Below are 54,804 nucleotides of genomic sequence, written 5' to 3' on the forward strand. Positions count from 1 at the left end.
GCCACATTCGCGTCGAATCGCGGATCGTCCAGCGTGGTCACCTCCCCAAACACCGTGATACCGCCAACACTGACGGGACTGCCATCCAGGCCACGCTCGCGCTCGGGAGACAACGCGATCGCATGCGCCGCGACCACGTCACCCTCGACCCGGATCTCCAGATCGCCAGCGCGAGTACCTGCTAGACACTCCAGCACGTCACCTTCGTTCGCCAGATACACCGGGGCACCCACCTCGTGCCGCCCGTCGCGCTCGGGATCGGCAAAGGCCAGAACCTTGTAGCGCCCCGGTGCCAGCCCGAAAAACCAATGGCCACCGCCAGCACTCACCACGTGGTCCACCGGTTCCGGCACGGCGCCCTCTTCCACCGGCACTCGGAACACCGCAATCATGTACGGCCCCGGGACCTCGTCATCCGCCACCACCGTCCCGGCAATCGTGCAAGCCTGGTCCATCATCTGGATCTGCCCGCGCGCGTCCCACAACCCGCAACCCGCCAGCAACCAAGCCACCAGCACCAATGCGGCAATCCTCGCTCTGTCCATGCCCGCCTTCCCCACCGGCCCGCTTAATACCCAGGAGCCGCCCCTCCCCGTCTCCATGTCACTCACAGGATAGCGGCGCGCTCTTCGGACCGCCTCATTTGCCTTGTATGGCAGCGACCGGACGCCCACAAAAAGGCCCGCGCGAGGCGGGCCTTGCCGGTCGTGTGCAGGAGAGCGGGCCGGATCAGGCGGCCGCCGCGGCGCGGGTAAACGCCAGATGCCCGCCGGCCATGTCCACCTCGATGGTATCGCCCGGGCCGAACTCGCCGGCCAGAAGCGACTGGGCCAGCGGATTCTCGAGCTGGGTCTGGATCGCCCGCTTGAGCGGACGCGCCCCGTAGACCGGGTCGAAGCCCGCGGCGCCCAGGTGATCCAGCGCCGCGTCGGTGATGGTCAGTCCGAGGTCGCGCTCTTCCAGACGCTTGCGCAGGTACTGCAGCTGGATGTCGGCGATCGCGCGGATCTGTTCGCGCTCCAGCGGATGGAACACCACCACGTCGTCGACACGGTTGATGAATTCGGGGCGGAAGTGCTGCCCGACGATCTCCATCACCGCAGCCTTCATCGCGCCGTAGTTCTCCTCGCCGGCCATCTCCTGGATCTGCTGCGAACCCAGGTTGGAGGTCATCACGATCACCGTGTTGCGGAAGTCCACGGTGCGGCCGTGCCCGTCGGTCAGGCGCCCGTCATCCAGCACCTGCAGCAGCACATTGAACACATCCGGGTGCGCCTTCTCGACCTCGTCGAGCAGGATCACGGAGTACGGCTTGCGGCGCACGGCCTCGGTCAGGTAGCCGCCCTCCTCGTAGCCGACGTAGCCCGGGGGCGCCCCGATCAGCCGCGCCACGGAGTGCTTCTCCATGAACTCGGACATGTCGATGCGCACCATCGCCTCTTCGGTGTCGAACAGGAACCCGGCCAGCGCCTTGGTCAGCTCGGTCTTGCCCACGCCGGTCGGGCCGAGGAACAGGAACGAACCGTTCGGACGATTCGGGTCGGACAGGCCTGCCCGCGAGCGACGAATGGCATTGGCCACGGCATTGACCGCCTCGGACTGACCGACCACGCGGACGCCAATCGCCTCTTCCATGCGCAGCAGCTTGTCCTTCTCGCCCTCCAGCATCTTGGAGACCGGGATGCCGGTCCAGCGCGAGACGACCTCGGCGACCTCTTCGTCGGTCACCTTGGTGCGCAACAGTTTGGTCTCCTGGCTCTCCATTTCGTGGGCCATGGCCAGGGACTTTTCCAGGTCCGGGATCCGACCGTACTGCAGCTCCGACATGCGCGAAAGATCCCCGGCACGGCGGGCCGTTTCCAGCTCCATACGGGCACGCTCCAGTTCTTCCTTCAGTTGCGCGGCGCCGGAGACCGAGGCCTTCTCGGACTTCCACACCTCCTCCAGATCGGAGTACTCGCGTTCCAGGCGCTTGATCTCGTCCTCCAGCGTGTCGAGGCGCTTCTTCGAGGCATCGTCGGATTCCTTCTTCAGTGCCTCGCGCTCGATCTTCAGCTGGATCAGGCGGCGTTCCAGGCGATCCATGGATTCCGGCTTGGAGTCGATCTCCATCTTGATGCGGCTGGCTGCCTCGTCGATCAGGTCGATCGCCTTGTCCGGCAGCTGGCGGTCGGTGATGTAGCGCTGCGAGAGCTGCGCGGCGGCAACAATCGCCGGGTCGGTGATCTCGATCCCGTGATGAACCTCGTAGCGCTCCTTCAGCCCGCGCAGGATGGCGATGGTGTCCTCCTGCGTGGGCTCGTCGACCAGGACCTTCTGGAAGCGGCGCTCCAGTGCGGCGTCCTTTTCGATGTTCTGGCGGTATTCATCCAGCGTGGTCGCGCCGATGCAGTGCAGTTCGCCGCGTGCCAGCGCCGGCTTGAGCATGTTGCCCGCGTCCATCGCGCCCTCGGCTTTGCCGGCGCCCACCAGCGTATGGATCTCGTCGATGAACAGGATCACGCGACCTTCTTCCTGCGAGAGCTCCTTGAGCACGGACTTCAGCCGTTCCTCGAAGTCGCCGCGGTACTTGGCCCCGGCCAGCAGCGCGCCCAGGTCCAGCGCCAGCACGCGCTTGTCCTTGAGCCCCTCGGGCACCTCGCCATTGATAATGCGCTGCGCCAGGCCCTCGACGATCGCGGTCTTGCCGACCCCCGGCTCGCCGATCAGCACCGGGTTGTTCTTGGTGCGACGCTGCAGCACCTGGATCGAGCGGCGGATCTCCTCGTCACGCCCGATCACCGGATCCAGCTTGCCCTGCTCGGCGCGCTCGGTCAGGTCGGTGGTGTATTTCTCCAGCGCCTGGCGGCTCTCCTCGGCGTCCGGGTTGTCCACCTGGTTGCCACCGCGGATGTCGTGGATAGCCTTGTCCAGTGCGTCCTTGTTGGCGCCGGCATGGCGCAGCATCTCGCCCACGCCGCCCTTCTCGTCGACGGCGGCGAGCAGGAACAGCTCGCTGGAGATGTACTGGTCCTTGTTCTGCTGGGCCAGCTTGTCGCAGACGTTCAGCAGCCGGCCCAGGTCATTGGAGACATGGACCTCGCCGGCCGCGCCTTCGACCTTCGGCATGCGGTCCAGCGCCTCTCCAAGCGCCGAGCGCAGCTGGCGCACGTTCACGCCCGCGCGGTCGAGCACGTGGCGCACGGTGCCGCCATCCTGGTCCAGCAAGGCCAGCAGCAGGTGGGATGGTTCGATGAACTGGTGGTCGCGGCCAACGGCAAGTGACTGCGCATCGGCGATCGCGGACTGGAACTTGGTGGTCAGGCGATCCATTCGCATTGGGAAACCCCTCGGTCAAATCTGTATGAACTGACACGAACCATGGGGGCAATGCCCGGCGCTTCAAGGTTAGGGAAACACTGATCAATGTACACGCTCGCGCTCGAGTCGGTTTTGCGTGCGAACAATGCGCGGTGACTGCCGTGCAGTCATTCTGCACAAGGGAGCCGCAATGCCGTTCCCACGCCCGTTTTTGATCAACAACGGGCGGCCGAGCCCCTTCGGGGTTGGCACCCCAGGTTCCCCGATCCTGCGTTGCGGCCCTTGCCGGTAGAACCACTACCGGCTGCGCACCGCGCCTTGTCTCGGAAAACCTGGGGTGCCAACGCGAGCGCGTACATTAATCAGTGTTTCCCTAAACACCGAATTTAGAACAGGTGGCGCGCCGTCATTCCTCGTCCAGATGCCCGATCCAGGCCAGCGTGCCCATGCGTCCGGTCTCGCCGTCCCGGCGGTAGGAGTAGAACCGCCCGGCCTCCGAATAGGTGCAGCGCCCGCCGCCCGCCACATGTACGACATCGACCCGCTCCAGCCGGTGCCGGGCCAACGCGTAGATGTCCGCGTGGAAATGCCCTTTGGGGCCGGGACGGAAGGCGGGCGCGGCCTCGACATCGTGATCGAGGAAGGTATCGCGCACCTCCGGCCCGACCTCGAAGGCCTCCGGCCCGATCGCCGCCCCCATCCAGGCGCGGATCTCCGCCTCGGGGCGCGTGATGCGCAAGGCCTCGACGGCCGCCTCGAGCACCCCGTCGGCCAGCCCGCGCCAGCCGGCATGGGCCACGGCCACCGCCTCGCCATCGTCGGTCGCCAGTACGACGGGCAGGCAGTCCGCCGTCTGCACGGCACAGACCACACCAGGGACGTCGGTGAATACCGCATCGGCCTCGAGCACCTCGTCCTGCTCCCACGCCTCCAGCAGGTCCTCGGCCCGGATGACGCGCGTGCCGTGGACCTGCCGCGGCCAGGCGACGGGCTCCGCGATCCCCAGGCTGTGTTCCAGGCGGTAGCGGTTCTCGGCGACATGTTCGGGGTTATCGCCGGTATGCAGGGCGAGGTTCAGCGAGTACCAGGGGCCCGTGCTCACGCCCCCCTCCCGCGTGCTCTGTACCGCCCAGACACCCGACGGGAGGTCGCCGAAGTCCGGCGCCAACATGGGGATCAGTTCAGCGGTCATTCTGGGCCTCCCGGTCGGTACGCAGGGCGACGAGCAGCGCCTCGAAATCCTCGGGCACGGGGACCTCGAAGGCGAGCACTTCGCCACTGTCAGGATGCTCGAATTCCAGCCGCGCCGCATGCAGGGCCTGGCGGCGAAAGGCCGCGAGCGCCCCCTTCGCCGCCTCGCCCATGCCGCGCACCGGACGCGGTCGCCCCCCATAGGCGGGATCACCCACGATCGGGTGGCGGATATGCGCCATGTGCACGCGGATCTGGTGGGTACGCCCGGTCTCCAAACGCACGTTCAGCAGGGTATGAGCCGGGAAGCGCTCCGCCACCCGGTAGTGGGTCACCGCCGGCTTGCCGCCGCCCGTGACCGCCTGACGCTTGCGATCCACCGGATGGCGGCCGATCGGCTCTTCGATGGTGGCACCGCTGATCACGCGGCCCTGCACCAGTGCCCGGTACTCGCGGTGCACCGTACGTTCCTGCAACTGGCGCACCAGCGCGGTCTGCGCCTGCGGCGTACGCGCAACCACCATCAGCCCGGTAGTGTCCTTGTCCAGCCGGTGCACCACCCCGGCGCGCGGCAGCTGCGAGAGGTTCGGGTCACGGTGCAACAGGGCATTCACCAGGGTGCCGGCCCGATGCCCCGCCGCCGGGTGCACGACCAGCCCGGCCGGCTTGTTGATCACCAGTACGGCGGGGTCCTCATGGACGACATCCAGCGCAATGGGCTCGGGTTCCGCCTCCAGGACCGGGGCCCCCGGGGGCTCCAGCACGACATGCTCGCCGCCCTGCACCGGCGTGCGCGGTTTTGGCTGGCCACCGTTCACGGTCAGGGCCCCTTCCTTCAGCCACTGGGTCAGCTGGCTGCGCGAATACTCCGGGAACAGCCGCGCCAGCGCGGCATCCAGCCGCTGGCCGGCCTCTTCCTCGGGGAGTTCCGCAGATCGCGGTTCGTTCATTGGCGATACTCGTCTCGATTTTCCCGCACCCGCGGACGGCCAGGCACGGCATGATGTTGTAGAATCCGCGAACACCGCTTCATCTGCGAGGCCCCATCGTGATTTCTGCCCCGAACCTGCTGCGCCTGACCGCCATCCTGCTCCTGGCACTTTTGATTGCCGGTTGCGCCGGGCGCGAGGACCCGACACTGGGCTGGTCCGCCAGTCAGCTCTACGGCGAGGCGAAGAACGCCCTGAACGAAGGGAACTACGATCAGGCCGTTGAATACTACGAAAAGCTCGAGGCGCGCTACCCGTTCGGCCGCTATGCCCAGCAGGCGCAGATCGAGATCCCGTACGCCTACTACAAGGCGCGCGAACCGGAAGCCGCCATCGCCGCGGTGGACCGCTTCATCCAGCTCAATCCGCGCCACCCGAACCTGGATTATGCGTACTACCTGCGCGGGCTGATCAACTTCAACCGCCATCAGGGCTTTCTTACCAATCTGTTCCCGCGTGACCCGGCGGAGATGGATCCGGAGCCCTTCGAGCAGTCCTTCCAGGATTTCGACCGCCTGATCCGCGAGTTCCCGGACAGCCGCTACGCGCAGGACTCCTACCTGCGGATGGTCTACATCCGCAACGCACTGGCCGCCTACGAACTGCGCGTGGCCGAGTTCTACATGGAGCGCACCGCCTGGGTCGCGGGCGCCGAACGCGCGCGTCACCTGCTGGCCACCTACCCCGGTGCCGAGGTCCAGCCGCAGGCCCTGGGCGTACTGTGGCGCGCCTATAGCGAACTGGGGCTCGAGGACTACGCCGACGCGACAATGATGGTCCTGGAGCTGAACTACCCGGACGCGGCCGCAGCCGTGCGGGCCGGCGAACCCATCGAAATACGCGAGCCGCGCGGAGGCCTGTGGCGCGTGTTCGACCGCCTGCCCTTCTTCACGAACTGACCGGGGAGCATCCGTACTCCCCGGCACGCGACCAGACCGTCATTGCGGGGCGGCAAACGGTTTCCTGAACCCGCAGCGGCCGGGGCCGGCGCGCGGTTCAACCCGGCCGATTGCTGCGTCCCTGCGCTCCTCGCAATGACGGGGCAAGGCCCGAGGTTTACAGCGCCTCGCTGCCCTCTTCACCGGTACGGATACGCACCACGCGGGTCATGTCGGAGACAAAGATCTTGCCGTCCCCGATCTTGCCGGTGCGCGAGGCCTTCACGATCGCGTCGATGCAAGGGTCCACTCGGTCGTCATCCACGACCAACTCCAGCTTCACCTTGGGCAGAAAGTCGACCACGTATTCCGCACCCCGGTAGAGCTCGGTGTGGCCCTTCTGCCGACCAAAGCCCTGGACCTCGGTCGCGGTCATGCCGGCAATACCCATCTCCGTCAGGGCCTCGCGGACATCCTCCAGCTTGAACGGCTTGATGATCGCCTCGATCTTCTTCATGCGAATCCCTTTGGTTGTGCCCGCCGCGCGGGCGCTCGTCTTGTGCCCGAAAGTGTACCAAACCGCCACCGCGGAGCCGTCATGGCAGGCTGATTCATCTTCCCGTCATAGCGCGCAGGCGATACCGACGGCGATCAACCCGGGCGGTAACCGGAGGTGATCGGATAACGACGGTCGCGCCCGAAGGCCCGTCGGCTGACGCGCACGCCAGGCGGGGCCTGGCGGCGCTTGTACTCGGCCAGAAACACCAGCCGCGCGATACGCTCCACGATGGCCCGGTCAAAGCCATCGGCCACGATTTCCTCCACCGAGCGCTCCTGTTCGACGAACGCCTCCAGCACCGCATCCAGCACCTCGTAGGGGGGCAGCGAGTCGGCATCCTTCTGGTCGGGCGCCAGTTCGGCGCTGGGCGGGCGCTCGATCACGCGCTCGGGGATCGCCGCGCTGCGCGTGTTGCGCCAGCGCGCCAGGCGGTAAACCCACTGCTTCGAGACGTCTTTGAGCGGTGCGAAACCACCGTTCATGTCGCCGTACAGCGTGGAGTAGCCCACGGACATCTCGGACTTGTTACCGGTCGCCAACAGCAGCCTGCCACTGCGGTTCGACAGCGCCATCAGCAGCACCCCGCGGGCACGCGACTGCAGGTTCTCCTCGGTCACATCCCCCGCGTGGGCGGGCATGTCGACGAACGCCGATGACAGCCCGCCGAGGAAGTCCTGCACCATCGGTTCGATCGCGATCTCGTGGTACTCAATACCCAGCAACCGGGCCTGTGCCTCGGCGTCCTCGATACTCATCGACGCGGTATAGCGATACGGCATCATCACCGCGGTCACCGCGGCCGGACCCAGCGCATCCACCGCCAACGCGGCCGTCAGCCCCGAGTCGATGCCGCCGGACAGGCCCAGCAACACACCGGGAAATCCGTTTTTGGAGACGTAGTCACGGATGCCGATCATCAGGGCCTGGTAGAGGTCGCGGGCATCCGCCTCGTCCGGCTCCGGGCCGGGGTCGGTCAGCGTCGGGCGGATGCCGCAGGCGGACAAGTGCATGGTCTCGGGCCGCGGGTACAACTCGATGCCCGATGTTCCACGCCGGGCCTCCACCAGGGCATACCCGGTCGCCCAGGCCGGCAGCACCGCGCGCGCCCCATGCGCGGCGTCGTGCACGAAGGAGCGGCCGTCGAACACCAGCTCGTCCTGCCCGCCCACCTGGTTCACGTAGACCACCGGGCAGCCGGTCTGGGCCACACGCGCCCCCACCACCTGCAGGCGCTCCTCGGCCTTGCCGCGATGATAGGGGGAGGCATTCAGGTTCAGGATCAGTTCGGCGCCGGCCGCCTGCGCGGCGGCCGCTGGCGCCGGTTGCCAGATGTCCTCGCAGACGGTCAGGCCGATCCGCCAACCCGCCAGCTCGACCACGCAGGCCTGCTCGCCCGCGACGAAATAGCGCTGTTCGTCAAACACCGAATAGTTGGGCAGGACCTGCTTGGCATAGCGCGCGATCTCGCGGCCATCGCGCAGCCACAGCGCGGCGTTCACCAGACCCTGCTCGGTGGTGACGGGCGCGCCGAGGATCACGTCGATGCCCGCTACCGAGCGCGTAATCGCGGCCAGGGACTGCTCCACCGCGCGCAGGAAGGCCGGGCGCAGCAGCAGGTCCTCCGGGGGGTAGCCGGTCAGGGCGAGTTCGGGGAAGACCACTGCGCGCGCACCGGCGGCGCGGGCCTGTTCGATCGCGTCCTCGATCAGGTGGCGGTTCGTATCCAGCCCGCCCACGATCGGGTTGATCTGGGCCAGGGCCAGCGGCAGGTTATCGGCAGACGCCATCGCGGCGTGTCAGGCGCGATCGAGCGCGGACTGCATGGCCTGGCCGAGTTCGGCCGGGCTCTCGGCCACGCTCGCACCCGCCGCGCGCAGGGCTGCCATCTTCTGTTCGGCCGTGCCCTGGCCGCCGGCGATGATCGCCCCGGCATGGCCCATGCGACGTCCGGGCGGCGCGGTAGCGCCCGCGATATAGGCCGCCACCGGCTTGTCGAATTCATGCTCGATATAGCGCGCGGCGCGTTCCTCGGCATCGCCGCCGATCTCGCCGACCAGCAGCACGCCGTCGGTCTCCGGGTCGTCGCGGAACAGCCGCAGGCAGTCGACGAAGTCGAGCCCCTGGATCGGGTCGCCGCCGATGCCGATGCAGGTGCTCTGGCCCAGCCCCCGGTCCGAGGTCTGCTTGACCGCCTCGTAAGTCAGGGTGCCGGAGCGCGAGATGATGCCGATGCGCCCTCGCTGGTGGATATAGCCGGGCATGATGCCGACCTTGCAGGCATCCGGGGTGATGATGCCGGGGCAGTTCGGGCCGATCAGGCGGGTCGGGCTGCCGGCCAGCACTTGCTTCACGCGGATCATGTCCTGCACCGGGATGCCTTCGGTGATGCACACGGCCAGCTCGATGCCGGCATCCGCCGCCTCGCAGATCGCATCGGCCGCGAACGGGGCCGGGACATAGATCATGCTGACGGTCGCGCCGGTCTGCGCCACCGCATCGACGACGGTATCGAACACCGGACGGTCGAGATGCGTCTGTCCGCCCTTGCCGGGCGTCACACCCCCGACCAGACGGGTGCCGTAGGCGATCGCCTGCTCGGAGTGGAAGCTGCCCTGCTTGCCGGTAAAGCCCTGGCAGATCACCTTCGTATCGCGGTCGACGAGGATACTCATGCCACGGCCTCCACCACCGTGCGCGCCGCGCGGTCGAGGTCCGCGGCCGGGATCACGTCCAGACCGGAGCTGGCCAGCGCCTCGCGGCCCTGCTCCGCGTTGGTGCCTTCCAGCCGCACCACCACCGGAATCTGGACCTGCACCTCGCGGATCGCGGCGATGATGCCCTCGGCGATCAGGTCGCAGCGCACGATGCCGCCGAAGATGTTCACCAGAACCGCCTTGACCGAGGTATCCGACAGGATCAGCTTGAACGCGGCCGTGACCCGCTCCACCGTCGTGCCGCCGCCGACATCCAGGAAGTTGGCCGGCTCGCCGCCGTGGTGCTTGATCAGGTCCATCGTGGCCATCGCCAGGCCCGCGCCGTTCACCATACAGCCGATGGAGCCGTCCAGACGGATGTAGTTGAGGTCGTGCTCGTGCGCCTCTTCCTCGGCCGGGTCGCGCTGGCGCGCGTCACGTTCGGCCATCAGCGCCTTCTGGCGGTAGGCGGCAGAGTCGTCCACGGTCAGCTTGGCGTCGATGGCCAGCAACTGGTCGTCAGCGGTCAGCACCAGCGGGTTGATCTCCAGCAGCTGCGCATCCACCTGCTGGAACAGGGCATGGGCGTTGTTCACCAGCTGGGCCATCGCCTTCGCCGGCTCGCCCGAGAGCCCAAGGGCAAAGGCCACGCGCCGACCGTGAAACGGCATCACGCCCGTGGCCGGGTGGATCGGCAGGGTGACCACGGCCTCGGGCCGTTCGGCGGCCAGAGTCTCGATATCCATACCCCCCTCGGCGGAGACCACCAGCGCCAGGCGCTCGCGGGTCCGATCCACCAGCAGTGCAAAGTAGAACTCGCGGGCGATGTCCGCGGCCGGCTCCAGCAGGAGCTGATCCACCGGCAGGCCTTCGGGGCCGCTCTGCCCGGTGACCAGGCGCGAACCCAGCAGCTTTTCCACCGCCTCGCGTGCAGTATCGGGGGAATCCGCCATCACCACACCGCCGGCCTTGCCGCGCCCACCGGAATGCACCTGAGCCTTGACCAGCACACGCTCGGCGCCCAGCGCCTGCCAGGCAACGGGGAATTCATCCGTGTGGGTGATCACCTGTCCGTCGGGAACGGGGATGCCGGCGTCGCGAAAGCGCGCCTTGGCCTGAAATTCGTGGAGATTCATGGGTGTGGAGGATAGCGGCGAGGCCGTTGCCCGACAACTGTGGGGCCCGACAACTGCAGGGGCGAATGCGAGGGCGTGTGCTTATGGCAGCGCTGAATAGAGCCATCCTGGCTTTCTCAGGGCACGCTGCGCTGCAACGTTCTTGATGCCCTTGCACGGGCAAAGGGGTTTGCAGCTTGCTCCGGGATCAACCACCTACGGTGGCCAATCCCGGCGGGACACCCCTGTGCCACACGAAAACGCAGATCAATCAGCGTTTCCTCAGGCGGCCTGCACCGGGATGCCGTGACCAGTACGCACGATCGCGTTGCGGTCGTCGAGATACACGAGATTCGGGGTAAATTCGCGGGCCTCGGCGGCCTCCATCTGCGCATAGGCGCAGATGATCACGCGATGGCCCACTGCCGCTTTGTGCGCAGCCGCGCCATTGACCGAGACGATGCCGGAGCCCGGCTCGCCCTCGATCGCGTAGGTGGTAAAGCGCTCGCCGTTGTCCACGTTGTAGATCTGGATCTGCTCGAACGGCAGGATACCGGCGGCATCCAGCAGCCGCGTATCGATGGCGCACGAGCCCTCGTACTCCAGCTCACAATGAGTGACCTGGGCCTTGTGCAGCTTGCCCTTGAGCATGGTGACGTGCATCGGCGAATTTCCCGGCGATAACCTCTGGGGGCGGAAAATTATCCGCAATTGAGCCGGGCGCGGCAAATGCCCCGCTCCGGCGAAGGCGCGGATCAGCCCGCCGGACGGGTGCGCACGCTGTCGATCAGGCGGACTTCCGCCAGCCACGCGGCGGCCAGCACGACCAGATCCTGGTTAGCCAGCGGCACGCCGTTCTCCGGCTCGGCCAGGTCCTCCGCACGCCGAATGGACAGGTACTCGGGATCGAACCCGACCTCGCGCAGCCGGTCGCAGGCACGCCCCTCGACTTCGGGTATGCGTTCGGCATCGAATACCGTCGCCCCGCGGCAAACCGTGGCCACCTCGTCCAGCACGCGCTTGAGCTCCGGCGCAATCGCGCGCGCCTCCTCGGGCAGCTGGTCATTGCGCGAGCTGCAGGCCAGGCCGTCCTTCTCGCGTACCGTCGGGATCGCCTCGACGCGCACCGGGATATCCAGCCCCTGCACCATGCGCTCGACCAGTTTGAACTGCTGGTAGTCCTTCTCGCCGAACAACGCGAGATCGGGCCGCACCAGATTGAAGAGCTTGGTCACTACCGTGGCCACACCATCGAAATGCCCGGGACGAAAGGCTCCTTCCAGTATCTCCGACAACTGCGGCACGACCACCCGTACAGGAGGCATGCCGTCGTTCGGGTACATGTCCTCTTCCGATGGACAAAACACCGCGTCCACACCGGCCTCGGTCAGCAGACGCGAATCTTCCTCCAGGGTGCGCGGATAGCGCTCCAGGTCCTCGGCACGGTCGAACTGCATCGGATTGACGAAGATCGACACCACCACGCGCTGCGCACGGGCCCGCGCATGCCGGATCAGCGTCATGTGCCCCTCATGAAGGTGGCCCATGGTGGGGACCAGGGCAATGGTTCCGCGGCCCTTGCGGGCCCACTCTCGATGCATGGCCACCAGCTGGGGCCGGTCACGCAGGATTCTCATGGGCCGGATATCCCTCGGGCCGGGGTCCTCATGGACAGTTTAACGATAGGTATGCACACCAGATTCGGGGAACGCGCGCGAGCGCACCGCTTCACAATAAGCGCGCACGGCGCCCTCCAGCGAGCCGCCCTCGGCCAGGAAGTCGCGGGCGAAGCGCGGCGGCTCGGGGGTCAGGCCAATCACATCCTGGATCACCAGCACCTGACCATCGCACTGCGGACTCGCCCCGATTCCGATGACCGGTATATCCGTCGCGCGCACGATCGCATCCGCCAGCTCCTCCGGGACGCTTTCCAGCAGCAACCCCTGGGCCCCGGCCGCCTCCAGTCGCGCCGCCAGAGATTCCATCTCGGCAGCCGCGTGCGGGTCGCGGCCCTGCACACGGAAGCCTCCCATGCGATGCACGGCTTGTGGTGTCAGCCCCAGATGTGCGCATACAGGAATACCAGCGGCCACCAGCCGCTCGACGATCGGCAGCTCGGCCAGGCCACACTCGACCTTGACCATGTGCGCGCCGGCACGCAGCAGGGCCCCGGACTGCTGCAGCGCGGTCGGGGCATCGGCGTCTCCAAGAAACGGCAGATCCGCCATGATCATTGCGTTATGGGCCACCCGCGCGACACTGGCGACGTGATAGCACATGTCGTCGATCGTCACCGGCAGTGTGGTCGGATGCCCCTGCACCACCATGCCCAGGGAATCCCCGACCAGGATGACGTCCACGCCACAGCGATCCAGCAGCGCGGCAAAGGATGCGTCATACGCCGTCAGACAGGTAATCGGTTCGCCGGCCTGCTTGCGCCTGGCCAGCGTGTTGACCGTGATCGGCCGCATCAGTCTGCCTCCCGGGCGGGGTCGATCTGCCACACGTCAGAGCGTAATTGGCAGCGGATTGAAATAGTGTCGGCCACCCTGGATCGGCTCCAGGAATTGCACCAGCTGTTCAAAATCGGCCGGGTTGTTCACCCAGTCGATCTCGGTGGCGTTCACAATCACCAGCGCCGCCCCTTCGAAATGATAGAAGAATTCCGCATAAGCCGCGTTCAGGCGCTCCAGGTAATGCGCCTCGATGTGACGTTCGTACGGTCGCGCGCGCTGGCGAATGCGATCCATCAGGACCTCCACGGGCGCCTGCAGGTAGATCACCAGATCCGGCCGCGGCAATCCTTCTCGAAGATGCCGGAACATCTCGCGATAGATCTCCAGCTCGTCGGGGTGCAGGTTGAGCTCGGCAAACAGCGGATCCTTGTCCATCACATAGTCGGCCACGTGGCGCTGCTCGAACAGACCCTTCTGACTGACCGGCGTCAGCTGCCGGACACGCTGAACCAGAAAATGCAGCTGCGTGGCCAGGGCATGCTTGTCCGGCTCCTGGTAGAAGCGCTCGAGGAACGGGTTCTCGTCCGGCGCCTCGAAGATCCCCTCGGCGCGCAAATGCTCCGACAGCAGACGCGCAAGGCTCGACTTGCCCACCCCGATCGGCCCTTCCACGGCAACAAAGTCAAAATCGGTCAGACTCACCATTGCCCCCCGGCACGGGCAATGTCTGGGTCTTCCAGCGCGACAAGCGAAGCGCCATCGAAGCGGCTGGCGAGCCGATCTACCGAGCCCTCGCCCGGAATCTTCAGGTCCGGAGCCAACTCGGCCAGCGGCAGGACCACGAAATCGCGCTCGGTCAGGCCCGGATGGGGTACATGCAGACCAGGCAAATCCAGCACCTGATCGCCGAACAGCAGGATGTCCAGATCGAGCAGGCGCGGGCCCCAGCGTGTGCCATCGCGCTCGCGGCCACAGTCGGCCTCGATCGCCTGCAACGCATGCAGCAGATCCAGGGGTTCGAGCCGGGTGTGCAGCCGGGCCACGGCATTCACGTAATCCGGCTGGTCCTGCGGACCCATCGGCGGATTGCGGTACAACCGCGACTGCCCCGTCAGCCGCGTTTGTGGCACATCACCGGCCAGGCGCCGGAAGGCCTCGCGCACCTGGGCCTCGGGGTCGCCAAGGTTGGCGCCGATGCCCACGAATACCTGCAAGCCGGCATCGGTCATGCCGCGTCACCCCCATCATTCGATCCGCCGGACTCGCCATCGCCCTTGCGTCGGCGCTTGCGACGACGACCACCACGGCGGGCACGCCCCTTAGCCTTGCCGCCGCCCCCGGCCATCTTTTTCTGTTCGCCCTCGTCCTTTTCCTGGAACTCGGTCCACCAACGGCACAGTTCCGGGTCGGCATCGCCCGCGCGGGCGCGCAGGCAGAGGAAATCGTAACCCGCACGGAAACGCGGATGCGTCAGCAGGCGCAGCGCGCGGCCGCCGCGCGCCCGTTCCAGTCGCGCCTGCAGCTCCCATATTTCGCGCACGATCAGGCTGAAGCGCTTGGGGATCGAGACCGTCTTGACCTGGCGATCCAGCACCTCGGCCATCGCCTGCTGCCAGGCCGGGATCTCCTGCTCGTCTTCCTCGATGCGCCGGGCCGCCGCCACCTGCACCGGGGCCCACAGGATAGCGGCGTAGAGAAACGCCGGGTTGACCCCGAGCTCCTCGTTGATGCGCTTGTCAGTATTGAGCAGCGACTCGACCAGGAACTGCCGCCGCTCGGCACCCCGATCCGGGTCGGCAAAGCACTCGGCCGCCTCCGGGAACATCGGCGCGAACAAACCGAAGCGCTCCAGCTCGTCCAGACAGGTGACCGCCGCACCGCTGTGGAACAGCTTGATCACCTCGTCGAAAAGCCGCGCCGGCGCCACCGTCTGCATCAGGCTCGCGAGTTCATGGATCCCGGCCTCGACCTCGGGCGCGATGCGCAGCCCCAGCTTCGCGGAGAAGCGCACGGCGCGCAGCATGCGCACCGGGTCCTCGCGCAGCCGCGTCTCGACATCATCTCCGATCAGTCGCAGTACGCCCTCGCGCAGGTCTTCAACCCCGCCGGTGTAATCGAGCACCGAGAAATCGTCGATGTCGTAGTACAGCGCGTTCACGCTGAAGTCCCGCCGCACCGCATCCTGCTCGATCGTGCCGTAGCGGTTATCGCGCAGGATGCGACCTTCGTCGCTCAGCGCCACCTGCCCGTCGCTGTCGTCGTCCTCGTCGTGCGGCGCACGGAAGGTGGCGACCTCAATCACCTCGCGGCCGAACAGGACATGGGCGAGGCGAAAACGGCGCCCGATCAGGCGGCAGTTGCGGAACAACCCGCGTACCTGATCCGGCGTGGCATCGGTGGCCACATCGAAGTCCTTGGGCTCGCGCCCCAACAGCAGGTCACGCACACCCCCGCCCACCAGACAGGCGCGATAGCCCGCATCGCGCAGGCGATAGAGCACCTTCAGGGCGTTGTCGTCGATCGCGGCGCGCGAAATGCCGTGCTCCTCGCGTGAATACACGCGCGGCTCGGGGATCGCGGCAGACGGGGTTGCAGGATCGGCCTGGGTCACTCGGTTCGGGTTCCGTGAACGAAAGCGCAGTATGGTAACAGCAAGCCGGTTCGGTATAGGACCAGACGGGCGGATATCATCTCCCTGCCCTCGGCGACTGCAGGCGTAGCGGCGCGGTCTCTCCGGTCAGGCGATAGCGCAGATAGTCATCAAGGATGCGCCGGTGGTCAAAGGCCAGAGGCTGGCCCTGATCGTCGGGATCCAGCCAGGCACAGTCCGCGGCGTCATCGGCCGCACGGGCCTCGCCCGCGCCGCGCGCCACGAATACGGCGCTGACGGTGTGCCCGCGCGGATCCCGCGCGGGGTCGGAATAGACGCCCAGCAAGGCCTCCAGCGTGACCTCCAGACCGGTTTCCTCCAGGGCCTCGCGCACAGCGGCCCGCTCGACCGACTCGCCGACATCCACGAAGCCTCCGGGGAGGGCCCAGCCATGGGGCGGGTTGCGGCGCTCGATCACCAGCACGCAGCCAGGATGGGCCGGGTGATGGATCACCACATCCGCGGCCAGCAAGGGAGTTTGCGGTGGGCCACTCATTCGTCCTGACCGTCCTGGCGGATGAAACGCCGGATCTGGCGGCGCTGGCGCTTGTCCGGGCGGCGACTGGGGGCGCTGTCGGCCACCGCCCGTTCCGCGCGCCGGCGTTCGGACTCGGCCTCGCGCCGGGCCTCGCTCTCGGGTGTCTCGGCATACAGCTCGCGCGCCTCGGTCGCGGGCCGACGCTGGTCATTCAGCGCCCGCACGTCGATCTCCCAGGTCTGCTGGCCACGATGAATCGTCAGGCGATCGCCCGGGTGCACCCGGCGCGCCGGCTTGCAGCGCTCGCCGTTCACATGGACCTTGCCACCACTGACGGCCTCGGTCGCCATCGCGCGGGTCTTGAAAAAGCGCGCGGCCCAAAGCCACTTGTCGATGCGCAGCCCGTCGGCGGGCGCTGCGCGTGCCTCAGCCCCGGCCAAGGAACCCTCGCACTGGAGACACTGGACTTTCCCGCCGGGTCACGGGCATGGACAATGCGCGGCTTTCCACCATCAGAGGATGGGGCCCCGCATGGGGCTTCGATACGTCATGAAACTCCCGCATCTGCACCTGATCAGCTTTGACCTTTGTCCTTTCGTTCAGCGTAGCGTGATCACGCTGAAATACAAGCAGGCCCCGTTCGAAGTGACCTATATCGATCTCGCGGATCCACCGGACTGGTTTCGCGAGCAGTCCCCGCTCGGCAAGGTGCCGATCCTTAAAGTCGATCACGACACCGTGCTGTTCGAGTCGGCGGTGATCAACGAATACGTCGATGCCATCACCCAGCCCCCGCTAATGCCGGACACACCGCTGCACCAGGCCCGCACGCGCGCCTGGATCGAATATCTGGGGGAGCAAACCATGACCCAGTATCGCTGGATGACGGCGGCGAACGAAGGCACCTTCGAGATGGAACGCCATGCAGCGTCGCGCGGACTAGAGCGGCTGGAGCGGGAACTGGCGGTCGATCCACTACTCGCAGGGCACGAGTTCACCCTGATCGACGCCACTCTCGCACCGATCCTGCTGCGCTACAGCCTGATCGATGACATCGACAATCCCTGGGAACCCGGGGCATTTCCGCGCCTCGCCCAACGCTGGGATGCGCTGCGCAACATAGAAGCGGTGTCCGCGTCGGTCCCCTCCGACTTCGCGGCGCGTCTGGCGGCCTACCTGCGCGCACGGGAAGGCTTTGCACCCTCGCACATTGCCTCGCGACTGACCGTTCCAGACTGATATCAAGACCGAAGCTGCTGACTAGAACAACTCGGCCCACTCCGTCAGGGCGAACCAGATCACGTAGCCCCCATAGAGAATCAGGAACACGATGCTGAGGATGGTAATCGGGCGAAAGCCCTTCACCCTCACCTCGTAGGAGACGTCCTCCCCGCGTGCCCGCCGGCGCCGTACCTCCAGCCAGCGCGATACCCGCCACCATATGAACAGCAGGATCAGGACAACGGTCAGGAACTTCAGCATCGTGGTTCGTTTCCTCGCACTCGACCCGGGTCAACTCTGAACGCGACACTACCCGAGAATGCGACCCGCCGCATCGAACGCCCGCCAGGACCGCGCCTACCTACCCGCGCCGCTTGGTATGCCGCGTGGCTGGGGCATTCCACGGATCCTCCGGCCAGGGGTGTTTCGGATAGCGCCCCTTCAGCTCGCGGCGCACCTCCGGATAGCCGTTCTCCCAGAAGCTCGCGAGATCCTGCGTGACCTGCACCGGGCGCCGCGCCGGCGACAGCAGGTGCAGCACCAGCGCCACGCGACCGCCCGCCACCCGGGGTGTCTCGCCCAGGCCGAACAGCTCCTGCAGCTTGACCGCCAGCACCGGCGGGTCCTGCGTGTAATCGATGCGGTGGGCGGAGCCGGAGGGGACCTGGATCCGCGCCGGCGCCTCCCGTTCCAATTGCTGCTGGTGGTCCCAGTCCAGCCGCGCGCGCAGGATCGCCGCCAGATCCAGCCGCTCCAGATCCCGGCGCCGCGTTATGCCGGCCAGATACGGCCCCAGCCAGTCCTCCAAGGTCATCAGCAACGCGGCGTCGCGCAGATCCGGAAAACCGGCCGCGGGCAGGGTCTCGTGCAGCAACTGGATGCGGGCGCGCAGCTGGGTCGCCGCGTCATCCCATGGCAGCAGCGCAAGGCCCTCGCGGCGCAGCCGCTCGCACCAGCGCGGGATGGTGGCGGCGGGGTCGTCCAGCGCGACCATCTGCCGCTCCACCACCAGCGTGCCGATCCGCCGGATCCGCGCGTTCTCCAGCCGTGGACCGTCCTCCACCCAGTCGCAGCGCGTCTCGCGGTGAAAGAGCTCCGAGGCCTCCTGCTCCAGTGCCGCCAGATTCAGCACCACCGCACAGCGGATGCGGGCCTCGCGGTCGGCGTCCGTGCAGTCCACCGCCACCAGGTAGTCGGCATGCGCCAGACGCTCGCGCTCCGGCAGCCACGCGCCACGACCATTCCCCATCACGAAGCGCCCGGCCGCCTCGCCACGGCGGCGCGCGATGCGCTCCGGCCAGGCCAGCGCCGCCAGCACGCCCAGCGCGGTGCCTTCATCCAGCACCGCATCAGTGCCAGCGGGGCGATCCCCGAATCGTGCCAGCGCCTGCTCCAGACGCCGCAACCCGGATTGCCAGACCCGGCCACCCGAGTGCCGAGCGCGCTCCAGGCGCGTGCCCAGCTCCAGCGGGGCCTCCGGCCCGGCCACGCCCGGTTCTTCCACCGCCACCGCCAGTTCGCAGGCCAGGCGCGCAAGCCCCCGCTCCCGGCCCCGCAACAGCATGTGCGCCAACCGCGGGTGGGTCGGCAGCCGCAGCAGGGCCCGCCCGTGCCCGGTCATCCGCCCATCGGCATCCACCGCACCCAGTTCGGCCAGTACCGCCTGCGCGGAGGCCAGCCCCTGAGCGGGCGGCGGCTCCAGCCAGTCGAGCTCGGCCACCGCCTCGCCCCAGCCGGCCAGTTCCAGGGCCAACGGCAGCAGGTCCACCTGCTGCATCCCCGGCGTCGCGTAATCCGGGCGCGCGACCTCGTCGGCCCGCGACCACAGGCGGATGGCCACCCCCGGTTCGGTGCGCCCGGCACGCCCGGCCCGCTGCTCGGCGGCGGCCTTCGAGGCCGGCAGCGTCACCAGCCGCGAGAGCCCGGTCGCGGCATCGAAGCGCGGCTCGCGGGAGAGCCCCGCGTCGATCACCACGCGCACGCCCTCGATGGTCAGGCTGGTCTCGGCGATGTCGGTCGCCAGCACCACCTTGCGCTCGCCCGTGGGCGCCGGGCGCACGGCCCGGGCCTGCTCCTGTGCCGACAGCCGCCCGAACAGCGGCGAAATGCGCGCGGGGCCGGCGGGTGTGTCCACCCCTTCGCCCACCCCGTTGCACAGGCGCGCTGCCACCTCGCGGATCTCGCGCTCGCCGGGCAGAAAGACCAGAACCGAGCCCATCTCCGCCGCCAGCGCCTCCCGCACCGCCTGCGCCACGCCGTCAGCCAGCGGGGCATCCTTCGCCGTTGGGGCGTAACGGACCTCGACCGGAAACTGCCGCCCGCGCGCTCGCAGCACCGGCACGGCGTCCGCCTCCGGGCCGGCCAGCAGCCTGGCCACGGCCTCGTCGTCGAGGGTCGCCGACATCACCACGATGCGCAGCTCCGGGCGCAGCAGCCGACGCACCTGCAACGCAAAGGCCAGCGCCAGTTCGGCCTCGGGCCGGCGCAGATGGAATTCGTCGAAGACCACGGTGCCGACCCCTTCCAGCAGCGGGTCACCCTGGATGCGGCGCAGGAACAGCCCATCGGTGACCAGCTCCACCCGGGTGCGCTCGGAAACCTTCTGCTCGTCGCGCACGCGGTAGCCGACCGTCTGCCCGGCCGGTTCACCCAGCTGCCCGGCCATGTAGGTCGCCGCCATGCGCGCCGCCAGTCGCCGGGGCTGCAACACCACGACGCGGCCGCGCGCGCCGGCTGCCTGCATCAGATGCAGCGGCACGCCGGTGGTCTTGCCGGCGCCTGGCTCGGCCACCAGCACGGCGGCACCGCGCGTCTGCAGCGCGGCATCCAGAGGGGTTAGCAGATCTTCCAGCGCCCGGGCCTGCGGCGCCTCATTCAACTCTTTCGCCATCTACAGCGGTCAGTTCTCGACCACGCGCGTGCCGGCCTGCACCCGGTCCCCCGGGCGGGTGACCACACGCTCGCCCGCCTCCAGGCCCTCGAGGATCTGTGTGGCGAAGCCCGAGCGACGGCCCACCTCGACCCGGCGTGGCTCGGCACGGCCGTCCTCGACCACGAACACCGACCACTCGCCGCGGTCGCGGAACAGCGCGCTGGTGGGGACCTGCAGCACGTCATCCCCTTCCCACAGCAGGAACTCGGCCTCCACGCGGTAGCCCACCGCCAGCCCGGCCATGCGTGCCTCCACCGCGTCGAGGTCGAGGATCACCGGCACGCGCTGCTCGTCCACGCCCAGCGCGGAGATCTTGGTAAAGCCGAACGGCTGCACGCGGCGCACGGTGCCCTCCAGTTCGGCATCGCGCCCCCAGTCGGTCAGGCGCACGCGCATGCCCGGCACTACGCGCACCGCGTCCATGGACAGCAGATCCACCTGCACCTCGAGGTCGTCGAGATCGCCCACGACCAGCACCGGCTCGCCGGCCCCGATCGTGCCCTCGCAGCAGCGATACCGCTCCAGGATCACGCCTGCGGCGGGCGAACGAACCGTCAGGGCATCGGCCTCGGACTCCGGCATCTGTCCACTGGCAATATCCAGCACCACCCGCGCGCTCTCGACCTCGCTGCGCGCGACCTCCACCGCGGATTCGCCGGCGCGAACCGCCGAGCGCGCCCGATCGCGTGCGGTCTCCATACGCTCCACCTCGGTGGCGGAAACCGCACCCCGATCGAACAGCTCTTGATAACGGCGATATTCCGATTCCGCGAAGCGGGCCTCCGACTGCAGATTCTCCAGATTCGCCTCGGCGCTTCGCAGCCGCGACCGAGCAGCGGCAAGATTCTCGCGCGCCTGCTCACGCGAACGTGCATCCAGCGCCGGGGTCGGCAAAGGCTCCATGCGGAAGAGCGCGTCGCCGAGCTCGACGGCATCGCCCTCTTCGAGCCGGACGCGATGCAGGAAGCCGGCGATCGGCGCCGACACCGTAAAGGTGTCGCGCAGCCGCGTGCGCCCTTCCTCGCGCACGGTCTCTTCGAACGGGCCGGCCTCGACCGTGGTCAGCGATACCGGCACCGGCTGCGGGCGCAGCGCCCATACCAGCGCGGCCACCCCTGCCAGCACGATGAGCCCAACCGTGATTCGCTTTTTCATCGCCATAGGATCAGTCTCGCAAATCCCGCCACTCCGCGCTTCCCCCCTCATCGCCCGGCGTGCCGGGGCGTATATCTGCAAGTTGCCACACTCGGTTATCACCTGAACGGTGGTTGGCAACCAGCCGCTGTGAGGCTAAGCATGGTTCGGCATCCGGTGTTTACGGTGGCTTTGATCCGCCGCCTGCCAAGCGCTGTCTCGGCAGCGCACCACGAGTTACTTCTTTGCTCGTGCAAAGAAGTAACCAAGAAACACGCCCGGGATTCGCCCGGGAACCTTGCTCCGGCCGCGCCAGACCGGCGGCGCTGAAACTCGCTAAGCTGTCGCTTCGCTCAAACAGTCAGCGCCCCGTGTCTATTTTGAATCGTCCGGCCTGTCACGCCCTCCACAAGGGGCTCATATCGGGAGGGTAGGTTAAAACAGGCGGTATTCCGGCGAAGAGCCAGACATCCACACGATTACGTAGAGACAAGGCCTTTGGCGCCCGCTGGCGGGCGCGGCACGCCAGGGCCGCAGGCCGCGCGTGCCCGGATGTCCGAATACCTAGCCTCCGTCCATTGGCACAAACGTCAGGTCAGCCGTTGTCTTGACCTTATCCCCCCGTATGAAGCCCCTTGCGGAAGGGTCCTCGGGACGGAAGAGAGGCGCTGACTGTCTGAGCGAAGCCAAAGGCGCAGCGAGTTTCAGCGCCGCCGGCCCGAGGGCCCTGGAGCAAGGTCCCCGGGCGGAATCCGGGTGCCCTTCTTTGGGTACTTTCTTGGGCAAGCAAGAAAGTACCTCGGGGCGCGCTGCCGAAACAGCGCTTGGCAGGCGGCGGACCAAAGCCACCGTAAACACCGGATGCCGAACCAGGACCAGCCACAAAAAGGCGGGCAATAACGACCGTTACTCGGCCGCCTTCAGGGCCTGTACGCGGTCGAGCTGCTGCAGGCGCCGCCAGGCGAGAAAGGCGGTCAGGCTGGCCGCGACCAGGATGCCGAGGGCGGCGAAGCCGTAGGCCTGCGGCGTAATCACCAGCGGCACGCGGAACAGGTCCATCGCAAAGGCCTGGTTCAGTAGCCATGCGAAGCCCGTGCCCGTCAGCCAGGCGACCGGGATCGCGGCGAGGGTGAGCACCGCGATCTCGCCGAGCAGGATCCAGCTGACCTGACCACGCGAGTAGCCGAGTACCTCCAGCGTGGCCAGGTCGCGAGCGCGCTCGGCATAGGTGATGCGGGCGTTGTTGTAGGTCACCGCAAAGGCGATAGAGACAGCGAGCGCGACGAACACCATTGCGAACACGATGATGGTCTCGCCGATGTATTCGCGGATGTTGCGCTCGGCCTCCGCGATCAGTCCGACACTGGCGACCCGCGGGCGGTCGGACAGGCTACGGAACAGTGCATCTTCTTGTGCGCGGTCGGTCAGCAACCAGGCGCCGGAGACCGCGGGCCCCTCGCCGATCATGCGGTTCAGGGCCGGGCGGTACATATAGGCGCCGACGCCGATGGGCTCTTCCACCACACCGGCCAGCGGCACCGTGACCGTGCGGCGGCGGCCCTCCAGGATCTCCACCTCCACCGGGTCGCCCACGCGCAGCCCGAGCTGTTCCGCCAAGTAGTCGGTCAGCAGGATGCCCTCGTCCGGCAGTCGGCCACGCCCGCCGCCCATCGGCAGTTGCCGCAGGCGCGGTTCGGCGTCCAGCCCCAGCAGGCGCACGCGCTCCTCGCGGTTCACGCCGACCAGCCGCACCGGCACCGCCCGGAAGGTCTCCACCGCCAGCACGCCCGGCTCGTGGCGCAGCTCGCCGGCCGCACGCGCCGGCACGGGATCGGTGAACTGCAGATCGATGTCCATCTGCAGCACCTGCCCGTACTGGGTGTCCAGCATCTGGGTCACCGCGTTCAGCTGGTAGGCGCCCATCAGCAGCAGCCCGCCGGACAGGCCAATACCGATCACCGACAGCACGGACTTGAGCCGGTGGCGCGCAAGGTTGCGCAGGATGATCCGGGTCGGCTGATCGAACGCGCCCCAGGCCGCCGAGCGCTCCAGCCAGCCGCGATGAAAACGTTCCGGGGCCGGCGGGCGCATAGCCTCGGCCGGTTGCATGCGCACCGCCTGCCAGACCGCACGGAAGGTGCCGAGCATGGCCGCGCCCATGGCCACGCCCACCGCCAGCACCATCACCCAGCCCTGCAGACGAAAGCTCATCTCCGGGAAGCGGAAGTACTCCGCGTAGATGCCGGCCAGGCCCTGCGCGGCCCAGGCCCCGAATGCGAGCCCCAGCGCGCAGCCCACCAGCACGATGCCGCCGGTCAGCAGGGCATAGTGCCCGGCGATCGCGCCGTTGCCGTAGCCGAAGGCCTTGAGCACGGCGATCGGCTCGCGCTGGGAGCGGATGATGCGGCCGACGACGACGTTCAGCAGAAAGGCCGCGACGGCCAGGAAGATGGTCGGGAGGATCGCCGCCTGCGCCCGCAGCTGGGTCAGCTCCTCGGACAGAAAGCGATGCGAGAACTGGTCATCGCGGCCATAGGCCCCCATGCCGCCGTAGCGCGCGAGCTCCCGGTCCATTGCCTCGATCACGGGGGCCGGGTCCGCACCCGCCTCCAGGCTCACGGCCACCGAGTTGAATGCCCCCTCCATCCCGTAGGCGGCAGCCAGCGCGCGGCGGTTCATCCACAGGATGCCGTAGCGCTCGTAGTCCGGCAGCAGATCGGTGGGGCTGATCTGATAGACAAACTCCGGCGACAGCGCGATGCCGCTGATCTGCAGGTCGGTCAGGCGCCCGTCGATGATCGCGCGCAAAGAATCGCCGGCCCGCAGCTCGTGGGCCTCGGCAAAGGCCTCGCTGACGACCGCCTCGCGCTCGCGGCCGGCCTCCGGCAGCCGCCCCTCGCGCAGGTAGAGCCGGTTCAGCAGCGGCTCACCCCCGTCGGGTATGGAGAGCACGGTGCCACGGATCGGCTCGTCAAAATCGGCGACCTCCAGGCGCACCGGGGCCTGCACCCGGGTCTCGATCTGGTTGATCCCCGGCGTATCGCGAAAGCGCTCCACCGCGCTCTCCGGCGCGCGCGTGATCTCCGCGAATACATCGGCGAACTGGTATTCCGAGTAGAAACGGTCCTTGGTGATCGTGAGGGCATCGAGGCTGGTCACGGCGATCACCAGCGTCATTACGCCGCTGGCGATCACCAGCGCGATCGCCGCCGCCTGTCCCTTCAGGTGACCGAGATCACGCAGGATCTTGCGGTTCAGCGCACGCATGGTCGGCCGCCGTCGCTACCAGTGCAGTTCGGCCGGGGACTGGCGCGTGGCGTTCTCGTGGATCTCGCTCACGCGGCCGTCGCTAAGGTGGATCACCCGGTCGGCCATCTCGCCGATCACCGCGTTGTGGGTGATGATCGCCACCGTCGTGTCCAGACGCTCGTTGATGTGCTGCAGCACCTCCAACACACGGATGCCGGTCTTCGAATCCAACGCGCCCGTTGGCTCATCGCACAGCAGCACGGCCGGCTGCTTGGCGATCGCGCGGGCAATGGCCACCCGCTGCTGCTCGCCGCCGGAGAGCTGCGAGGGGAAGTGGTCCATGCGGTTCTCCAGCCCGACCAGCGCGAGCGCCTCTTCCGGTGGCATCGGGTCGCGCGAGATCTCGGTGACGATGGCCACGTTCTCGCGCGCGGTCAGGCTGGCGATCAGGTTGTAGAACTGGAACACGAAGCCGACATGGTCGCGGCGAAAGGCCGTCAGCGTGCGCTCGGAGGCCTGCGCCAGATCCTGGTCGCGGTAGCGCACCTCGCCCTCGGTCGCGGTGTCCAGCCCACCCATGATGTTCAGGAGCGTCGACTTGCCGGAACCCGAGGCCCCCAGCATCACCACCAGCTCGCCGGTGTAGAGCTCCAGATCCACCCCGCGCAGGGCGTGGATGGTCACCTCGCCCATGCGGTAAACCTTGGTCACCCCCGCCGCGCGAAACATCACCTCCCGCGTGGCCGCAGGAGCCGGGGATGCGCTCATGCGGGAGCGGCCACCACGTGCGTGGTCTGCGGCGCCGCGGCACCCGGCTCGGGCGCGCTTGGCAGGATGCCGCCCTCGCCGTCCAGGCTCATGGACCACAGGCTCAGCAGCAACAGCAGAATAATTAGTATTGGAATCAGTACGCGCGGATTCATCGGACAGGCCCTCGCTCGCGACAGTACCCCAATGCTGCCACAAAGCCCCCGGCACGGCGTCGGGCCAGGCACCGTCGGCCGGGATGACCAGCAACGACAGGCACGCCCGACGCGGCTCGCGATGCGCCCCCGATTTGTTGTTTTGCGCCCAAATATTTACCCTATGCGCACCGTCCGGCCTGCCGCAGACGCGCCGAGCATCCCGAAATCGCGCGCCGCAGAGCCGTTTTGGCACTACAAGCGGTGCCATGCCAACCCGTTTCAACAACGCAAGGAGTCAACATGTCCGCACTCATCTGTGGATCCATCGCGTACGACACCATCATGGTGTTCCCCGACCGCTTCAAGAACCACATCCTGCCGGACAAGGTGCACATGCTGAACGTGTCCTTCCTGGTCCCGGACATGCGTCGCGAGTTCGGCGGTTGCGCCGGCAACATCGCCTACAACATGAAGCTGCTGGGCGGCAACCCGACCATCATGGCCACCGTCGGCGGCGACTTCGCCCCCTATGCCGACTGGATGGACAAGCACGGCATCTCGCGCAAGCACATCAAGGAGCTGAACGACACCTATACCGGTCAGGCGTTCATCACCACCGACCAGGACGACAACCAGATCACCGCCTTCCACCCGGGCGCGATGGGCTTCTCGCACCAGCAGAAGGTCACCGAGGCCGACGGCATCAAGGTCGGCATCGTCTCCCCGGACGGCCGTGACGGCATGATCGAACACGCCCAGCAGTTTGCCGACGCCGGTATCCCGTTCATGTTTGACCCGGGCCAGGGCCTGCCGATGTTCGACGGAGACGACCTGAAGCGCTTCATGGAGAACGCCACCTACGCCGCGTTCAACGACTACGAAGCGCAGCTGACCGCCGACCGCACCGGCCTGAGCCTGGAGCAGATGGCCGAGATGGTCGACGCGATGATCGTCACCCGCGGTGGCGAGGGCTCCGACATCTACACCGGCGGCAAGAAGATCACCATTCCGTCGGTCGAGCCGGCCGCGATCAAGGACCCGACCGGCTGTGGCGACTCCTACCGCGCCGGCATCCTGTTCGGCCTGGAACAGGGCTATGACTGGGAAACCACCGGCCGCATCGCCTCGCTGATCGGCTCGATCAAGATCGCCCACTCCGGCACCCAGAACCACCACTTCACGCCGGAAGCGTTCGCCGACCAGTTCGAAAGGGCCTTCGGGTACCGCTACTGAGCCACCTGACGCCGCCCCGGGCACCCGCCCGGGAACGCAAAAGGCCCGGCCCGAGTTTCCTCGGTCCGGGCCTTTTTTGTTAGCGCTCTGCAGAGGTCTGCTTACGGGCGGAGCCCCTGCCCGCGTCTGACGCCTGACAGGAGCTTTGTCGGACGGCCGGCTCCCACTCCCTCAAGGCGTCAACCGCGTTGGTAAGTGCCCACCAGCCGGTTCATGCCGATCACATGGGGCTCGGCGCGCTCCAGGAACTGCCAGAGCGTGAGGCCGGCGGGGAGCTGCAGGTCGCGGTCCAGCGCCAGCAGCCAGAAGAAGTAATGGTGTTTGCCGTGGCCCTCGGGCGGCATCGGGCCGCCGTAGCCGGTGCCGCCAAAGTCGTTCTCGCCGACATCGCCCAGGCTGGCCGCCTCGGGCAGGCCGTCGGTATCCGGCGGCAGGTTGTACAGCACCCAGTGCACAAAGCCGTAGGTGCCGGACTTGATCAGCGGGGCATCCGGGTCATGGCAGATGACGGCCAGCGAGCGCGTCTCCTGCGGGAGGTTGCTCCACTTGAGCGCTGGCGAGGTGTCCTCGCCCTCGCCCGTATGGCGCTTCGGGATCGGCTGACCGGGGCCGAACGCGGAACTGGACAGCTGCATGTCGGACAGTGCAAAACCCATCGCCAATCTCCTGATCAATACGTACCCGCCACCCTAACGTGCACCCCGGGCCCACACCAACCGGTTGCAGCCGCCCGCCGTCACGCGGATCATCGAGGGCATGCTGAATGCCGTAAAACGCTGGCTGGGCCGAGAAGACCCCCTGAGCGGGGCCGCGCGGGCGATCGACCGCGGCCGCTCGGGGATCGAGACCGTGCTGGGCCTGCCTCACCGGCTCGCCGTGCCACTGTTGCGCCGCCACTTTGGCGAGGCGGTTCACCCCTCCGACGAGGACTTCCGCGAGACAGGCCAGAACGGGTACTGGTCCCTGCCCACTCCCGGTTCGGAGTTCGAAGTCCGCCTGTTCGGCGACGATACCGGGCGCGTCACCGTCGGTACGGTTCGCGGCACGAACGTCTATTCGGGGCTGGTGGTGGTCAGCGAATGGTCGCCGGAAAACCCGGTGGCTGTTTGGCAGGTCCGCCTGGAAGATTCGGCCACCGAGTCTGCGCGAACGCTGCACGACTTCCTGCTAGGCGACGCCTCCTCCTAGCGACCCGGCGATGGACGATCGCGAACAGTCGATTTCGCTGGTACTGGGCAGCGGCGGGGCTCGCGGCTTGGCGCAGATCGGGGTCATCCGCTGGCTGGAGGAGCACTCCGACTATCGCATCCGCTCCATCTCGGGCGCCTCCATGGGCGCGCTGATCGGCGGCATCTACGCAGCAGGCAAGCTGGATATCTACGAGGACTGGGTGAAAACGCTGCGCCGCCAGGATGTCTGGCGGCTGCTGGATTTCTCGTTTCGCGGTGCCGGGCTGATCCGGGGCGATCGCCTGATCGGCAAACTGCGTGACATGCTGGGCGACATCGACATCGAAGAGCTATCGATCTCCTTTACCGCAGTAGCCACCGATATCGAGCGCGAACGCGAGGTCTGGCTGAACACCGGCTCGCTGTTCAACGCCATTCGCGCCTCCATCGCCATCCCCACTGTGTTCACCCCCGTGCACCATCACGGGCGGCTGCTGGTGGATGGCGCCCTGCTGAACCCCGTACCCATCGCACCGACCCTGAACGACCACACCGACATAACCGTGGCCGTCAGCCTGAACGGGCGCATGGGCGACGAACTCACGCGCGTCACCCGCCCCAACGCCTTCGATGACGTCGACGCCGAAAAACTGGGGCGCAGCCGCCTGAATCAGCGACTGCAGGGCGTATTGCCGGACCGGGTCGGCGGCTGGCTCCAGGACTGGCCAGGCAAGCTGGGGCTGGGCTCCACGACCGCCGGCATGAGCCGCGCCCAGGAGGCCCGGGCGCTCAGCATGATCGACGTCGTCTCCCATTCCATCGAGGCCATGCAGGGCTCGATCGCACGCTTTCGCATTGCCGCCTACAACCCCGAGCACCTGATCGAGGTGCCCGTCAACGCCTGCGGCATCTTCGACTTCCACCGCGCCCGCGAGATGATCGAACTCGGCTACCACCTCGCCGAACGCAGCCTGGGCGACCAAAGGCCGTAAGCCCCACCCCCTTCCCCCTGTAGGAGGCCAGCCCCCTGGCCGATGGGGTTCTGCTGGCCCCGGATCGGCCAGAGGGCTGGCCTCCTACAAGGAAAGAGGGAACGGCCTTGCTCAGTGCTTGAAATGCACAAACAGTCGGCCGTGGTTCTTCGAGTCCTTCTCCACCCGGTGGTAGCGCTGCTTGATCTCCGGCTGCTGCAAAAAGCGCAGCACGCGCTTTTTCAGTTGTCCGCTACCCTTGCCGTGGATGATCTCTACCGTCTTGATACGCTTGTCGCAGGCCTCTTCGATCGCGCCATTCAGCGCCGCATCGATCTTGCGCCCGTTACGAAAGCACTCGTGCAGGTCGATGGAAAGCCGCGACATATCCGTCCTCTGTCCAGGGTCACCGCGATGCAGCCTGCCAGACTCGCCGCGCGTGCGCAGCCGCGTGTCGCCCTCACGCATGAACGCCCTATACTCGGAGCAACTCCGCTCCGGAAGACCCCATGACACGACTGTTCGAGAAGACCTATCCGCAACCCGGAACGCCCCCGGGCCACGGGGTACACGCTCACGAACATTCCCACACTTCCGACGCCAGCGTTTCCGCCTGGCACTACCACAACGAACAACTCAATCCCCTGGACCCTGAAACCGTGCTGCACGACGGTGCGCCGGCGGACGGGTTCGTCTGGCTGCACTTCCAGGGCACACCCGGTCCGGGCCAATTACACCGCCTGGGCGAGACGTTCGGGCTGCACCCGCTGGCGCTGGAGGACGTGCGCCATCGCGGCCAGCGCCCCAAGCTCGACTACTTCGGCGAGCACGCAGTGATCATCCTCAACCAGCCGCAGCTGGATGGCGATACCGTGCGACTGGACCAGCTCAACCTGTTTGTACACGCGAAGTTCGTGATCAGCGTACACAGCGGCGATACCGACCCGTTCGAGCCCATCCGCCAGCGCATGCGCGGCAGCAACCGCAACTTCAACCGCCTGGGTGCCCCGTACCTGGCCTATGCCCTGATGGATGTCGTCGTGGATCAGGCCTTCCCGCTGATGGAGCAACTCGGCGACCGTATCGAAGACCTGGAAGAACGCGTACTCTCACAGCCCAACCACGACACCCTGAGCCGCATCCATGTCGTACGCCGCGAACTGCTGGTGCTGCGCCGCCAACTCTGGCCCACGCGCGACGTAGTTACCCGCCTGATGCGCGACAACCAGGACCCGTTCGGCCCAGAGATGATGCCCTGGCTGCGTGACGTCCACGATCACACTATCCAGATCATGGACCTGCTTGAGTCCTACCGCGAAATGGCCTCCAGCCTGATCGAGGCCTACCTCTCGGCCATCAATCAGCGCTCCAACGACGTGATCCGTGTTCTCACCATCATCGCCACCATCTTCATCCCGCTCACCTTCATCGTCGGCATCTACGGCATGAACTTCGACCACCCCGAAAGCCCATGGTCGATGCCCGAGCTCTACACCTACTACGGCTACCCCGTCCTGCTCGGCATCATGCTCGCCGTCGTTCTCGGGATGCTCTACCTGTTCCGCCGACGCCGCTGGCTTTAACCCCACTCCGGCCTCGCCAACGGACCGGCGTCGTGGCGATTTCTGTGGATGACCCCAGCGCCGGGGCGGCGCCCGGAGACAAGGGCACTGCCATCAGGGCGCGGGCTATCTCGAATCGGGCGGGAGCCCGAAACTCTCGCGCATCAGGTCGAGCAGGCCATCGACCCTGGACGGATCCTCGGTCTCGAACATCGCTCCCACTCCATACTCGTCCAGGCGCATAACGATGCAATGCCAGACATGAGCCCGACCATCGGCCGCCTCTTCCGGACTGACGAGCAACCGCAGTCTGGAATTCTCGGAGAGACCCGCAACCGGCAACTCCAGATACAGCCCGCTGAGACTGACATCCCGGATCCGGCCACTGACCCGGTACCCCGGGGCACCGGGTGGATTCTGTATCTCGGCGGTCATGCAGACCGCCCTGCGACGCCCTTCCCGAAGCTCCATTAGCCACCCCCCGGCAGTGCCTCCAGCCACGGCATCTTCGTGTCTCTCCCTGGACTGTAGTGCATACAGAAGGCGTCGGCGCTCGGGCCATGCCGACCCGTCCTCACTTTGAACCGCAGGCAACGGGATGCCCCGGCCCCGCGCAATGTGATAGACCCACGATCGTGTGCGCTACACTGGGCGCCAACCCGCATCACGCCTGGCACCGCAACCGGTCATGCTCCTCACGCTGTTGGTCATGCTCTTCGTACTGGGACTGGGTATCGCCCTGATGATCTGGCATGCCCGGCAGGTGTTTTCCGTGGAGCTGCGTCGTGGTTCGGTCCGTGTCCGGCGCGGCAAGCCGCCGGCTGGATTCGTGCGCGGCTGCGAGGACGTGGCACGACAGTTCGGGCTCAAGCGGGGCCGGATCGCTGCGGTGCGGACCGACGCGGGTGTTCAGCTTCGCTTCTCCCGCGATCTGCCAGCAAAGACCCACCAGGCCTTTCGCAACGTCTGGGCGCCCCCGCCGGGCGGCGGAGGTAGCGGCGGCATGCGCGCGACGGGATAGCAGCCTGGAGCAGCGGATTACTCGCTGTACTCGCACTAAACAGTAATAAAAATGCAAGATATGGGAGCGGACCGATTTTCCGGGAGGTGCCCGCAGCGATAGTGGGTACCGGCACGGCGGAGCCAAAGGGGGCGAACGTGAAGCTGAACATCGAGCAGCCCGGGCAGTACCGCTTTGGCCTGAGCCATCTGGGATTTCGCCCGTTCTTCTTGCTGGCCGGGCTGTACGCCGTGCTGGTCGCGGGTCTGTGGACCTGGCTTTACCACGTCGACATGGCGGCGCTGCCCACGGCCGTCTTTGGCGGGCCCTTTGCCTGGCATGGCCATACACTGATCTTTGGCTACGGCATGGCGGTCGTCGCCGGGTTCCTGCTCACGGCCGTGCGCAACTGGACCGAGATGCAGACGACCCACGGGCCCGCGCTGCTGGTGCTGGCCGGGCTCTGGCTCGGCGGCCGCGTGGCGGCCTTGTTCGGGGACCCCGGGCTGGTCGCGATGGCGCTGTTTGATCTCGGCTTCACCCTCTGGCTGCTGGCCGCCCTGGCCCGCCCGGTGTGGAAGGCGCGCCAGTGGGGCCAGCTGGCAGTGATCGGCAAAGTCGCCTTGCTGGGGGCCAGTAACGGGCTGTTCTACCTGGGCGCCTTCGACCTGCTCGATGGCGGCCAGCGCCTGGGGCTGTACTCCGGGGTCTACCTGCTGCTGTCGCTGATCCTGATGATGGGCCGCCGGGTCATCCCGTTCTTTATCGAGCGCGGCCTGGACGGGGCCTTTACGCCGGTAAACCGGGCCTGGCTGGACCGCCTGGCTCTGGTGCTGTTGCTGGCCTTCTGGCTGGTCGAAGTCTTCCTGCCCTGGTCAACCGTCGCAGCGGCGCTGGCGGCCGGCCTGGCCGTGGCACACGGCGTGCGCTGGGCGGGCTGGCATACGCCGGCGCTGTGGCGCAAGCCACTGCTCTGGGTGTTGATGCTGGCCTACGGCTGGATCGTGATCGGCTTTGCGCTGCGGGCCGCGGCCGAGTTCACGCCCCTCGCGCCGATGGCCGCACTGCACGCCTTTACCTACGGGGGCATCGGCCTGATAACCCTGGGCATGATGACGCGCGTGGCCCTGGGCCATACCGGGCGCAATGTCTTCGATCCACCGCGCATCCTCGGGGTACTCTTCGCCTTGCTGGCCATCGGGACGCTGGCACGGGTGGCCGGACCCCTGCTCTGGCCGGCCCTGACCGCAACTTGGATGGGGGCCTCGCAGTTCCTGTGGATCGCGGCCTTCGCCGGGTTCGTCTGGGTCTACGCGCCGATGCTGATCAAACCTCGCATCGACGGGCGTTACGGATAAGCCGAGGCGACAGGGCGGTAGCACCGACAGCACCGCACGGCCAAGCGCTGGACTGCCCTGCCGCGCGCACCATCTGCAATGATGCAGGGTCTGTGCAGCCCGCAGGCAACGCGCCGGTAGCCAGGAACAGTTCGCAACGCGAAGGGTATCGGGGAGATCAATGCTGGAACTGGGTGTGGTCGCACTGGCGACCTTCTTCGTGACCGTTGGGCCCGTGGACGTGGCGGTCGTCTTTGCCGTGCTGAGCCAGGGCATGACACGGGCCCAGCGACGCCGGATGGCCTGGCGCGCGGCATTGCTGGCGACCGGCATCCTGCTGCTGTTCGCGCTGTTCGGCGAGGCCGTGCTTTCGGTGCTGGGCATCACCATGCCGGCGCTGTACACGGCCGGCGGCATCCTGCTGTTGCTGATCGGGATCGACATGGTCTTCGCGCGCAGTTCCGGTGGGGTGTCGGCGACTCCGGCGGAAACCAGCGAGGCGCGCAGCCGGGGCGACATCTCGGTGTTCCCGTTGGCGACACCCATGCTGGCCGGGCCGGGCGCGATGGGGGCGGCAATCCTGCTGATGAGCCGGGCCGGCGATGACTGGATGGCTCAGGCGGTGGTGCTGGGCGCCCTGGCGGCGATCATGGTGCTGGCCCTGATCTGCCTGCTGGTCGCATCGCGCCTGCAGCACCTGCTGGGGGTCACCGGCGCCCATGTGCTGACCCGTATCCTCGGCGTGCTGCTTTGCGCACTGGCCATGCAGTTCATATTCGACGGCCTCGAGCAAAGCGGCCTGCTGGGCTGAGCACCGGCTTCGTACGCGGCCGGGATCACAAGCGGGATGTTCGACAGCAAGCCCTTCGCGGGGGTCTACACTCCTCAGGATGGCCTAACAGATTCCTCGGGATTGATGGGCGCGCCCTTGTGCTAGCGCTTCCGCTCGATTCGCAATGGCCCCGGATCAGCCCCGGAGGATCGCATGCCCGCCCACTCGCAGAATGGACCCACCCACTGGCCCGAACTCCCACCCCTTGATCAGTGGGAGGATACCTGTACCACGGTCCACATGTGGACGCAGATTGTCGGCAAGATCCGTCTCGAACTGGGGCCCTGGGTGAATCACTCGTGGGGTTCCACGCTGTATGTCACCAGCACCGGGCTGACGACATTGCCGATCCCCTATCAGGGGCAGACCTTCACCATCGACTTCGATTTCGTCGCGCACCAGCTGGTGATCACCACATCGAACGGCCGCAAGGTGCTCTTTACGCTGGAACCGATGAGCGTTGCCGATTTCCACGACAAGATCTTTGACGCACTTGCGTTCCTCGGCATTCGTGTAGCCATCCTCGCGCGCCCGGTGGAGGTACCGGAAGCCACCCCCTTTGCCAGGAACACGCGAAACCGCAGCTACGATCGCCATGCCATCCACGCTTTCTGGCAGGCATTGGTGCAGGCGAACAGGGTGTTCTCGGAGTTCCGCGCGGGCTTTCTGGGAAAGTGCAGCCCCGTGCACTTCTTTTGGGGTGCGTTCGATCTGGCCGTCACGCGCTTTTCCGGCCGCGAGGCGCCGAAGTATCCCGGCGGTGTCCCCAACTGTGCCGACTGGGTGATGGACGAGGCTTATTCCCATGAGCTGGCGAGCTCCGGCTTCTGGCCCGGCACGGGGCTGGGCGAAGCGGCCTTCTATGCGTATGCCTACCCGGAACCCGACCGATATCGCGAGGCCGCCATCCAGCCCGCCGCGGCCCGTTTCCACGAGGGCCTCGGGGAATACATCCTGCCACTCGACGCTGTTCGAACGTCGACGGATCCCGATGCCGCACTGCTGAGCTTTCTGCAGAGCACCTACCAGGCGGCTGCCGACAATGGCCGCTGGGACCGCGGAGCCCTCGAGTTCGTTCCACCCGGCCCGAGATAGCGGCAGGACAGACCCTTCGGAGCCGCCCTGGCTCGCACGCGGGACTCGCAAATGCGCTGCGGCTCCCAAAACCCAGCGCAAACGCGTGCATTTGGTGCTATGAACTATGTAATCGCCGCCTGTTCGCACTCCATTCGCTGTTGGCCGCGGTTCCCGTCCTGTTGTAGTGATTTGTGTTCGGTTAGGGGGAACCGAGGGAGGCAGCCATGAACACCCTACCGAGCTTTACCGTGCCAGCCATCGCGGGGCTGGCGTTCGCATTGATCACGTTTTCCGGTTGCGGCCAGTCGAACGACTCGGCCCAGGCTGCGGAACCGGACACCCTGATCCAGGAAGAGCCAGATGCGCCAGCGATGGAGCGCGCGATCGGCTTCATGGAGTCCTGGATCGAGTTGTTCGACACCATGAGTGCGGAATTGGCCGGGGTCGACAGCCGGGAGGCCGCCAATGAGCACGCCACCTGGCTGACCGAAGAACTGACGCCGCGCCTGGAACAACTGGCAGGCGAGATGATCGTCTTCATGGAGTCGATCGAGGAACACGAGATGGAGGTCATGGAGGCGTCGTTTGATGCCCCGGAAAACCACCAACGCATGCTGGAACTGGAAGGACGCATGGAGCAGTCGCTGGATCGACTGGAAGAAAACATCATGCGTGTCGAGACCACACATGCAACGCCGGCACTGGAGATGGCGTGGCTGAACTTCGCCCGGACCAACGAGCGGCTGGAACGGCAGATGGAAGCCACGTTCGCCGGTGGCGCGCAGACGGTTGGCAGTCCCGCATGGTGTGACGCCATGGCCAACACGCCCCAGGCCCAGTGGTCGATGAACGACGCCTTCGCCTTTGCGAACCACTGCGTGGGGCGCTGATGCGAGGCTCCGGCATAGATTCCGGAGCCTCGCTTGCGGGTTCAATCGACATATTGCCGCGGCCCCTGCGGGGCCTCGCAATGACGTCACCGCCTTGCGCGCCGAACGATGACGAGTGGCGCGCGCCTGCAAACTACTGCGAGCAAAGGCCGCCGTCGACAACAAAGGTATTGCCGGTGCAGCCGGAGGCCGCATCGGACAGCAGGAACACCGCCATCCCGGCGCATTCCTCGTTGTTCACGTAGCGGCCCAGCGGGATGCGCGCCTCGAAGGACTTGTGCACCTCGTCGGCGTGGCCCGGGTCCGCCTGCTCTTCAATGGACTGCATCATGCGGTTCGCGACCGGGCCGGGGTTGAGCGTATTGACGCGGATGTTCTCCGGTCCCAGCTCGGCGGCCAGGCACTTCATCATGCCCACCACCGCGTGCTTGCTGGACACGTACGGCGACAGGCCGGCCGCCCCGCGCAGCCCGGCTACGCTGGAGGTGATCACGATGCTGCCGCCATTGCCGCGACGCAGCGCCGGCAGGGCCGCCTCCGCGCCCAGGCGCACGCCATGCACGTTGACGGCAAAGACCTTCTCCCACGCCGCGTCGGAACGGCTGTCGAACGGGCCGACCTCGCCCTCGATCCCGGCGTTCAGGAACACGCCATCCAGGCGCCCGAAACGTTCCAGTGCCGTCGCGACCATGCGCTCGTTGTCTTCGCGCCGCGTGACGTCCACGGCCAGGCCCACCGCCCGCTCACCCAGGGACTGGGCGATGGCCTCCACCGGCCCGGCCTCGCGGTCGGTAATCACCACACTCGCGCCCTGCTCGTACGCCATGCGCGCCGTGCTCTCGCCGATACCACCGGCGCCACCGGTGATTGCGATCACTTTTCCTTCCAGGGGGCTCATGCTGTGTCTCCTTCGTCATGCAGTCGGGGAATCGCGGCAAGACGCTCGCGGATAAAACCATTATCAGCCGGGCAAAGGCCAGGAATCTTGATCCGGGTCACGACTCTTGCCGCATACACCTCCCGGCGAACCGAACGAGCGAATTACAGGTTCGTGTACTTGCGTGCGAGGCCTCGCGCCTTGTCCACCGGGTATTTTTTCGCGTTGGTTTCCAGCTTGTCGCTCGCGGCCTGCACGAGGTCGATGTTCAGCTTGCGGGCCAACATCAACAGATAGATCTGCACATCCGCGATCTCGGCTCGAACCTCCTCCAGCGCCTCGCCGGACAGGCCGCGCGACTGCTCCTCGGTCAGCCACTGGAAGTGCTCAATCAGCTCGCCGACCTCGCCCGCCAACGCCATCGAAAGATTCTTCGGCGAATGGAACTGCGCCCAGTCGCGCTCTTCGACAAACGCCTCCAGCCGCGCCGCCAGCTCATCCAGCTCCCGCGTGTTGTTCGACCCCATGGCCATCACTCCCGTCGCATCCATTTCTCTGGACTCGTCACCGTAACGAACTCTCGCGGCGCCGTAATCCGCCTGCTAGTGGCCCGCGGAGTAGCAGGAGCGACATCACCGGGATCTTCATATGCCGGAGATCCCGGCTCTTCGCTTCGCGGCGGCCGTGATGACATGCGCCGACCAACCGATGCCAGGCCTACCGCGACGCCAGCTCGTTCGGCGTACCTAGCTGCTCCGCCAGGAAGTCGATCAGGGCGCGGGTCTTGGGCAGGAGGTAGCGGCGACTGGGGTAGACGGCGTAGATGCCGAGCGTGGCGGTTTCCCAGTCGGGGAACAGCGCCTGCAGGGCGCCGGTCTGCAGATGTGGCTGCAGCAGGAACTCCGACTGGTAGACGATGCCCTGTCCGGCCAGGGCCGCGGCGACGCAGGTCTCGCCGTTGTTGCTGCGCAGCACGGGGCGGGTCGTGACCGCGACCGGCCCGTCCGGGCCCGTGAGGGTCCAGTCGTCGCCGGTCGCGTGGTAGCTGTAGGCGATGGTGGCGTGGTCCGCCAGCTCGCGCGGGTGTTCGGGTCGACCGCTGGCCGCCAGGTAGTCCGGCGCGGCACAGATGCGCATGCGCGTGGTCGCCAGGCGGCGCGCGACCAGGCTGGAGCTGTCGAGCGTGCCAATGCGCACGGCCAGGTCGAAACCTTCGTCGACCAGATCCACCGAGCGGTCGTTCAGGGTGACGTCCAGTTCCATCCGGGGATGCCGCGCCGTGAATGCGCCCCACAGCGGGGCCAGGTGCTGGATGCCGTAGCTCACCGGGACGTTAATCCGCAGCCGCCCGCTGACGGCGGTGCCGCGCTCGCTGATCTCGCCCTCGGCGGCGGCCAGTTCCTCCAGCAGCAGCTTGCTGCGCCCAAAGAAGGTCTCGCCCTCGCTGGTCAGCGACAGGCGCCGGGTCGTGCGGTGCAGCAGCCGCGCGCCCAGCCGTTCCTCCAGGCCGTTCACCGCGCGCGAGACGGCCGCCTTGGACAGGCCCAGCGCCTCCGCCGCATGCACGAAGTGCCCGGCCTCGACCACGGCCACGAAAATCTGCATCTGCTGGAAACGATCCATTGTTTCACTATGCGCAACTATATGTGCCTTTTATAGCTGTTTATTGCTTACCAGGAAATAGACAGACTCTCCCTGACCGGCCAGAACCGCCGGCCTTCGCAAACCATCCAGGAGAGTCCAAATGAATTCGTCCTTCATGCAGCAGCTGTTTGGCACCAACGCCGGCTGGGCGGCCCTCGCCCTGCGCATCCCGGTCGGGATCATTTTCATGGCGCATGGCGCCCAGAAACTGTTCGGCTGGTTTGGCGGTCACGGTCTGGAGGGGACCGGCCAGTGGATGGCCTCGATCGGGCTGGAGCCGGGCTTTCTGATGGCCCTGCTGGCCGGTGGCGCCGAGTTCTTCGGCGGTCTGGCCCTGATCATCGGTTTGCTGGTGCGCCCGGCGGCGGCCGTGCTGGCCTTCACCATGGTCGTGGCGATCTTCGCCGTACACTTCGAACATGGCCTGTTCATGAGCAACAACGGCTACGAGTTCGCGCTGTCGCTGCTGGCCGTCTCCGTCGCACTGGCGATCAGCGGCGCGGGCCGGGCCTCGGTCGACAACCACCTCGCCGGGATGTACCGCGGCTAGTCGAAATACCCCATGCCGGGCCACCTGGCTCGGCATGGGTCGCCTGATGGGTAACACCCGGGAGGAGGACACCATGATCACCCTGCGCCCCAGTGCCGAACGCGACCATGCCTGCCACGGCTGGCTGGAGTCCCGCCATACCTTCTCGTTTGCCAACTATTTTGATCCGGACCATATGGGCGTATCGGACCTGCGCGTCATCAACGAGGACCGGGTCGCCCCGGGTGCCGGCTTCGGCGCCCACCCGCATCGGGACATGGAGATCATCACCTGTGTGCTAGGGAGACGCTGATTGATACGTACAGATCACCCGGGGCGAACTGAGCCTGAACGGCCAGACGATGGCCGCCGGCGACGGCGCCACGGTCCGTCAGGAACACGGGCTCGAATTCACCACCGACGGCAAGGCCGAGGCCCTGCTGTTCGATCTGCGCGGCGGCTGATGCCGCCCACTGACGAGGACACACCAATGTCACTGCAGCTTCAGACGATCATCGCCAGCACTCGCCCGGGCCGTATCGGCCCCTCGGTGGGCGACTGGTTTCATGCCCTGGCCAGCGAACAGGGCGCGTTCCAGAGCGAGCGGGTCGACCTGGCGGACTTCCAGCTGCCGGTCTATGACGAACCCCAGCATCCGCGCACACAGCAGTACGAACACGAACACACCCGGGCCTGGTCGCGCAGCGTCGCGAGCGCCGACGCCTACGTGTTCGTGATCCCCGAGTACAACTACTCGGCTCCACCCGCGCTGATCAACGCCCTCGACTACGTCTATACAGAGTGGAACTACAAGCCCTGCGCGTTCGTGAGCTACGGCGGGGCCTCCGGCGGCCTGCGCTCGGCGCAGATGGCCCGGCAGATGGTGACAGCCCTCAAGATGATGCCGATCCCGGAGGGCGTGATGATCCAGATGCCCTGGAACCACCTGGACGACAAGCGCCGATTCGTCCCCGAACCGATGCACGATGACTCCGCCCGGGGCATGCTGGAGGAACTGGCGAAATGGGCCCGCGCCCTCCAGCCCATGCGCGACACGACACCCGGAGCCCCCTGATGAGCAACACCCTGGAGACCACCGAACAGCCCTGTACCGCCTCGCCTGCCCCCTGCGCGGCGATCGAGACCGTGCTGCAGCCCCGCGAGCGCGACCTGGGCGGCTTCTCCGTGCGCCGGGTGCTGCCCACCGCACAGCGCCGGATGGTCGGGCCGTGGATCTTTTTCGATCACATGGGGCCGGCGCACTTCCCCGCAGACGAGGGGATCAACGTGCGCCCGCACCCGCATATCGGGATCGCAACGGTCACCTACCTGTTCGAGGGCGAAATCCTGCATCGCGATTCGCTGGGTTCACTGCAGGCGATTCGCCCCGGGGATCTCAACCTGATGGTCGCCGGACACAGCATCGTCCATTCCGAACGCGAACGCCCGGAGGTCAGCGCCGAGGCCCACATCCAGCACGGGCTGCAGCTCTGGCTCGCCCTGCCGGAAGCCGACGAGGAAACCGAGCCCGCGTTTCATCACTATCCGGAACAGTCGATCCCGACCGTCACCGTCGACGGGGTCCCCGTGCGCGTGATGATGGGCAGCGCCTACGGCGAGCAGTCGCCGGTGCGGGTGTTCTCCGAGACGCTCTATCTGGAGGCCCGCCTGCAGCCCGGCCAGACCCTGACACTGCCCGATGCCGACGAACGCGCGGTCTACGTGGTATCCGGCGAGCTGCGCGCGCAGGACACTGCGATGCCGACCCATTCGATGACGATCTTCTCGCACCAGTCCGGCATTGCGGTCACCGCCACCACGGCCTCGACCATCGCCCTGGTCGGCGGCGCCCCCGTGGGCGAGCGCCACATCGAATGGAATTTCGTCTCCAGCCGCCGCGAACGCATCGAACAGGCCAAGCAGGACTGGCAGGACGGCCGCTTCCCGAAGGTCCCCGGCGACGAACACGAGTTCATCCCGCTGCCCTGACTACCGGGGCCGGCCTGCTCTGTGCCGATCGACGTACGGGGAAGGTACTCAGGCGGGTAGCGGCAGGCGGCCCTGATAGAGGAACGGACTCAGAGGAAAATCGTACAGGGTCCCGTCGCGGGGCTTGAGGAAGCGGACGTGCTCGGCGCTGAGCTGGCACAGCCAGGGGTCCTGGCGCGTGGGCTTGTTGCGGGTAAACGGCCGCGGGTTGTAGAGCGCGAGGTTGAGGCCGCCCCCGGTATCGCGGGCAGAGGTGTACTCGAACAGGTCGATCCCGGCCTCGCGCAGGACCGCGCCCAGGGCCTGGGTGGCACGGTAGTCGGCAGGGTGGCGCAGCCGTTCTGCGTGCTGCGCGAACGGCGGCTCCTGGAGCTGCAGGCCTTCGGGGCTCAGGTAGCGCGCGGCGAATAACGTGTGCTGGGTGTCGAGCTTGCGCGACGGCGGTGTGGCCATGCCGTACCAGAAGACGAAGCGATAGAAGGCCGCCTCGGCCAGTACGGTGCGCTCGCTCCGGGCGCCATAGAAAAGACTGGGCTCGTGACGGCGGCCAAAGCGCGAGCCGTGGCGCAGCGGGGGGTAGCGAAACGGGGTCGCCAGCAGGTAGTGCAGCCGTTCGGTGCCGGCGCGCCGGGGTGGCTTGGTCGCCTCCAGCATCTCTTCCAGCACGGCCTGGCGGTCCAGCGAGGAAACGATCTGGTTGGTGGCTACCTGTTCCTGGCTCTCCACCAGACGCAGGACCTCGCCACGCAGTGGGACGCGCGGCGCGGCTTTCACCAGCGCATTCCAGTCCGGCGTGGCAGACACTCAGCTCACAGCTTGCCGCGAATCGCGTCGAGATACTCCAGCACGCCCACCAGCCCCTGCACGGTACGGATTTGCTCGGCCGGCACGCCGCCGGTGTGGTGGTTCTGCGTGTGCATCCAGTGCTTCATCGCCGCGGCATCCCCGCCGGTCAGCACATACAAGGCGCGATAGCAGCGGATCAGCAGCAACGCCAACTCCCCCGGCTTGCTGGCCGGGTCGATGTTGCCTCGACTGATATCCGTGCGTCCGCGCCCGACGACCTCGCCCAGATCCGCCTGGGTAAGACCCAGCGCCTTGCCGGCGTTGACCAGTGCCTCGCGCAGGACATCCGCGCGCTCCGGCGCTGCAACTGTTGCGACACTCATGGGCAACCTCCAGGAACCACCATTACGCACATATTTAATTATTATGTGCTTACTGCACACTATAAACCTGTGGAGCCCAAAGCGCCAGACCAGAGAAACCACCGTGGACCCTGCATCACGCAACGGGCGGGATGTCACGAAGCAGGCGTGCACCAGGGTGCCGGGGCTCCCGATCCATGCGAAAACCCTCTATGTTGGGGAAATGGGTCAACACGAATCGAGAGGGACGGGTATGACAGCCATTGGTATGCGAACGGTGTACGGGCGGCTGGCCGCAGTGCTGGCCCTGATCGGTGTATTTGTACTGGCGAGCGCCTGCGCACCACGGGTGTCGGTGCAGGAGGAGCGCCAGCTGGGCGAGGATCTGGCTGCGGACCTGAACGCGGAGCTGCCCATCGTCGAAGAGCCGGCCATCAACGACTACATCAATTCGCTGGGTCGTTCGATTGCGGCGGTGGCCGACGATCGCGAAGAGATCGACTACACCTTCTACGTCGTCAACGGGCCGGACGTAAACGCCTTCGCCGTGCCCGGCGGCCATATCTATGTCTACCGCGGCCTGATCGAGCGGGCGGATGACATGTCCGAGCTGGCCGGCGTGCTGGCACACGAGGTCGGGCATGTGGTGAAGCGCCACGGCATCGACCAGTGGCGCCGCGCGCAACAGGCGGAAATGGGGCTTGCCGTCGTCTACGGCGTGATTCTTGGACGCGATCCTGGCGCGGCGGAGCAAGTCGCCGTGCAGGTCGGTGCGGCGGGTGTATTCGCCGGCTACAGCCGCGAGGCGGAGCGCGAGGCGGACGACGTGGCCATTGGCTATATGGTGGATGCCGGCATCCACCCCATCGGCCTCGTCTCGTTCTTCGAGACCCTGCTGGACGAGCGCGACCGGGATCCCGGCCGGGTTGAGCAGTTCTTCGCCACCCATCCCACCACCCGCGAGCGCGTCGAGAACACCCAGGCTCGGATCGACTCGCTCCCGCAGGAAACACTGGACGGGCTGGCGCGAGACAGCGATGATTTCCAGCGCTTTCGCCGCGAGGTCGAAGCACTACCGGAACCGGAGTCGGATTAGACCAACATGTCCATGCTCACCGCGCTACTGCTGATGATTGCGCTGCTGCTCGCTGCGGCGGCATGGATCATCTGGCAGGCCAGCATCCTGTTCAGCCTCGAGATCGTGGACGGCAAGCCGCGGGCGCGGCGTGGTGACGTGCCCATGCACTTCGAACATACCGCCCGGGATGTCGCCCGGCGCTACGGGATCCAGCGCGGGCGCGTGACCGCGATGCGCACTCGCGAGGGCGCGCGCCTGCGCGCCTCCGGGTCCATCCCCCGCGAGGCTCAGGGCGAGCTGCAAACCGCCCTGAAGCGCATCAAGCTCGGCCGCCGCAAACGCCGCAAGCGCCGCTAAGTTACGGGCTCGATGACGGGCCGCAGCACCTCAAGGAGACTCGGCAATCTTCAAACGGCGACGTCGGCCAGGTGACCCTTGCCTTCCAGCCAGGCGCGGCGTTCGGCGGCGCGCTTCTTGCCGAGCAGCATATCCATCAACTGCTGGGTATCGTCGGCGGCATTCAGCGTGAGCTGCACCAGGCGCCGGGTGTCCGGATTCATGGTCGTCTCGCGCAGTTGCAGCGGGTTCATCTCGCCGAGGCCCTTGAAGCGGGTCACGGCGACCTTGCCCTTCATCTTCTCCGCCTCGATGCGTTCCAGCACGCCGGCCTTCTCGTCGTCGTCCAGGGCGTAGAACGTCTGCTTGCCGACATCCACGCGATAAAGCGGCGGCATTGCGATGTAGATATGCCCGCGCTCGACCAGCGGGCGGAAGTGCCTCAGGAACAGCGCACACAGGAGCGTGGCGATGTGCGCACCGTCGGAGTCGGCATCGGCCAGTATGCAGACCTTGCCGTAGCGCAGCCCGTCCAGGCTGGCCTGGCCCGGGTCCACGCCCAGGGCCACGGAAATGTCGTGGATTTCCTGCGAGCCCAGCACCTGGTCCGGGTCGACCTCCCAGGCGTTCAGAATCTTGCCGCGCAGCGGCATGATCGCCTGAAAATCGCGGTCGCGCGCCTGCTTGGCGGAGCCACCGGCCGAGTCACCCTCGACCAGGAACAGCTCGGTGCGCTCCAGGTCCTGGCTGGCGCAGTCCGCCAGTTTGCCCGGCAGGGTCGGGCCCTGAGTGACCTTCTTGCGCACCACCTTGCGCCCGGCGCGGCTGCGCTTCTGCGCGTTCTGGATCGCCAGTTCGGCGATGCGCTCGCCCTGCTGCGGGTGCTGGTTCAGCCACAGGCTGAAGGCATCCTTGACCACGCCGGAGACAAACGGCGCGGCCTGACGGGAGGAAAGGCGCTCCTTCGTCTGCCCGGCAAACTGCGGGTCCTGCATCTTGAATGACAGTACGCTGCAAACCCGTTCCCAGACGTCTTCCGGCGCCAGCTTGATGCCACGCGGCAGCAGGCTGCGGAATTCGCAGAACTCGCGCACCGCGTCGGTCAAACCGGTGCGCAGGCCGTTCACGTGCGTGCCACCCTGCGTGGTCGGGATCAGATTCACGTAGCTCTCGCTGACGACCTCGCCACCCTCCGGCAGCCAGGTCACCGCCCAGTCCACCGCCTCGGTGGCGCCGGCCATCGAGCCCATGAACGGCTCCCCCGGCAGACGCTCCAGGCCATCCAGCGCCTCCACCAGGTAGTCGCGCAGACCCGCCTGATAGCACCACTCGCAGGCCTCGCCGGTGGTTTCGTCGCGGAAGGTGACGGTCAGGCCCGGGCACAGCACGGCCTTGGCGCGCAGGATGTGCTTGAGCCGGGGGACCGAGAACTTCGCGGAATCGAAGTACTGCGGGTCCGGCCAGAAGTGCAGCGTGGTGCCGGTATTGCGCTTGCCGACCTCGCCGACCGCTTCCAGGTCCTGTGTCTTGTGGCCGCCGGCGAAGGCCATGCGGTACTCGCGGCCGTCACGCTTGATCTGCACCTCGAGCTGCTGCGACAGCGCATTAACCACCGAGACGCCCACCCCGTGCAGGCCGCCGGAGAACTGGTAGTTCTTGTCCGAGAACTTACCGCCCGCATGCAGCGTGGACAGGATCACCTCCACCCCCGGGCGGTTCTCGCGCGGGTGCAGATCCACCGGCATACCGCGGCCGTCATCCGAAACGGAGACCGAGTCGTCCTTGTGCAGGATCACGTCGATGCGCTTGGCGTGGCCGCTGATCGCCTCGTCCACCGAGTTGTCGATCACCTCCTGCGCGAGGTGATTCGGACGGGTGGTGTCGGTGTACATGCCCGGGCGCTTGCGCACCGGGTCCAGCCCCTCGAGGACCTCGATATCGGATGCGGAGTAGCTCACGTGATGGTTCCTGTTTCGATCGCGCGCTCGCGGATGCGCGAAGGGTAGCAAATCAGGGCTGCTTGCAATCGCCCCCATGATCCCAACAATTGCATGGCAAATTCCGTATTCAACGTTTCAGGAGGATTCCCATGGCAGAGGCCGCAAGCGCAACCGGCGAGGACATCCTCGACGTCACCCAGGAAAGCTTTCAGCAGGCCGTACTGGACGAGTCCCATCAACGCCCGGTGGTGGTCGACTTCTGGGCGTCCTGGTGTGGGCCCTGCCAGCAGCTGATGCCGCTGCTGCAGCAACTGGCCGCGCAGTACGCCGGCCAGTTCCGCCTGGCCAAGGTCAACAGCGACGAACAGCAGGCCCTGGCCCAGCAGTACGGCGTGCGCAGCCTGCCCACCGTGATGGTGTTCCGCCACGGCAAGCCGGTGGACCAGTTCATGGGCGTACAGCCGGAACCGAATATCCGCGCGATGATCGACCGCTATCTGGAAAAGCCTTCGGACAGGATCATCGAACAGGCTCGTGAACAGGCCAAAATCGGCGACGTGGACGGGGCCCTGGCCACGCTCAAGGCCGCGCTTGAGGAAGACGCCGACAATGGCGACCTGCGCATCGAACTAGCCCGTGCCCTGGCCCAGTCCGGCGATGCGGGCGCCGCCGAGGCGGAGCTGAACAAGCTGCCGATGGACCAGCACGAACAGGACGCGGTGAAGGAACTGCGCGCGCGGCTGGTGTTCGCCAGGACCGCGGCCGGCATCGACCCGCAGGCCGTGGCGAAGGAAATCCAGTCCGGCGACCCCAGCCCCGAGGCTCTGGAGAAAATGGCCGCCTACGCGATGCTTTCCGGACGTGCCGAGGAAGCCCTGGGGCTTTACCTGCAACTGTTGAAACAACACCGCTCCTATAACGACGGCGCCGGCCAGAACGGCCTGCTGGCTGCGTTCAAGGTGCTGGGCGATGACCATCCGCTGGTCGGACAGTACCGGCGGCAGATGGCCTCGTTGCTGTATTGATCAGGCAAACACCGACGCCCTCATCCGCGCAGGTGGGGACCTCACAGGCAAGCCGCTCCTGCAGGTGCTGCATCGGCCAGAGGGCTGGCCTCCTACAGGGGGGTGCTGGCTCAGCTACCGCCGACGATCCGCTCGATGACGGCCTCCGGCTCCTGATAGCCGGACATCTGCTGGCCGTCCTCGGTCACCAGCGCCGGGGTGCCGCGCAGGTTCAGCTGCTGGCCCAGCGCCATGTGCGCGTCCTGCGGGGTGTCGCAGCTGCCATCGATTTCTTCCAGCTTTTCACCGACCTTCGCGCGATCCATCGCGTCCTCGCGATCGTCCGCACACCAGATTCGGTCCATGATCTGCGGGGAATCACGCCCCAGCACCGGGAACATCAAATAACGCACCTTGATGCCGGCCTCCAGGTACTGCGGGATGTCCTGGTGAAGCTCGCGGCAATAGGGGCAGTTGGGATCGGTAAACACGTTCAGCACGCCGCGGGTGTCGCCGTTTGGCGAGTAGACAACCAGTTCCTCGTCGTCGATCGCGGCAAACATGTCGGCGCGCACCCCACGCAGCGACTCCTGAGTGAGATTGTCGCGAGTATCCAGGTCAATCAGGTTGCCCTGCAGCAGGTACTTGCCATCCCCGGATACATAGAAGATCTCGGTGCCGTAACGCACTTCAAAGATCCCCTCCATACCGGTTTCCTGGATGCTGTCGATCTCGGCGTTGGGAATGACCTCCGCCATGCGCTCTTCGATGGCATCAGTCGCTGTGGCGGTAGAGGTGAAGGCGGTCAGCAGGACGGCCAGGGGCAGTGCGCGTATCAAAAACATGGACTCTCTCGTGGCTGTGCAAAAAACGGCGCCAGTCTAGCAGCCCCGACACAGGGTGCCTGTTAAAACCGGCGAGATCGGGGTAGTAGACGTCAGCCGCGGGGATGATGTTCCGCATGCAGGCTCTGCAGGCGGGCGCGTGCGACGTGGGTATAAATCTGCGTGGTCGAAAGGCTGGAGTGGCCCAGCAACATCTGCACCACGCGCAGGTCCGCACCGTGGTCGAGCAGATGGGTCGCGAACGCATGGCGCAGGGTATGCGGCGACAGGGGCGCCTCGATACCGGCCGCCCGCGCATAGTGCTTGATGCGATACCAGAAGGCCTGGCGCGTCAGCCCCCGGCCACGCCGGGTCACGAACACGGTATCCACCGGCGGGTGACCGGCCATCAGCTCGCCCCGCGCCTCGCGCAGATAGCGTGTCAGCCAGTGCACGGCCTCCTCGCCCAGCGGCACCAGGCGTTCCTTGTCGCCCTTGCCGGTCACGCGGACCACGCCCTGGCGGGTGTTCACCTCGGACTGTTCCAGACCGACCAGCTCGGACACGCGCAGGCCGGTCGCGTACATCAGCTCCAGCATCGCGCGGTCGCGCAGGCCGACCGCGGTGTCCAGTTCCGGGGCCGCCAGCAGGGCGTCGACCTGGCCCTCGGACAGGCTGTCCGGCAGCGGCCGCCCGGCGCGCGGGGACTCGATCCCGGCGCTGGGGTCATCCTCGCGCTCGCCCTGGTGCACCAGATAGCGGTAGAACCGCCGCACGCTGGACAGGGCACGCGTAATCGACTTCGGCCGCGCCCCCGCCTGCATGCGGGCGCTGACGAACCCCAGCAGATCGGCACCACTGGCCGCCTCCAGCGCGACCCCGCGCCCGTGCAGCCAGCGCGCCAGGGCCTCGAGGTCGCGGCGATAGGCCGCCAGGGTGTGATCCGACAGGCCCTCGACCGCCCAGAGTTCGTCGAGGAAACGGTCGAGGGTGTCGGACTGGACAGCCGCGACGGTCACTTCCCGTGCTCGGCCTACGAGTTGCCTCCCGGGTTAGCAGGATTGCCCGGGGCTTCCGGGTTCTCCGCGCGGAACTTGCCGGCGAGATTCTCGAACACCTTGGTCAGCTCCAGCGGCAGCGGGAAGAAGATCGAGTTCGCGTTGCCGTTGGTCGACATGTCGGACATCGTCTGCAGGTAGCGCAGCTGCAGCGCGGCCGGACTGGATTCCATCTTCTGCGCCGCCTGCACCAGCTTCTCGGCCGCCTGCAGTTCGCCCTCGGCGTGGATGACCTTGGCACGCCGTTCGCGCTCGGCCTCGGCCTGGCGGGCGATCGCACGGATCATCGAGTCGTCCAGGTCCACATGCTTGATCTCGACGTTGGTGACCTTGATGCCCCAGGCATCGGTCTGCGAGTCGAGGATCTCCTGGATGTCGTTGTTCAGCTTGTCACGCTCGGAGAGCATCTCGTCCAGGTCATGCTTGCCGAGTACGGAGCGCAGCGTGGTCTGCGCGAGCTGACTGGTCGCGGCGTAGTAGTCCTCGACCTGGATGACCGACTTGGCGGAATCCACTACGCGGAAGTACAACACCGCGTTCACCCTGACCGTCACGTTGTCCTGCGAGATCACGTCCTGGCTGGGCACGTCCAGTGTGATGATGCGCAGGTCGATCCGGACCATCTGCTGGATGCCCGGGATCACGATAATCAGGCCCGGGCCCTTCACCGACTGGAAGCGGCCGAGGAAGAAGATGACGCCACGCTCGTACTCGCGCAGCACCTTGATCGACATCACAATGATGGCGATCAGGATGACTAGCGGGACGACAAAGAAACCGAGATCGTTCATGTCCTGCTCCTTCTATGTTGAGGGTGCCGGGCCGGCTAGCCGGCCGAGGCAGTGCCCGGGGTGTCTTCTTCGGTCACGGGTTCGACCCGAAGCCTGAGTCCTTCAATCGCGGTCACGCGCACCTTCTGTCCTTCGCGGACCGGTGCCGAGGTCTCCGCGTTCCACTGTTCGCTGTGGACCCAGACCCGCCCGCTGCGGTCGAAGTCCTCGCGCGCCTCGCCGATCATGCCGATCATCTCTTCATAGCCGGTGGCGGGCTTCTTGCCGCGCAGACTGAACAGCCGACCCAGCACCCAAACCGACAGGATGCCAATGGCAATGGCGGTGCCGACCACCAGCGGGATCGCCACGTTGAGCTGCGGGTCGTCCCACAGGATGATGGAGCCAACGATGAAGGCCACGATTCCTCCTATGCCCAGCGCCCCGAAACTGGGTACGAAGGCCTCTGCAATCATGAAGATCATGCCCAGCAGCATCAGCGCCAGGCCTGCGTAGTTCACCGGCATCACCTGCAGCGCGAAGAATGCCAGGATCAGCGCGATTGAGCCGATCACCCCGGGATAGATCGCACCCGGATTGGCCAGCTCGAAGATGATGCCGTAGATCCCGATCAGCATCAGGATGTAGGCGATATTCGGGTTGGTGATCAGCGACAGCAGCTGGGTGCGCCAGTCCGGATCCATGCGCACGATCTCCAGCCCCTCGGTGGACAATGTGCGCTCGCCATCATGCATACGCACGGTGTGGCCGTCGATCTGCGCCAGCAGGTCGTCGAGGTTGTCCGCAACGAAGTCGATCACGTTCTGTTCCAGCGCGGCGGTCGCGGTCAGGTTGGAACCCTCGCGCACCGTCTCCTCGGCCCAATCGGCGTTGCGGTCGTAGCGCTCGGCCAGGCCGCGGATGTAGGACACCGCATCTTCCAGCACCTTGCGCTCCATCGCATCACCGCCCCGGCGGGGCGAGGGGGGATCGTCGTCCAGCAGTTCTTCCTCGGTGGCCGGTTCGATCTCGCCGTTGTCGCCGTTGCCGTTACCGTTACCGTTTTCGCCGTTGTCTCCGTCCTCGGTACCGTTATCCCCGTTGCCATTGTCATTGGCCTCGTCGGTGGCTTCCTCTTCCGGCGGGTCCATGCCCGGCAGGCCGCCACCGCCCATCTGCACCGGCGTGGCGGAGCCGAGGTTGGTGGCCGGGGTCATCGCGGCCACATGCGACCCGTAGAGGATGTAGGTCCCCGCGCTGGCTGCGCGGGCACCCGAGGGGTGGACGTAGGTGACCACCGGGACATCCGACTGCAGGATGTTGCGGATGATGCTGCGCATGCTGGAATCCAGCCCACCGGGGGTGTCCAACATCAGGACCATGATCTCGGCGTCCTCGGTCTCCGCACGCTCGATGCCCCGGCGGATGTAATCGCCAGTAGCCGGCCCAATGGCATCTTCCACGGTCAGCACCAGTGCGTGCCGTTGCCCGGTTTCCGCCAGCGTGGAAGCCGCCAGCCAGCCAGCCCCCAGCAGCAGGAACACCAGCCAGATTGCGGTCCGCCAGAGGCGCATGCCGCCTCGCTTCATGGGCTTCCTCTCCCGTCGATCCTGTTTCGTCGTACACTCCGCGACGGCCATACCGTCACGCACGTACACCCTAAACCATAGGCCATTGCGGCCCCGAACCCCCAGATACGATGCCTGAAATACCTGGAGCCAACACCTCGCATCCGTTGCTCGGTCTGATCCTGGCCGGCGGGCGCGGGCAGCGCATGGGTGGGCGCAACAAGGGCTGGGTGAAGTATCGGGGCCGCCCGCTGGTAGAACAGGTGATCGAACGCATCCAGCCGCAAGTGGACTCCATCGTGATCAGCGCCAACACCGATATCGACCGTTATCGCGCGCTGGGGTTTCCCTGTCGTCCGGATACTCGGCCAGACTATCCCGGACCACTGGCCGGGATCGCCACGGCATGGGCGTACTACCCCGGGCACAGCCTGCTCTGTGTCCCGGTGGATGCCCCGTCTCTGCCGCCCAACCTGGCCGAACGGCTGGGCCAGGCGCTGGGTCCTGGCGACGCTCCGGCCGCAATCGCCCATGACGGCGAACGCCTGCAACCGCTGTTCGCCCTGCTCAGACCCGAGCTGGCTACGCGCCTGGAGGCGGACCTCGGGGGTGGGTCACTGGCGGTCGGGCGCTGGTTTCGCGACATCGGCGCCACGGTCGTCGACTTCTCCGACCAGCCCGACAACTTCGTCAACCTGAATACGCCCGAGGATCTCGACGGCTGATGAACAGTTCGCGCACGCCCTTCCGCTCTCCCGGCTTAGCGATATACTCAGGCGCGCATAACGCGAGCAGACGACCATGAACCCATATCCTCTCAGCCTCCCGCGCATCGGCTTTGCGGCCTGGAGTGGGAGCGGCAAAACCACCCTGCTCAAGGCGCTGATTCCCGCCCTGCGTGCCCGTGGGCAGCGAGCCGCCGTCATCAAGCATGCGCACCATGCGTTCGACGTAGATACCCCCGGCAAGGACAGCTTTGAACTGCGCCACGCCGGCTCGGATCAGATGCTGGTTGCCTCCTGCCGCCGCTATGCGCTGATGGTGGAGACCCCGGAGACCGGCGATGGCCGTGTCCCGGATCTGGACATGCTCTGCTCGCGCCTGGACCCGGAGCGCGCGGACCTGATCCTGGTCGAGGGTTTCAAGCAGGCCGACCTGCCAAAGATCGAGGTCCACCGGCCGGCCGTCGGCAAGCCCCCGCTCTACCCGGAGATCCCCGGTGTGATCGCGGTCGCGACCGATGCCACCGAGCTGGACTTCGACGGTCCCCTGCTGCCGATTAACGACCCCGATACGATCGCGCGTTTTATCATTGACCACTTCAACCTGAATCCCTGATCCGGAGACCTCCATGGCCCAGGCCGCACCTAGCTGCGACGAGTTCGACCCCAACGCCCTGACCCTGGAACAGGCGCGCGCGGCCATCCTGCAGGCCTGCGATGCGCTGACTGAATTCGAGACCGTACCGCTGGAATCCGCACTGGGGCGCACCCTGGCCGAACCGATCGCCGCTCGTATCGACGTCCCGCCAGCCGCCGTCTCCGCGATGGATGGCTACGCCCTGCGCGCCGACGACGCCGTCGAAGGTCGCGAGCTGATACTGGCCGGGACCTCGGCCGCCGGGCACCCCTGGGACGGCACCGTGGAACCGGGCCAGTGCGTGCGCATCCTGACCGGCGCCGTGGTCCCGGACGGGGCCGATGTCGTGATCATGCAGGAACAGGTCGAGCGCATCGGCGAGTCCGGGATCCGCCTGAACAACGGCGGTCTGGCGCCCGGGCACAACATCCGCGGCCCGGGCAGCGACACCGCCAGAGGGATCGCGCTTTTCGACCAGGGACAAGTCATTGGCGCCGCCGAGATCGGCGTACTGGCCAGCCAGGGGATCGCGGAACTGCGCGTGCTGCGCAAGCCGCGGGTCGCGTTCTTCTCCACCGGCGACGAACTGATGCCGCTGGGACAGACGCTGGGCCCGGGCCAGATCCACGACTCCAACCGCCACACGCTGCGCGCGCTGCTGGCGGCCTACCCGGTCGAGGCACTGGACTACGGCGTGATCCGCGATACCGAGGCGGCCGTGCGCGAAGCACTGGAGCGCGCCGGGCAGGAGGCGGATCTGATCATCACCACCGGCGGGGTCTCGGTCGGCGATGCCGACCATGTGACCCGTGTGCTGCAGGCCTCGGGCCAGGTCGGCTTCTGGAAGATCGCAATCAAGCCTGGTCGCCCACTGGCCTTCGGGCGTTTCGGCAATGCTCATTTCCTGGGCCTGCCCGGCAACCCGGTTGCGGTCATGACGACCTTCGCCCTGCTGGTCCGCCCCGCCCTGCAGATCCTGGCCGGACACGACACCGCGCCGCCGCAGACCATCAGTGCACGCCTGGTGGAGGACCTGCGCAAGACCCCCGGGCGCAAGGACTTCCAGCGGGCCGTGCTCGCGACCGATGATCGTGGGTGGATCGTGCGCTCGGCCGGCGGCCAGAGCTCGCACCAACTGCGCGCGATGAGCGAGGCCAACGCCTACATCGTGCTGCCGCGCGAGTCGGACGGGGCGCGCGTGGGCGAATGGGTGGAGGTGCTCCCGTTCCGGGAAGTCTTCTGATTACCCCATCCGGGGCGCCGCCAATGAACGCTCAATGCAGCCGAGCTACTCGCGAGTCGGGACGGACTCGGCCATGGCGGCGAATTCACGTTCCAGCAGAGCCTCGTCGCCCAGGTTGAGCTCGACCAGCCGGCGCAGGTGCGTCGCCGATTCCAGCGGCATCGCCTCGATCTCGAGCCCCAGCCACAGGCCCTCCTGCCAGCGCGCACGGCCCTCGAACGCGATCCGCGCCTCGTCGGACAACGGGATGTCCAGCGTGACCACGGCACCCGCCTCCAGAGTCGGGATCTGCGACCCCTCGACCAGGACGCCACGCAGCGAGATATCCTCGACGCGCACGGGAGACTCCCCGTTCGCATGGATCAGGGTGGCCGGAAACTCCAGGGGGATACGTTGAAACCGTCGCTCCATACAGGAAGACTACGCGCTCCTTGCCCATTCCTCCAACCTGCATACCGATCCCGACCCTGCCCATGAGCCAAGACCCCAAGAATATCGAAGGCCTGCCCGCCGGCCTGCTGCGCCGCTTCGGCGCGATCATCTACGACGCCCTGTTGCTGGTCGCGATCTGGATGGTGCTGGGCATGATCGTGGTGGCACTGGGCAATCTGACCGGCCTGTACTCCACCCGCGCGCATTTCATTGCCAACCTGTTCGTGGGCTGGGCGTTCTTTTTCTGGTTCTGGACGCGTACCGGGCAGACCCTGGGCATGCAGACCTGGAACATCCAGCTGCGCACCGAACATGGCCAGCCAGTCAACGCTTGGCAGGCCACGCTGCGCTATATGGTCGCGGCCGCACAGTGGCTGGTGGTTCTGATGGCGATCTGGGCGGTGCGTCAGCACGGTGCCGTGGCGACCGTGGCGGTTACCGCCGCGGCGATCTTCGCTCTGGGTCTGTCGCAGTTCCACCCGCGGCGCTGGATGCTGCACGACTGGCTGTCCGGAACCGAACTGGTGCGCATCCCGGGCCTCGCCAAGCCTCGCTGGAAAAAGGACAAGGCAGTCTGAACCGACGTCGCCTGCGGTCCCGGATCCCGGAGCCCGCAGGGATCTTGCATCACGGGGCAAGCCACAGGCCGAGATCCTCCAGCCCGTCGGCGATTTGCTCCGCCATTTGCCGATAGCCCTCCGCGTTCGGATGGATGCGATCCGCGCGCAGATCGCCGTTCGAGAGCACCCCCGAGAGCACTGAACCGATCAGCGGGACCCCCTCCTCGCGCGCCAGCTCGCCATAGATGCCGTCGTCGCGCAGGCGCCCCGTCGCAGCCGCGAAGGCCGAGGCCGAGGGCACGCCAAGCAGCAGGGGCTGGGCGCCATGCTCACGCACCTCGTGGATCATTGCCCGCAGGTCCTCCTTGACCGACGCCGCTGCGCGCTGGCGCAGGAAGTCATTGCCGCCGAGGCCGATGATCACCAGATCGGGCTCGTGCTCGCGCAGACTGGGGCCCAAACGGTCACGTGCGCTGTCCGCCCGATCCCCCGGCACACCGTCGTTCACCACCCTCCATCCTGTGATTTCGGCCAGCCTCGCCGGAAAATCCTCTCCGCGCGAGGCACCGGTCCCGTGAGTCACGCTGTCCCCGAACGCCAGCACGGTGGCCGAACGCGGCAGCG

General features: G+C 66.8%; 60 protein-coding genes (2 of these 60 only partly in view). 23 read left to right on the forward strand and 37 right to left on the reverse strand.

Annotated elements, in window-relative coordinates:
* The 4 genes from C935_RS0108170 to rluD form a co-directional block, all read right to left on the reverse strand.
* Positions 1–545, reverse strand: the 5' portion of a protein-coding gene (locus C935_RS0108170; protein ID WP_026278730.1) for a triacylglycerol lipase. Its footprint begins 724 nt before the window's first position; only the first 545 of its 1,269 coding nucleotides appear in the window; its start codon is at positions 543–545; its stop codon lies beyond the left edge, outside the window.
* Positions 546–729: 184 nt separating this feature from the next.
* Positions 730–3,312 carry an ATP-dependent chaperone ClpB gene (gene clpB / locus C935_RS0108175; protein WP_018862022.1) on the reverse strand — a complete coding sequence of 861 codons (2,583 nt, stop codon included), beginning with the start codon at positions 3,310–3,312 and terminating at the stop codon, positions 730–732.
* A gap of 394 nt (positions 3,313–3,706) precedes the next feature.
* The gene (pgeF, locus tag C935_RS0108180) at positions 3,707–4,492 is read right to left on the reverse strand and encodes a peptidoglycan editing factor PgeF (protein ID WP_018862023.1); all 786 of its coding nucleotides are present in this window, start codon (positions 4,490–4,492) and stop codon (positions 3,707–3,709) included.
* Complete coding sequence (gene rluD / locus C935_RS0108185) at positions 4,482–5,441, reverse strand: 23S rRNA pseudouridine(1911/1915/1917) synthase RluD (RefSeq protein WP_018862024.1); 960 nt, start codon at positions 5,439–5,441, stop codon at positions 4,482–4,484. The genes pgeF and rluD overlap by 11 nt, the downstream gene beginning before the upstream one ends.
* Positions 5,442–5,539: 98 nt before the next feature.
* Here rluD and C935_RS0108190 point away from each other — a divergent pair, with 98 nt between their 5' ends.
* On the forward strand, positions 5,540–6,379 hold the full coding sequence (locus tag C935_RS0108190) for an outer membrane protein assembly factor BamD (protein ID WP_018862025.1): 840 nt from the start codon (positions 5,540–5,542) through the stop codon (positions 6,377–6,379).
* A 157-nt stretch (positions 6,380–6,536) separates the two neighbouring features.
* Here C935_RS0108190 and C935_RS0108195 read toward each other — a convergent pair whose 3' ends face one another.
* From C935_RS0108195 to C935_RS0108250, 12 genes are all read right to left on the reverse strand, one after another.
* The gene (locus C935_RS0108195; RefSeq protein WP_018862026.1) at positions 6,537–6,875 is read right to left on the reverse strand and encodes a P-II family nitrogen regulator; all 339 of its coding nucleotides are present in this window, start codon (positions 6,873–6,875) and stop codon (positions 6,537–6,539) included.
* 134 nt (positions 6,876–7,009) lie between these two features.
* The gene (locus tag C935_RS0108200) at positions 7,010–8,704 is read right to left on the reverse strand and encodes an NAD+ synthase (protein WP_018862027.1); all 1,695 of its coding nucleotides are present in this window, start codon (positions 8,702–8,704) and stop codon (positions 7,010–7,012) included.
* Between the two features lie 9 nt (positions 8,705–8,713).
* Positions 8,714–9,589 (reverse strand): succinate--CoA ligase subunit alpha, encoded by an 876-nt coding sequence (gene sucD, locus C935_RS0108205; protein ID WP_018862028.1) that lies wholly within the window; start codon positions 9,587–9,589, stop codon positions 8,714–8,716.
* Positions 9,586–10,746 (reverse strand): ADP-forming succinate--CoA ligase subunit beta, encoded by a 1,161-nt coding sequence (gene sucC, locus C935_RS0108210; RefSeq protein WP_018862029.1) that lies wholly within the window; start codon positions 10,744–10,746, stop codon positions 9,586–9,588. Before sucC ends, sucD begins: the two co-directional genes overlap by 4 nt.
* A 261-nt stretch (positions 10,747–11,007) precedes the next feature.
* Positions 11,008–11,388 carry an aspartate 1-decarboxylase gene (gene panD, locus C935_RS0108215; protein ID WP_018862030.1) on the reverse strand — a complete coding sequence of 127 codons (381 nt, stop codon included), beginning with the start codon at positions 11,386–11,388 and terminating at the stop codon, positions 11,008–11,010.
* 92 nt (positions 11,389–11,480) lie between these two features.
* Complete coding sequence (panC, locus tag C935_RS0108220) at positions 11,481–12,362, reverse strand: pantoate--beta-alanine ligase (protein WP_018862031.1); 882 nt, start codon at positions 12,360–12,362, stop codon at positions 11,481–11,483.
* A gap of 39 nt (positions 12,363–12,401) precedes the next feature.
* On the reverse strand, positions 12,402–13,196 hold the full coding sequence (panB, locus tag C935_RS0108225; protein ID WP_018862032.1) for a 3-methyl-2-oxobutanoate hydroxymethyltransferase: 795 nt from the start codon (positions 13,194–13,196) through the stop codon (positions 12,402–12,404).
* Positions 13,197–13,232: 36 nt separating this feature from the next.
* Positions 13,233–13,883: a deoxynucleoside kinase gene (locus C935_RS0108230; protein ID WP_026278731.1), complete on the reverse strand. Its 651-nt coding sequence runs from the start codon at positions 13,881–13,883 to the stop codon at positions 13,233–13,235.
* Positions 13,880–14,410: a 2-amino-4-hydroxy-6-hydroxymethyldihydropteridine diphosphokinase gene (gene folK, locus C935_RS0108235; RefSeq protein ID WP_018862034.1), complete on the reverse strand. Its 531-nt coding sequence runs from the start codon at positions 14,408–14,410 to the stop codon at positions 13,880–13,882. The genes C935_RS0108230 and folK overlap by 4 nt, the downstream gene beginning before the upstream one ends.
* A complete protein-coding gene (gene pcnB / locus C935_RS0108240) occupies positions 14,407–15,792 on the reverse strand; it encodes a polynucleotide adenylyltransferase PcnB (RefSeq protein ID WP_018862035.1) in 1,386 nt (461 codons plus the stop codon). The genes folK and pcnB overlap by 4 nt, the downstream gene beginning before the upstream one ends.
* A gap of 76 nt (positions 15,793–15,868) precedes the next feature.
* Positions 15,869–16,303, reverse strand: a complete 435-nt coding sequence (locus tag C935_RS0108245) for an NUDIX hydrolase (protein WP_018862036.1) — start codon at positions 16,301–16,303, stop codon at positions 15,869–15,871.
* A 20-nt stretch (positions 16,304–16,323) separates the two neighbouring features.
* Entirely contained in the window at positions 16,324–16,749 is a 426-nt protein-coding gene (locus C935_RS0108250; protein ID WP_018862037.1) for an RNA-binding S4 domain-containing protein, read from the reverse strand.
* A 109-nt stretch (positions 16,750–16,858) separates the two neighbouring features.
* Here C935_RS0108250 and C935_RS0108255 point away from each other — a divergent pair, with 109 nt between their 5' ends.
* Positions 16,859–17,548, forward strand: coding sequence for a glutathione S-transferase family protein (locus C935_RS0108255; protein WP_018862038.1), 690 nt, complete (start codon positions 16,859–16,861; stop codon positions 17,546–17,548).
* Positions 17,549–17,569: 21 nt separating this feature from the next.
* Here C935_RS0108255 and C935_RS0108260 read toward each other — a convergent pair whose 3' ends face one another.
* From C935_RS0108260 to C935_RS13370, 6 genes are all read right to left on the reverse strand, one after another.
* Positions 17,570–17,791 carry a hypothetical protein gene (locus C935_RS0108260; protein ID WP_018862039.1) on the reverse strand — a complete coding sequence of 74 codons (222 nt, stop codon included), beginning with the start codon at positions 17,789–17,791 and terminating at the stop codon, positions 17,570–17,572.
* A 100-nt stretch (positions 17,792–17,891) separates the two neighbouring features.
* The gene (gene hrpB, locus C935_RS0108265) at positions 17,892–20,420 is read right to left on the reverse strand and encodes an ATP-dependent helicase HrpB (RefSeq protein ID WP_018862040.1); all 2,529 of its coding nucleotides are present in this window, start codon (positions 20,418–20,420) and stop codon (positions 17,892–17,894) included.
* A 9-nt stretch (positions 20,421–20,429) separates the two neighbouring features.
* Complete coding sequence (locus C935_RS0108270; RefSeq protein ID WP_018862041.1) at positions 20,430–21,623, reverse strand: efflux RND transporter periplasmic adaptor subunit; 1,194 nt, start codon at positions 21,621–21,623, stop codon at positions 20,430–20,432.
* 879 nt (positions 21,624–22,502) lie between these two features.
* Complete coding sequence (locus C935_RS0108275; protein ID WP_018862042.1) at positions 22,503–24,863, reverse strand: ABC transporter permease; 2,361 nt, start codon at positions 24,861–24,863, stop codon at positions 22,503–22,505.
* 15 nt (positions 24,864–24,878) lie between these two features.
* Positions 24,879–25,613: an ABC transporter ATP-binding protein gene (locus C935_RS0108280; RefSeq protein ID WP_026278732.1), complete on the reverse strand. Its 735-nt coding sequence runs from the start codon at positions 25,611–25,613 to the stop codon at positions 24,879–24,881.
* The gene (locus C935_RS13370) at positions 25,610–25,768 is read right to left on the reverse strand and encodes a hypothetical protein (RefSeq protein ID WP_018862044.1); all 159 of its coding nucleotides are present in this window, start codon (positions 25,766–25,768) and stop codon (positions 25,610–25,612) included. Before C935_RS13370 ends, C935_RS0108280 begins: the two co-directional genes overlap by 4 nt.
* 282 nt (positions 25,769–26,050) lie before the next feature.
* Between C935_RS13370 and C935_RS0108290 the strand changes: the two genes are divergently transcribed.
* A complete protein-coding gene (locus C935_RS0108290) occupies positions 26,051–26,983 on the forward strand; it encodes a carbohydrate kinase family protein (protein ID WP_018862045.1) in 933 nt (310 codons plus the stop codon).
* A gap of 179 nt (positions 26,984–27,162) precedes the next feature.
* On the opposite strand, the gene C935_RS0108295 is transcribed toward C935_RS0108290, so the two are convergent.
* Positions 27,163–27,639 carry a YbhB/YbcL family Raf kinase inhibitor-like protein gene (locus C935_RS0108295; RefSeq protein ID WP_018862046.1) on the reverse strand — a complete coding sequence of 159 codons (477 nt, stop codon included), beginning with the start codon at positions 27,637–27,639 and terminating at the stop codon, positions 27,163–27,165.
* 100 nt (positions 27,640–27,739) lie between these two features.
* Here C935_RS0108295 and C935_RS0108300 point away from each other — a divergent pair, with 100 nt between their 5' ends.
* Both C935_RS0108300 and C935_RS0108305 read left to right on the forward strand, forming a co-directional pair.
* Positions 27,740–28,171 carry a hypothetical protein gene (locus C935_RS0108300; protein WP_018862047.1) on the forward strand — a complete coding sequence of 144 codons (432 nt, stop codon included), beginning with the start codon at positions 27,740–27,742 and terminating at the stop codon, positions 28,169–28,171.
* A 10-nt stretch (positions 28,172–28,181) separates the two neighbouring features.
* A complete protein-coding gene (locus tag C935_RS0108305; RefSeq protein ID WP_018862048.1) occupies positions 28,182–29,144 on the forward strand; it encodes a patatin-like phospholipase family protein in 963 nt (320 codons plus the stop codon).
* A 111-nt stretch (positions 29,145–29,255) separates the two neighbouring features.
* Here the strand turns inward: C935_RS0108305 and C935_RS0108310 are convergent, their stop codons facing one another.
* Complete coding sequence (locus tag C935_RS0108310; protein WP_018138049.1) at positions 29,256–29,510, reverse strand: Smr/MutS family protein; 255 nt, start codon at positions 29,508–29,510, stop codon at positions 29,256–29,258.
* 122 nt (positions 29,511–29,632) lie between these two features.
* Between C935_RS0108310 and corA the strand changes: the two genes are divergently transcribed.
* Entirely contained in the window at positions 29,633–30,706 is a 1,074-nt protein-coding gene (gene corA / locus C935_RS0108315; RefSeq protein ID WP_018862049.1) for a magnesium/cobalt transporter CorA, read from the forward strand.
* A 105-nt stretch (positions 30,707–30,811) separates the two neighbouring features.
* Here the strand turns inward: corA and C935_RS0108320 are convergent, their stop codons facing one another.
* Positions 30,812–31,156 carry a PilZ domain-containing protein gene (locus C935_RS0108320; RefSeq protein WP_018862050.1) on the reverse strand — a complete coding sequence of 115 codons (345 nt, stop codon included), beginning with the start codon at positions 31,154–31,156 and terminating at the stop codon, positions 30,812–30,814.
* Positions 31,157–31,373: 217 nt separating this feature from the next.
* On the opposite strand from C935_RS0108320, the gene C935_RS0108325 reads away from it, so the two are divergent.
* From C935_RS0108325 to C935_RS0108345, 5 genes are all read left to right on the forward strand, one after another.
* Positions 31,374–31,706, forward strand: coding sequence for a DUF3634 family protein (locus C935_RS0108325; RefSeq protein WP_018862051.1), 333 nt, complete (start codon positions 31,374–31,376; stop codon positions 31,704–31,706).
* Positions 31,707–31,843: 137 nt separating this feature from the next.
* Complete coding sequence (locus C935_RS0108330) at positions 31,844–33,043, forward strand: NnrS family protein (protein WP_018862052.1); 1,200 nt, start codon at positions 31,844–31,846, stop codon at positions 33,041–33,043.
* A 160-nt stretch (positions 33,044–33,203) separates the two neighbouring features.
* Positions 33,204–33,833, forward strand: a complete 630-nt coding sequence (locus C935_RS0108335) for a MarC family protein (protein ID WP_018862053.1) — start codon at positions 33,204–33,206, stop codon at positions 33,831–33,833.
* Between the two features lie 174 nt (positions 33,834–34,007).
* Complete coding sequence (locus C935_RS0108340) at positions 34,008–34,949, forward strand: DUF5996 family protein (protein WP_018862054.1); 942 nt, start codon at positions 34,008–34,010, stop codon at positions 34,947–34,949.
* A 206-nt stretch (positions 34,950–35,155) separates the two neighbouring features.
* Positions 35,156–35,821, forward strand: a complete 666-nt coding sequence (locus C935_RS0108345; protein WP_018862055.1) for a DUF3012 domain-containing protein — start codon at positions 35,156–35,158, stop codon at positions 35,819–35,821.
* Between the two features lie 133 nt (positions 35,822–35,954).
* Here C935_RS0108345 and C935_RS0108350 read toward each other — a convergent pair whose 3' ends face one another.
* From C935_RS0108350 to C935_RS0108360, 3 genes are all read right to left on the reverse strand, one after another.
* On the reverse strand, positions 35,955–36,719 hold the full coding sequence (locus tag C935_RS0108350) for an SDR family NAD(P)-dependent oxidoreductase (RefSeq protein ID WP_018862056.1): 765 nt from the start codon (positions 36,717–36,719) through the stop codon (positions 35,955–35,957).
* 143 nt (positions 36,720–36,862) lie between these two features.
* Positions 36,863–37,225, reverse strand: a complete 363-nt coding sequence (locus tag C935_RS0108355) for a nucleotide pyrophosphohydrolase (RefSeq protein WP_019024870.1) — start codon at positions 37,223–37,225, stop codon at positions 36,863–36,865.
* 190 nt (positions 37,226–37,415) lie between these two features.
* Positions 37,416–38,321, reverse strand: a complete 906-nt coding sequence (locus C935_RS0108360) for a LysR substrate-binding domain-containing protein (protein ID WP_018862058.1) — start codon at positions 38,319–38,321, stop codon at positions 37,416–37,418.
* A 121-nt stretch (positions 38,322–38,442) separates the two neighbouring features.
* Here C935_RS0108360 and C935_RS0108365 point away from each other — a divergent pair, with 121 nt between their 5' ends.
* Genes C935_RS0108365 through C935_RS0108385 form a run of 5 tightly spaced genes read left to right on the forward strand, consistent with a single transcriptional unit; the run spans position 38,443 to position 40,860 of the window.
* Positions 38,443–38,892 (forward strand): DoxX family protein, encoded by a 450-nt coding sequence (locus tag C935_RS0108365; protein ID WP_018862059.1) that lies wholly within the window; start codon positions 38,443–38,445, stop codon positions 38,890–38,892.
* A 46-nt stretch (positions 38,893–38,938) separates the two neighbouring features.
* Complete coding sequence (locus C935_RS0108370) at positions 38,939–39,184, forward strand: pirin family protein (RefSeq protein WP_369771393.1); 246 nt, start codon at positions 38,939–38,941, stop codon at positions 39,182–39,184.
* Between the two features lie 49 nt (positions 39,185–39,233).
* Positions 39,234–39,335: a hypothetical protein gene (locus tag C935_RS13375; protein ID WP_018862061.1), complete on the forward strand. Its 102-nt coding sequence runs from the start codon at positions 39,234–39,236 to the stop codon at positions 39,333–39,335.
* A 26-nt stretch (positions 39,336–39,361) separates the two neighbouring features.
* On the forward strand, positions 39,362–39,946 hold the full coding sequence (locus tag C935_RS0108380; RefSeq protein ID WP_018862062.1) for an NADPH-dependent FMN reductase: 585 nt from the start codon (positions 39,362–39,364) through the stop codon (positions 39,944–39,946).
* A complete protein-coding gene (locus tag C935_RS0108385; protein ID WP_018862063.1) occupies positions 39,946–40,860 on the forward strand; it encodes a pirin family protein in 915 nt (304 codons plus the stop codon). Before C935_RS0108380 ends, C935_RS0108385 begins: the two co-directional genes overlap by 1 nt.
* A 48-nt stretch (positions 40,861–40,908) precedes the next feature.
* Here the strand turns inward: C935_RS0108385 and C935_RS0108390 are convergent, their stop codons facing one another.
* Both C935_RS0108390 and C935_RS0108395 read right to left on the reverse strand, forming a co-directional pair.
* Positions 40,909–41,664 (reverse strand): RES family NAD+ phosphorylase, encoded by a 756-nt coding sequence (locus tag C935_RS0108390; RefSeq protein ID WP_038040435.1) that lies wholly within the window; start codon positions 41,662–41,664, stop codon positions 40,909–40,911.
* Positions 41,665–41,669: 5 nt separating this feature from the next.
* Positions 41,670–42,029, reverse strand: coding sequence for an MbcA/ParS/Xre antitoxin family protein (locus C935_RS0108395; protein ID WP_018862065.1), 360 nt, complete (start codon positions 42,027–42,029; stop codon positions 41,670–41,672).
* Positions 42,030–42,261: 232 nt separating this feature from the next.
* Here C935_RS0108395 and C935_RS0108400 point away from each other — a divergent pair, with 232 nt between their 5' ends.
* Together C935_RS0108400 and C935_RS0108405 are read left to right on the forward strand one after the other, a co-directional pair.
* The gene (locus C935_RS0108400) at positions 42,262–43,104 is read left to right on the forward strand and encodes a M48 family metallopeptidase (RefSeq protein ID WP_051074684.1); all 843 of its coding nucleotides are present in this window, start codon (positions 42,262–42,264) and stop codon (positions 43,102–43,104) included.
* A 12-nt stretch (positions 43,105–43,116) separates the two neighbouring features.
* Positions 43,117–43,443 (forward strand): DUF3634 family protein, encoded by a 327-nt coding sequence (locus C935_RS0108405; protein ID WP_026278733.1) that lies wholly within the window; start codon positions 43,117–43,119, stop codon positions 43,441–43,443.
* Between the two features lie 50 nt (positions 43,444–43,493).
* On the opposite strand, the gene parE is transcribed toward C935_RS0108405, so the two are convergent.
* Positions 43,494–45,380 carry a DNA topoisomerase IV subunit B gene (parE, locus tag C935_RS0108410; protein WP_018862068.1) on the reverse strand — a complete coding sequence of 629 codons (1,887 nt, stop codon included), beginning with the start codon at positions 45,378–45,380 and terminating at the stop codon, positions 43,494–43,496.
* A 131-nt stretch (positions 45,381–45,511) separates the two neighbouring features.
* Between parE and trxA the strand changes: the two genes are divergently transcribed.
* Positions 45,512–46,387, forward strand: a complete 876-nt coding sequence (gene trxA / locus C935_RS0108415) for a thioredoxin (RefSeq protein ID WP_018862069.1) — start codon at positions 45,512–45,514, stop codon at positions 46,385–46,387.
* Between the two features lie 110 nt (positions 46,388–46,497).
* Here trxA and C935_RS0108420 read toward each other — a convergent pair whose 3' ends face one another.
* The 4 genes from C935_RS0108420 to C935_RS0108435 all read right to left on the reverse strand — a co-directional run bounded on the left by C935_RS0108420 (position 46,498) and on the right by C935_RS0108435 (position 50,607).
* Positions 46,498–47,211, reverse strand: coding sequence for a DsbC family protein (locus tag C935_RS0108420; protein WP_018862070.1), 714 nt, complete (start codon positions 47,209–47,211; stop codon positions 46,498–46,500).
* A 92-nt stretch (positions 47,212–47,303) separates the two neighbouring features.
* Positions 47,304–48,209: a site-specific tyrosine recombinase XerD gene (gene xerD, locus C935_RS0108425; protein WP_018862071.1), complete on the reverse strand. Its 906-nt coding sequence runs from the start codon at positions 48,207–48,209 to the stop codon at positions 47,304–47,306.
* 14 nt (positions 48,210–48,223) lie between these two features.
* Positions 48,224–49,039, reverse strand: coding sequence for a slipin family protein (locus C935_RS0108430; protein WP_018862072.1), 816 nt, complete (start codon positions 49,037–49,039; stop codon positions 48,224–48,226).
* A gap of 35 nt (positions 49,040–49,074) precedes the next feature.
* Positions 49,075–50,607, reverse strand: coding sequence for a nodulation protein NfeD (locus C935_RS0108435; protein ID WP_018862073.1), 1,533 nt, complete (start codon positions 50,605–50,607; stop codon positions 49,075–49,077).
* Between the two features lie 110 nt (positions 50,608–50,717).
* On the opposite strand from C935_RS0108435, the gene mobA reads away from it, so the two are divergent.
* The 3 genes from mobA (at position 50,718) to glp (ending at position 53,188) form a co-directional block, all read left to right on the forward strand.
* Entirely contained in the window at positions 50,718–51,311 is a 594-nt protein-coding gene (gene mobA, locus C935_RS0108440; protein WP_051074685.1) for a molybdenum cofactor guanylyltransferase MobA, read from the forward strand.
* Positions 51,312–51,387: 76 nt separating this feature from the next.
* Positions 51,388–51,924 (forward strand): molybdopterin-guanine dinucleotide biosynthesis protein B, encoded by a 537-nt coding sequence (mobB, locus tag C935_RS0108445; RefSeq protein ID WP_018862075.1) that lies wholly within the window; start codon positions 51,388–51,390, stop codon positions 51,922–51,924.
* 13 nt (positions 51,925–51,937) lie between these two features.
* A complete protein-coding gene (gene glp / locus C935_RS0108450; RefSeq protein ID WP_018862076.1) occupies positions 51,938–53,188 on the forward strand; it encodes a gephyrin-like molybdotransferase Glp in 1,251 nt (416 codons plus the stop codon).
* A 45-nt stretch (positions 53,189–53,233) separates the two neighbouring features.
* Here the strand turns inward: glp and C935_RS0108455 are convergent, their stop codons facing one another.
* Complete coding sequence (locus C935_RS0108455; protein ID WP_018862077.1) at positions 53,234–53,599, reverse strand: PilZ domain-containing protein; 366 nt, start codon at positions 53,597–53,599, stop codon at positions 53,234–53,236.
* A 62-nt stretch (positions 53,600–53,661) separates the two neighbouring features.
* Between C935_RS0108455 and C935_RS0108460 the strand changes: the two genes are divergently transcribed.
* Positions 53,662–54,198 carry an RDD family protein gene (locus tag C935_RS0108460; protein ID WP_018862078.1) on the forward strand — a complete coding sequence of 179 codons (537 nt, stop codon included), beginning with the start codon at positions 53,662–53,664 and terminating at the stop codon, positions 54,196–54,198.
* Positions 54,199–54,247: 49 nt separating this feature from the next.
* On the opposite strand, the gene C935_RS0108465 is transcribed toward C935_RS0108460, so the two are convergent.
* Positions 54,248–54,804 carry the 3' portion of a GDSL-type esterase/lipase family protein gene (locus tag C935_RS0108465; RefSeq protein WP_018862079.1) on the reverse strand. 100 nt of this gene lie beyond the right edge of the window, so the window shows 557 of its 657 coding nt (coding positions 101–657); its start codon lies off the right edge, out of view; the stop codon is at positions 54,248–54,250.

This window comes from Thioalkalivibrio sp. ALJ3 (assembly GCF_000377205.1).
Classification (GTDB): Bacteria; Pseudomonadota; Gammaproteobacteria; order Ectothiorhodospirales; family Ectothiorhodospiraceae; genus Thioalkalivibrio.

Coding starts and splice junctions, on each gene's coding strand:
- clpB (WP_018862022.1), bottom strand. CDS start 3,312: ATGGATCGCCTGACCACCAAGTTCCAGTCCGCGATCGCCGATGCGCAG.
- pgeF (WP_018862023.1), bottom strand. CDS start 4,492: ATGACCGCTGAACTGATCCCCATGTTGGCGCCGGACTTCGGCGACCTC.
- rluD (WP_018862024.1), bottom strand. CDS start 5,441: ATGAACGAACCGCGATCTGCGGAACTCCCCGAGGAAGAGGCCGGCCAG.
- C935_RS0108195 (WP_018862026.1), bottom strand. CDS start 6,875: ATGAAGAAGATCGAGGCGATCATCAAGCCGTTCAAGCTGGAGGATGTC.
- C935_RS0108200 (WP_018862027.1), bottom strand. CDS start 8,704: ATGGCGTCTGCCGATAACCTGCCGCTGGCCCTGGCCCAGATCAACCCG.
- sucD (WP_018862028.1), bottom strand. CDS start 9,589: ATGAGTATCCTCGTCGACCGCGATACGAAGGTGATCTGCCAGGGCTTT.
- sucC (WP_018862029.1), bottom strand. CDS start 10,746: ATGAATCTCCACGAATTTCAGGCCAAGGCGCGCTTTCGCGACGCCGGC.
- panD (WP_018862030.1), bottom strand. CDS start 11,388: ATGCACGTCACCATGCTCAAGGGCAAGCTGCACAAGGCCCAGGTCACT.
- panC (WP_018862031.1), bottom strand. CDS start 12,362: ATGAGAATCCTGCGTGACCGGCCCCAGCTGGTGGCCATGCATCGAGAG.
- panB (WP_018862032.1), bottom strand. CDS start 13,196: ATGCGGCCGATCACGGTCAACACGCTGGCCAGGCGCAAGCAGGCCGGC.
- folK (WP_018862034.1), bottom strand. CDS start 14,410: ATGACCGATGCCGGCTTGCAGGTATTCGTGGGCATCGGCGCCAACCTT.
- C935_RS0108255 (WP_018862038.1), top strand. CDS start 16,859: ATGAAACTCCCGCATCTGCACCTGATCAGCTTTGACCTTTGTCCTTTC.
- C935_RS0108260 (WP_018862039.1), bottom strand. CDS start 17,791: ATGCTGAAGTTCCTGACCGTTGTCCTGATCCTGCTGTTCATATGGTGG.
- hrpB (WP_018862040.1), bottom strand. CDS start 20,420: ATGGCGAAAGAGTTGAATGAGGCGCCGCAGGCCCGGGCGCTGGAAGAT.
- C935_RS0108270 (WP_018862041.1), bottom strand. CDS start 21,623: ATGGCGATGAAAAAGCGAATCACGGTTGGGCTCATCGTGCTGGCAGGG.
- C935_RS0108275 (WP_018862042.1), bottom strand. CDS start 24,863: ATGCGTGCGCTGAACCGCAAGATCCTGCGTGATCTCGGTCACCTGAAG.
- C935_RS0108280 (WP_026278732.1), bottom strand. CDS start 25,613: ATGAGCGCATCCCCGGCTCCTGCGGCCACGCGGGAGGTGATGTTTCGC.
- C935_RS13370 (WP_018862044.1), bottom strand. CDS start 25,768: ATGAATCCGCGCGTACTGATTCCAATACTAATTATTCTGCTGTTGCTG.
- C935_RS0108290 (WP_018862045.1), top strand. CDS start 26,051: ATGTCCGCACTCATCTGTGGATCCATCGCGTACGACACCATCATGGTG.
- C935_RS0108295 (WP_018862046.1), bottom strand. CDS start 27,639: ATGGGTTTTGCACTGTCCGACATGCAGCTGTCCAGTTCCGCGTTCGGC.
- C935_RS0108300 (WP_018862047.1), top strand. CDS start 27,740: ATGCTGAATGCCGTAAAACGCTGGCTGGGCCGAGAAGACCCCCTGAGC.
- C935_RS0108305 (WP_018862048.1), top strand. CDS start 28,182: ATGGACGATCGCGAACAGTCGATTTCGCTGGTACTGGGCAGCGGCGGG.
- C935_RS0108310 (WP_018138049.1), bottom strand. CDS start 29,510: ATGTCGCGGCTTTCCATCGACCTGCACGAGTGCTTTCGTAACGGGCGC.
- corA (WP_018862049.1), top strand. CDS start 29,633: ATGACACGACTGTTCGAGAAGACCTATCCGCAACCCGGAACGCCCCCG.
- C935_RS0108320 (WP_018862050.1), bottom strand. CDS start 31,156: ATGGAGCTTCGGGAAGGGCGTCGCAGGGCGGTCTGCATGACCGCCGAG.
- C935_RS0108325 (WP_018862051.1), top strand. CDS start 31,374: ATGCTCCTCACGCTGTTGGTCATGCTCTTCGTACTGGGACTGGGTATC.
- C935_RS0108335 (WP_018862053.1), top strand. CDS start 33,204: ATGCTGGAACTGGGTGTGGTCGCACTGGCGACCTTCTTCGTGACCGTT.
- C935_RS0108340 (WP_018862054.1), top strand. CDS start 34,008: ATGCCCGCCCACTCGCAGAATGGACCCACCCACTGGCCCGAACTCCCA.
- C935_RS0108345 (WP_018862055.1), top strand. CDS start 35,156: ATGAACACCCTACCGAGCTTTACCGTGCCAGCCATCGCGGGGCTGGCG.
- C935_RS0108350 (WP_018862056.1), bottom strand. CDS start 36,719: ATGAGCCCCCTGGAAGGAAAAGTGATCGCAATCACCGGTGGCGCCGGT.
- C935_RS0108355 (WP_019024870.1), bottom strand. CDS start 37,225: ATGGGGTCGAACAACACGCGGGAGCTGGATGAGCTGGCGGCGCGGCTG.
- C935_RS0108360 (WP_018862058.1), bottom strand. CDS start 38,321: ATGGATCGTTTCCAGCAGATGCAGATTTTCGTGGCCGTGGTCGAGGCC.
- C935_RS0108365 (WP_018862059.1), top strand. CDS start 38,443: ATGAATTCGTCCTTCATGCAGCAGCTGTTTGGCACCAACGCCGGCTGG.
- C935_RS0108370 (WP_369771393.1), top strand. CDS start 38,939: ATGGGTAACACCCGGGAGGAGGACACCATGATCACCCTGCGCCCCAGT.
- C935_RS13375 (WP_018862061.1), top strand. CDS start 39,234: ATGGCCGCCGGCGACGGCGCCACGGTCCGTCAGGAACACGGGCTCGAA.
- C935_RS0108380 (WP_018862062.1), top strand. CDS start 39,362: ATGTCACTGCAGCTTCAGACGATCATCGCCAGCACTCGCCCGGGCCGT.
- C935_RS0108385 (WP_018862063.1), top strand. CDS start 39,946: ATGAGCAACACCCTGGAGACCACCGAACAGCCCTGTACCGCCTCGCCT.
- C935_RS0108395 (WP_018862065.1), bottom strand. CDS start 42,029: ATGAGTGTCGCAACAGTTGCAGCGCCGGAGCGCGCGGATGTCCTGCGC.
- C935_RS0108400 (WP_051074684.1), top strand. CDS start 42,262: ATGACAGCCATTGGTATGCGAACGGTGTACGGGCGGCTGGCCGCAGTG.
- C935_RS0108405 (WP_026278733.1), top strand. CDS start 43,117: ATGCTCACCGCGCTACTGCTGATGATTGCGCTGCTGCTCGCTGCGGCG.
- trxA (WP_018862069.1), top strand. CDS start 45,512: ATGGCAGAGGCCGCAAGCGCAACCGGCGAGGACATCCTCGACGTCACC.
- C935_RS0108420 (WP_018862070.1), bottom strand. CDS start 47,211: ATGTTTTTGATACGCGCACTGCCCCTGGCCGTCCTGCTGACCGCCTTC.
- C935_RS0108430 (WP_018862072.1), bottom strand. CDS start 49,039: ATGAACGATCTCGGTTTCTTTGTCGTCCCGCTAGTCATCCTGATCGCC.
- C935_RS0108435 (WP_018862073.1), bottom strand. CDS start 50,607: ATGAAGCGAGGCGGCATGCGCCTCTGGCGGACCGCAATCTGGCTGGTG.
- mobA (WP_051074685.1), top strand. CDS start 50,718: ATGCCTGAAATACCTGGAGCCAACACCTCGCATCCGTTGCTCGGTCTG.
- mobB (WP_018862075.1), top strand. CDS start 51,388: ATGAACCCATATCCTCTCAGCCTCCCGCGCATCGGCTTTGCGGCCTGG.
- glp (WP_018862076.1), top strand. CDS start 51,938: ATGGCCCAGGCCGCACCTAGCTGCGACGAGTTCGACCCCAACGCCCTG.
- C935_RS0108455 (WP_018862077.1), bottom strand. CDS start 53,599: ATGGAGCGACGGTTTCAACGTATCCCCCTGGAGTTTCCGGCCACCCTG.
- C935_RS0108460 (WP_018862078.1), top strand. CDS start 53,662: ATGAGCCAAGACCCCAAGAATATCGAAGGCCTGCCCGCCGGCCTGCTG.